This is a genomic window from Leyella lascolaii, from assembly GCF_900079775.1.
In the GTDB taxonomy this organism is placed as follows: domain Bacteria; phylum Bacteroidota; class Bacteroidia; order Bacteroidales; family Bacteroidaceae; genus Prevotella; species Prevotella lascolaii.
Window position 1 is genome coordinate 1349 of sequence record NZ_LT556044.1, and the last position, 57671, is coordinate 59019.

49 protein-coding genes and 1 pseudogene (1 of these 50 cut by a window edge) are annotated in these 57671 nt (G+C 40.7%); 35 read left to right on the top strand and 15 right to left on the bottom strand.

Annotated features, from left to right (window positions below; translation table 11 throughout):
* Nucleotides 1–708, bottom strand: a pseudogene (locus BN4609_RS09710) (site-specific integrase); the annotation flags it as partial.
* Nucleotides 709–2050: 1342 nt separating this feature from the next.
* Between BN4609_RS09710 and BN4609_RS09715 the strand changes: the two are divergent.
* From BN4609_RS09715 to BN4609_RS09785, 15 genes are all read left to right on the top strand, one after another.
* Nucleotides 2051–2401 carry an NADH-quinone oxidoreductase subunit A gene (locus BN4609_RS09715; RefSeq protein WP_021992470.1) on the top strand — a complete coding sequence of 117 codons (351 nt, stop codon included), beginning with the start codon at nucleotides 2051–2053 and terminating at the stop codon, nucleotides 2399–2401.
* On the top strand, nucleotides 2392–3048 hold the full coding sequence (locus tag BN4609_RS09720; protein WP_021992471.1) for an NADH-quinone oxidoreductase subunit B: 657 nt from the start codon (nucleotides 2392–2394) through the stop codon (nucleotides 3046–3048). Before BN4609_RS09715 ends, BN4609_RS09720 begins: the two co-directional genes overlap by 10 nt.
* 12 nt (nucleotides 3049–3060) lie before the next feature.
* The gene (locus BN4609_RS09725) at nucleotides 3061–4629 is read left to right on the top strand and encodes an NADH-quinone oxidoreductase subunit D (protein WP_021992472.1); all 1569 of its coding nucleotides are present in this window, start codon (nucleotides 3061–3063) and stop codon (nucleotides 4627–4629) included.
* 28 nt (nucleotides 4630–4657) lie between these two features.
* Nucleotides 4658–5740 carry an NADH-quinone oxidoreductase subunit NuoH gene (gene nuoH / locus BN4609_RS09730; protein WP_021992473.1) on the top strand — a complete coding sequence of 361 codons (1083 nt, stop codon included), beginning with the start codon at nucleotides 4658–4660 and terminating at the stop codon, nucleotides 5738–5740.
* A gap of 45 nt (nucleotides 5741–5785) precedes the next feature.
* On the top strand, nucleotides 5786–6313 hold the full coding sequence (locus BN4609_RS09735; protein ID WP_068856601.1) for a NuoI/complex I 23 kDa subunit family protein: 528 nt from the start codon (nucleotides 5786–5788) through the stop codon (nucleotides 6311–6313).
* Nucleotides 6314–6327: 14 nt separating this feature from the next.
* A complete protein-coding gene (locus BN4609_RS09740) occupies nucleotides 6328–6843 on the top strand; it encodes an NADH-quinone oxidoreductase subunit J family protein (RefSeq protein WP_068856521.1) in 516 nt (171 codons plus the stop codon).
* A gap of 2 nt (nucleotides 6844–6845) precedes the next feature.
* Nucleotides 6846–7154: an NADH-quinone oxidoreductase subunit NuoK gene (gene nuoK / locus BN4609_RS09745; protein WP_021992476.1), complete on the top strand. Its 309-nt coding sequence runs from the start codon at nucleotides 6846–6848 to the stop codon at nucleotides 7152–7154.
* A gap of 5 nt (nucleotides 7155–7159) precedes the next feature.
* Entirely contained in the window at nucleotides 7160–9139 is a 1980-nt protein-coding gene (locus tag BN4609_RS09750; protein ID WP_021992477.1) for an NADH-quinone oxidoreductase subunit 5 family protein, read from the top strand.
* A gap of 57 nt (nucleotides 9140–9196) precedes the next feature.
* Complete coding sequence (locus BN4609_RS09755; protein ID WP_021992478.1) at nucleotides 9197–10702, top strand: complex I subunit 4 family protein; 1506 nt, start codon at nucleotides 9197–9199, stop codon at nucleotides 10700–10702.
* Nucleotides 10703–10715: 13 nt separating this feature from the next.
* A complete protein-coding gene (locus tag BN4609_RS09760; RefSeq protein WP_068856522.1) occupies nucleotides 10716–12155 on the top strand; it encodes an NADH-quinone oxidoreductase subunit N in 1440 nt (479 codons plus the stop codon).
* 416 nt (nucleotides 12156–12571) lie between these two features.
* A complete protein-coding gene (locus tag BN4609_RS09765) occupies nucleotides 12572–14047 on the top strand; it encodes a Do family serine endopeptidase (RefSeq protein WP_068856523.1) in 1476 nt (491 codons plus the stop codon).
* A gap of 147 nt (nucleotides 14048–14194) precedes the next feature.
* Complete coding sequence (locus BN4609_RS09770; RefSeq protein ID WP_068856524.1) at nucleotides 14195–15058, top strand: sigma-70 family RNA polymerase sigma factor; 864 nt, start codon at nucleotides 14195–14197, stop codon at nucleotides 15056–15058.
* 10 nt (nucleotides 15059–15068) lie between these two features.
* Nucleotides 15069–15503 carry a hypothetical protein gene (locus BN4609_RS09775; protein WP_068856602.1) on the top strand — a complete coding sequence of 145 codons (435 nt, stop codon included), beginning with the start codon at nucleotides 15069–15071 and terminating at the stop codon, nucleotides 15501–15503.
* A 32-nt stretch (nucleotides 15504–15535) separates the two neighbouring features.
* Nucleotides 15536–16432, top strand: coding sequence for a hypothetical protein (locus BN4609_RS09780; RefSeq protein ID WP_068856525.1), 897 nt, complete (start codon nucleotides 15536–15538; stop codon nucleotides 16430–16432).
* Nucleotides 16408–16881 carry a S24/S26 family peptidase gene (locus BN4609_RS09785; protein WP_068856526.1) on the top strand — a complete coding sequence of 158 codons (474 nt, stop codon included), beginning with the start codon at nucleotides 16408–16410 and terminating at the stop codon, nucleotides 16879–16881. Before BN4609_RS09780 ends, BN4609_RS09785 begins: the two co-directional genes overlap by 25 nt.
* Nucleotides 16882–16999: 118 nt before the next feature.
* On the opposite strand, the gene BN4609_RS09790 is transcribed toward BN4609_RS09785, so the two are convergent.
* From BN4609_RS09790 to panC, 4 genes are all read right to left on the bottom strand, one after another.
* Nucleotides 17000–17293, bottom strand: a complete 294-nt coding sequence (locus tag BN4609_RS09790) for a PqqD family protein (RefSeq protein WP_068856527.1) — start codon at nucleotides 17291–17293, stop codon at nucleotides 17000–17002.
* Between the two features lie 29 nt (nucleotides 17294–17322).
* Nucleotides 17323–18852 (bottom strand): replicative DNA helicase, encoded by a 1530-nt coding sequence (gene dnaB / locus BN4609_RS09795; RefSeq protein WP_021994059.1) that lies wholly within the window; start codon nucleotides 18850–18852, stop codon nucleotides 17323–17325.
* Between the two features lie 74 nt (nucleotides 18853–18926).
* Nucleotides 18927–19271, bottom strand: a complete 345-nt coding sequence (panD, locus tag BN4609_RS09800) for an aspartate 1-decarboxylase (protein WP_068856528.1) — start codon at nucleotides 19269–19271, stop codon at nucleotides 18927–18929.
* A gap of 5 nt (nucleotides 19272–19276) precedes the next feature.
* Nucleotides 19277–20128, bottom strand: coding sequence for a pantoate--beta-alanine ligase (gene panC / locus BN4609_RS09805; RefSeq protein WP_068856529.1), 852 nt, complete (start codon nucleotides 20126–20128; stop codon nucleotides 19277–19279).
* 232 nt (nucleotides 20129–20360) lie between these two features.
* Between panC and BN4609_RS09810 the strand changes: the two genes are divergently transcribed.
* From BN4609_RS09810 to BN4609_RS09820, 4 genes are all read left to right on the top strand, one after another.
* A complete protein-coding gene (locus BN4609_RS09810; RefSeq protein WP_068856530.1) occupies nucleotides 20361–21170 on the top strand; it encodes a glycogen/starch synthase in 810 nt (269 codons plus the stop codon).
* A 41-nt stretch (nucleotides 21171–21211) separates the two neighbouring features.
* Nucleotides 21212–22636, top strand: coding sequence for a DUF4270 domain-containing protein (locus BN4609_RS09815; RefSeq protein WP_021994055.1), 1425 nt, complete (start codon nucleotides 21212–21214; stop codon nucleotides 22634–22636).
* A gap of 5 nt (nucleotides 22637–22641) precedes the next feature.
* Nucleotides 22642–22770: a hypothetical protein gene (locus tag BN4609_RS16205; protein ID WP_021994054.1), complete on the top strand. Its 129-nt coding sequence runs from the start codon at nucleotides 22642–22644 to the stop codon at nucleotides 22768–22770.
* Nucleotides 22771–23182: 412 nt separating this feature from the next.
* Nucleotides 23183–24433: a TlpA family protein disulfide reductase gene (locus BN4609_RS09820; protein WP_164071635.1), complete on the top strand. Its 1251-nt coding sequence runs from the start codon at nucleotides 23183–23185 to the stop codon at nucleotides 24431–24433.
* A 783-nt stretch (nucleotides 24434–25216) separates the two neighbouring features.
* On the opposite strand, the gene BN4609_RS09825 is transcribed toward BN4609_RS09820, so the two are convergent.
* The 3 genes from BN4609_RS09825 to BN4609_RS09835 all read right to left on the bottom strand — a co-directional run bounded on the left by BN4609_RS09825 (nucleotide 25217) and on the right by BN4609_RS09835 (nucleotide 27863).
* Nucleotides 25217–26053 (bottom strand): Fic family protein, encoded by an 837-nt coding sequence (locus BN4609_RS09825; protein WP_068856532.1) that lies wholly within the window; start codon nucleotides 26051–26053, stop codon nucleotides 25217–25219.
* Nucleotides 26050–27252 carry a nicotinate phosphoribosyltransferase gene (gene pncB / locus BN4609_RS09830; protein WP_068856533.1) on the bottom strand — a complete coding sequence of 401 codons (1203 nt, stop codon included), beginning with the start codon at nucleotides 27250–27252 and terminating at the stop codon, nucleotides 26050–26052. The genes BN4609_RS09825 and pncB overlap by 4 nt, the downstream gene beginning before the upstream one ends.
* Before the next feature lie 170 nt (nucleotides 27253–27422).
* A complete protein-coding gene (locus BN4609_RS09835) occupies nucleotides 27423–27863 on the bottom strand; it encodes a MarR family winged helix-turn-helix transcriptional regulator (protein ID WP_068856603.1) in 441 nt (146 codons plus the stop codon).
* Between the two features lie 212 nt (nucleotides 27864–28075).
* Between BN4609_RS09835 and BN4609_RS09840 the strand changes: the two genes are divergently transcribed.
* The 3 genes from BN4609_RS09840 (at nucleotide 28076) to BN4609_RS09850 (ending at nucleotide 30497) form a co-directional block, all read left to right on the top strand.
* Nucleotides 28076–28945 carry a pirin family protein gene (locus BN4609_RS09840; RefSeq protein WP_068856534.1) on the top strand — a complete coding sequence of 290 codons (870 nt, stop codon included), beginning with the start codon at nucleotides 28076–28078 and terminating at the stop codon, nucleotides 28943–28945.
* A 26-nt stretch (nucleotides 28946–28971) separates the two neighbouring features.
* Complete coding sequence (locus BN4609_RS09845) at nucleotides 28972–29817, top strand: pirin family protein (protein WP_068856535.1); 846 nt, start codon at nucleotides 28972–28974, stop codon at nucleotides 29815–29817.
* Nucleotides 29818–30074: 257 nt separating this feature from the next.
* Complete coding sequence (locus BN4609_RS09850; RefSeq protein ID WP_021994047.1) at nucleotides 30075–30497, top strand: DoxX family protein; 423 nt, start codon at nucleotides 30075–30077, stop codon at nucleotides 30495–30497.
* Nucleotides 30498–30573: 76 nt separating this feature from the next.
* Here the strand turns inward: BN4609_RS09850 and BN4609_RS09855 are convergent, their stop codons facing one another.
* The 3 genes from BN4609_RS09855 to proS all read right to left on the bottom strand — a co-directional run bounded on the left by BN4609_RS09855 (nucleotide 30574) and on the right by proS (nucleotide 36171).
* Nucleotides 30574–32475: a hypothetical protein gene (locus tag BN4609_RS09855; RefSeq protein ID WP_164071636.1), complete on the bottom strand. Its 1902-nt coding sequence runs from the start codon at nucleotides 32473–32475 to the stop codon at nucleotides 30574–30576.
* Between the two features lie 504 nt (nucleotides 32476–32979).
* Complete coding sequence (locus BN4609_RS09860; protein ID WP_021994045.1) at nucleotides 32980–34668, bottom strand: putative transporter; 1689 nt, start codon at nucleotides 34666–34668, stop codon at nucleotides 32980–32982.
* Between the two features lie 21 nt (nucleotides 34669–34689).
* Nucleotides 34690–36171, bottom strand: coding sequence for a proline--tRNA ligase (proS, locus tag BN4609_RS09865; RefSeq protein ID WP_106390567.1), 1482 nt, complete (start codon nucleotides 36169–36171; stop codon nucleotides 34690–34692).
* A gap of 134 nt (nucleotides 36172–36305) precedes the next feature.
* On the opposite strand from proS, the gene BN4609_RS09870 reads away from it, so the two are divergent.
* The 5 genes from BN4609_RS09870 (at nucleotide 36306) to BN4609_RS09890 (ending at nucleotide 42812) form a co-directional block, all read left to right on the top strand.
* Entirely contained in the window at nucleotides 36306–36983 is a 678-nt protein-coding gene (locus BN4609_RS09870; RefSeq protein ID WP_021994043.1) for a YiaD family glycine zipper/OmpA-like lipoprotein, read from the top strand.
* Between the two features lie 87 nt (nucleotides 36984–37070).
* Nucleotides 37071–37802 carry a monofunctional biosynthetic peptidoglycan transglycosylase gene (gene mtgA / locus BN4609_RS09875; protein WP_068856537.1) on the top strand — a complete coding sequence of 244 codons (732 nt, stop codon included), beginning with the start codon at nucleotides 37071–37073 and terminating at the stop codon, nucleotides 37800–37802.
* A 22-nt stretch (nucleotides 37803–37824) separates the two neighbouring features.
* A complete protein-coding gene (locus BN4609_RS09880; RefSeq protein ID WP_068856538.1) occupies nucleotides 37825–40077 on the top strand; it encodes an ATP-dependent helicase in 2253 nt (750 codons plus the stop codon).
* A gap of 337 nt (nucleotides 40078–40414) precedes the next feature.
* The gene (locus BN4609_RS09885) at nucleotides 40415–41866 is read left to right on the top strand and encodes a glycoside hydrolase family 10-like protein (RefSeq protein ID WP_241033247.1); all 1452 of its coding nucleotides are present in this window, start codon (nucleotides 40415–40417) and stop codon (nucleotides 41864–41866) included.
* Nucleotides 41867–42236: 370 nt separating this feature from the next.
* Nucleotides 42237–42812: a DUF4738 domain-containing protein gene (locus tag BN4609_RS09890; protein WP_068856539.1), complete on the top strand. Its 576-nt coding sequence runs from the start codon at nucleotides 42237–42239 to the stop codon at nucleotides 42810–42812.
* A gap of 460 nt (nucleotides 42813–43272) precedes the next feature.
* On the opposite strand, the gene BN4609_RS09895 is transcribed toward BN4609_RS09890, so the two are convergent.
* The 3 genes from BN4609_RS09895 to BN4609_RS09905 are packed head-to-tail and all read right to left on the bottom strand — an operon-like array spanning nucleotide 43273 to nucleotide 44093.
* The gene (locus BN4609_RS09895) at nucleotides 43273–43566 is read right to left on the bottom strand and encodes a hypothetical protein (protein ID WP_068856540.1); all 294 of its coding nucleotides are present in this window, start codon (nucleotides 43564–43566) and stop codon (nucleotides 43273–43275) included.
* A 1-nt stretch (nucleotide 43567) separates the two neighbouring features.
* The gene (locus BN4609_RS09900; protein ID WP_068856541.1) at nucleotides 43568–43846 is read right to left on the bottom strand and encodes a retropepsin-like aspartic protease; all 279 of its coding nucleotides are present in this window, start codon (nucleotides 43844–43846) and stop codon (nucleotides 43568–43570) included.
* Complete coding sequence (locus BN4609_RS09905) at nucleotides 43830–44093, bottom strand: hypothetical protein (RefSeq protein ID WP_068856542.1); 264 nt, start codon at nucleotides 44091–44093, stop codon at nucleotides 43830–43832. Before BN4609_RS09905 ends, BN4609_RS09900 begins: the two co-directional genes overlap by 17 nt.
* Nucleotides 44094–44687: 594 nt before the next feature.
* Between BN4609_RS09905 and BN4609_RS09910 the strand changes: the two genes are divergently transcribed.
* The 5 genes from BN4609_RS09910 (at nucleotide 44688) to carB (ending at nucleotide 53666) form a co-directional block, all read left to right on the top strand.
* Entirely contained in the window at nucleotides 44688–45476 is a 789-nt protein-coding gene (locus BN4609_RS09910; RefSeq protein WP_068856543.1) for a polysaccharide biosynthesis/export family protein, read from the top strand.
* An 83-nt stretch (nucleotides 45477–45559) separates the two neighbouring features.
* A complete protein-coding gene (gene glmS, locus BN4609_RS09915) occupies nucleotides 45560–47404 on the top strand; it encodes a glutamine--fructose-6-phosphate transaminase (isomerizing) (protein ID WP_068856544.1) in 1845 nt (614 codons plus the stop codon).
* Between the two features lie 37 nt (nucleotides 47405–47441).
* A complete protein-coding gene (locus tag BN4609_RS09920; RefSeq protein WP_068856545.1) occupies nucleotides 47442–49337 on the top strand; it encodes an amidophosphoribosyltransferase in 1896 nt (631 codons plus the stop codon).
* A 9-nt stretch (nucleotides 49338–49346) separates the two neighbouring features.
* Complete coding sequence (gene carA / locus BN4609_RS09925; protein WP_068856546.1) at nucleotides 49347–50423, top strand: glutamine-hydrolyzing carbamoyl-phosphate synthase small subunit; 1077 nt, start codon at nucleotides 49347–49349, stop codon at nucleotides 50421–50423.
* Between the two features lie 12 nt (nucleotides 50424–50435).
* Nucleotides 50436–53666 (top strand): carbamoyl-phosphate synthase (glutamine-hydrolyzing) large subunit, encoded by a 3231-nt coding sequence (carB, locus tag BN4609_RS09930; protein WP_068856547.1) that lies wholly within the window; start codon nucleotides 50436–50438, stop codon nucleotides 53664–53666.
* Nucleotides 53667–53934: 268 nt separating this feature from the next.
* On the opposite strand, the gene BN4609_RS09935 is transcribed toward carB, so the two are convergent.
* The gene (locus BN4609_RS09935) at nucleotides 53935–54216 is read right to left on the bottom strand and encodes an acetylxylan esterase (protein ID WP_068856548.1); all 282 of its coding nucleotides are present in this window, start codon (nucleotides 54214–54216) and stop codon (nucleotides 53935–53937) included.
* Between the two features lie 202 nt (nucleotides 54217–54418).
* On the opposite strand from BN4609_RS09935, the gene serC reads away from it, so the two are divergent.
* From serC to BN4609_RS09950, 3 genes are all read left to right on the top strand, one after another.
* Entirely contained in the window at nucleotides 54419–55486 is a 1068-nt protein-coding gene (serC, locus tag BN4609_RS09940) for a 3-phosphoserine/phosphohydroxythreonine transaminase (protein ID WP_068856549.1), read from the top strand.
* An 83-nt stretch (nucleotides 55487–55569) separates the two neighbouring features.
* The gene (locus BN4609_RS09945; protein WP_068856550.1) at nucleotides 55570–56487 is read left to right on the top strand and encodes an NAD(P)-dependent oxidoreductase; all 918 of its coding nucleotides are present in this window, start codon (nucleotides 55570–55572) and stop codon (nucleotides 56485–56487) included.
* Nucleotides 56487–57671, top strand: partial view of a DUF1015 domain-containing protein gene (locus BN4609_RS09950; RefSeq protein ID WP_068856551.1) — the 5' portion only. Its footprint extends 63 nt past the window's final position; 1185 of the gene's 1248 nt are visible here — the first part of the coding sequence; the start codon lies at nucleotides 56487–56489; its stop codon lies beyond the right edge, outside the window. The genes BN4609_RS09945 and BN4609_RS09950 overlap by 1 nt, the downstream gene beginning before the upstream one ends.

Below are 57671 nucleotides of genomic sequence, written 5' to 3' on the forward strand. Positions count from 1 at the left end.
ACTCCGTTGGAGAGGCAAACCGAGGTTGCGAACGAATGACGGCTCATGTGCCAGGACAGCGGCTTGGTGATACCACATTTTTTGCCCAGTCTTTTGAGCGAATCCATACAACTTTTGTAGTTGGGTACAGGAAACACCCTACCGTCTTCACACAATCCACGGTATTTTTCCATAATCTGCTTGGGATAATCAAGCAACTTGATGTTGGCTTCCGTTCCTGTCTTCTGTCGATGGATAACGATCCATTCACCTTCATCGAAAAATTCCTTGATGTTCTCTTCCTTCAAGTTGTACAGATCAATGAAAGCGAGACCTGTAAAACAGCAGAACAGGAACAAGTCACGCACCATACTCATCTTCTTTCTTGTGATAGGTGTTTCCATCAACAGGTGAATCTCTTCTTTGCTCAGAAACTCTCTTGTGGTCTCTTCTTCCTTGTACTCATATCGTCTGAATGGGTCTTTTACGAGCCACTCATTATCTATGGCGCGGAATACCATTGCACGGAGATTGCGGACAAACACCATCGCAGAGTTTATCTTCAAGTGCTTTTCGGTTCTGAGAAAANAAATCTGGATTGGCAGTTGTCTTGCAACTGAACTGCGCCTGTGTTCCGTCCACTGTGATACGTCCCATAACTGGAACAGTACCATCTTTCTTTACTACCTGTCTTTTGAGGTAGAAGATAATTGAAAATGTACTCTTCATAACGTCATTCTTTTTTGCGTTCAAAATTAATACATGAAGAGTCTTTTCTTGCTACGCATTTCACGGCAGAACACGGCAAATTTGGTTCGTAACCAAAAATCTTACGTTGCTCATCAGTAACTCACTATAAATCAGAGTGTTCAAATTCAATTCGTAACCTTCCTCATTCTTCCGAACCTCAACATTTCCCATTTGGGGTATAGGTTACGGATAGGTAACGTTCCTCTGTCTCAACTTGTCGTATTCCCGTCTTCGTCTGTCCTCGCCACTTTTAACCAAAATGAGGAAAGTAACTGATAACCAGTAAACTTTCCTCATTCTTCTCTCAAACACTTTTTATATGTACTTTCATGATGCGGAACGGTACGTTTGACAAGGCGGAAAAGGCTTTCTGAGAGTATTGAACATGCCATTTGGGAATATGGTATAACAGCCGTGAGGGGATAGTAATCAGGAAACGAGGCATCGGAAGGGCTAATAATCCGATGTAATGACGTGTCGAGTGGTGAAAAATACGAATTATGATGAAATGCTATAATAATAAAACACTTGTAAGATAGCAAATGTTGCCATATGCCGTTTCTATTTTGTAAAAAAATAATGTAAAGATTTTTTACCTTTCGTTCTGCATAAATATGCATTCTGATGAATATGAGTGTTCGTATAAAAATTGGACCGTCGCCATTATATATGTCAAGGCTGGTGGGTAGCAAGGCATAACACCGCTATGCATATGCTTACATGCGCTTTCACGCTTTTTATGTCTATACAGCATTGCAGCCACCATACTGTTTCCCGATTTTCTCTGATGCAGTGCGCTTGTTATTCTATAAAATAAGGAGTGCATGCGCCTTACATCATTGCGAAAGGTGTATGTGGGTAGGCTGGGGAATAGTTGTGAAAGTGTGGTCCACGGACACTTGGCATTTCTGATTAACGTGCAGAAGAAAATGTTGCATTACAGTTGTTTTTAATGGTGTGTTTTTCGGTGGGATGACAATAAATATCCGAGGCTTTAGTCACATCAATCGGTATGTCTGACAGTATGCATTCTGCTGAAATGATGTGTCTTTTTCTTGTGTGCTTCCTATAATTTATACCTTGTAATCTTCTCTATATCAATACATTTTCTTTACAAGTCGGATGTGCTGCACAGTATGATTAAACATAAATAAATATTTTTTTTGTTATTATGAATTATTCGGATATTTATTATTAACTTTGCACGTTGAAATCAGTAGTGTACACTTTCGTGTTATAGAAATTATTCTATTACGCACTAAAAAAATAACATGAATACGATTTGTCTTCGAATACAAAAACGTAATATTTTATATATTTTATGTATTTTATCTTGTTAATTACCGTTTTAATAACGGCTGTTTTCTTGGTAGTAGCGGCCTACGTGATTGCAAAACTCATAGGTCCTCGTACATTTAATAAGGTAAAGGGTGAGCCCTTTGAGTGCGGTATTCCGACCCATGGCTCGTCATGGATACCGGTACATGTAGGCTACTATCTTTTTGCCATTCTGTTCCTGATTTTTGATGTTGAGACAGTGTTTCTTTATCCTTGGGCAGTAGTGGTGAAGGACTTCGGTGCCATGGCACTGGTAAGTATCGGGTTCTTCTTGTTGGTACTTGTATTTGGCTTGGCTTATGCTTGGCGGAAAGGAGCATTGGAATGGAAGTAAAGAAACCGGTCATTAAGAGTATTCCTTATTCGGAATTCAAGGACAATGAGTCTCTGGAGAAAATCGTGCAGGAGCTTCATGAAGGAGGCGTGAATGTAGTTACGGGTTCTCTGGACCAGATGATCAATTGGGGACGTAGCAACTCGTTGTGGTCTTTAACCTTTGCAACAAGCTGTTGCGGTATTGAGTTTATGGCTGTAGGTTGTGCCAGATATGATTTCGCGAGATTCGGTTTTGAAGTCACACGTAACTCACCGCGTCAGGCAGATTTGATTATGTGTGCCGGCACAATAACAAACAAGATGGCGCCGGTGTTCAAACGTCTGTACGACCAGATGGCTGAGCCTAAATATGTGGTTGCTGTAGGCGGTTGTGCCATTTCCGGAGGACCGTTCAAGAGCAGTTATCATGTTGTGAAGGGCATCAATGAAATAGTGCCGGTGGATGTGTATGTTCCGGGTTGCCCTCCGCGTCCTGAGGCTATTCTTTATGGAATGATGCAGCTTCAGAGGAAGGTGAAGGTTGAGAAATTCTTCGGTGGTGTAAACCGAAAGGAACACAAGCCAATAATAGTTGACGGGAAAATAGACAAGTCCATGTTAAACGACTTTGCTCCTGACGATACGGGCAAGGACAGCAATATATAATAAAGGAAGGATATGAAATTAGAACATAAACTTTTTGAACTTAAAGATTTTGCCGTACAAATGGCAAAACTTAGAAACGAGAAGCATTTCGACTTCCTTGTGACGATTGTCGGAGAGGATTTCGGTGAGGAAGGACTCGGATGTGTATATATTCTTGAGAATACAAAGAATTATGAGCGCATTAGTGTGAAGGTTGTAAACCCTGACCGTGAAAACGCATACATTCCTACTGTAAGCCACCTTTGGAAGGCTGCCGATTTCCTTGAACGTGAGGTTTTCGATTTTTATGGCATAAAGTTCCTCGGCCATAAGGATATGCGCCGTCTTTATCTTCGCTCAGACTTTAAAGGCTATCCTTTCCGTAAGGATTATGACATGAGTCCTGAAAACAATACATATACGCTTGAAGACGACCCTGAGACAGATTATACCGTAGAATTCAATATCGATGAAAACGGCAAGATAAAGGAGACATATCATAAGCTGTTTACAGATGACGACTATGTAATCAATATCGGTCCTCAGCATCCGGCAACACATGGTGTGCTTCGTTTGCAGACCATTCTTGACGGAGAGGTTATACGTAAGGTGTATCCACATTGCGGATATATACATCGCGGTATAGAGAAAATGTGCGAAAGCTACACATATCCTCAGACGCTGGCTTTGACAGATAGGCTTGACTATCTTTCGGCTATGATGAACCGGCATGCGCTTGTCTCTGTGATAGAAGAGGCAATGGGCGTGGAACTGAGCGAGCGTATAATGTATATCCGCACTATAATGGATGAGCTCCAACGTCTGGATTCGCATTTGCTGTTCTATGCATGTTGTGCACAGGATTTAGGTGCGCTTACGGCATTTATCTATGGAATGCGCGACCGCGAGCAGGTTCTTAATGTAATGGAAGAGACCACCGGAGGCCGTCTGATTCAGAATTATTATAGAATAGGCGGATGCTACGCGGACATAGACCCCAACTTTGTAAGTAATGTCAAAAAGCTTTGTGCATATATAAAACCGATGTTCAAAGAATATAATGACATTTTTACAGGAAATGTTATTCTTCACAACCGTTTTGTAGGCGTAGGAAAACTGTCGCTTGACAGTGCTGTTTCTTATGGATGTACCGGTGGTACGGGCCGCGCATGCGGATGGCACAATGATGTGAGAAAGCATCATCCGTATGACATGTATGGAAAAGTGGATTTCGATGAGATTGTCCTTAACAATGGCGACTGCTTCGATCGTTATATGGTTCGTATGAAAGAAATGGAGCAGAGCGTGAGAATCATCGAACAGCTTATTGACAACATACCGGCAGGTGATTTTTACATAAAACAGAAACCTATTATACGTGTGCCGGAAGGTCAATGGTATAAGTCTGTTGAAGGAAGCCGTGGTGAGATTGGCGTATATCTTGACAGCCGCGGTGACAAGAGTCCCTACCGTTTGAAATTCCGTCCTATGGGATTGCCGCTGGTGTCAGCTCTTGATGAGATGTTGCAGGGAGAGAAAATTGCGGATCTTATTTCAGTAGGAGCAACACTTGATTATGTGATACCGGATATCGACAGATAACTAATAAATAATAAATCATTTTATAGAAATGTTTGATTTTAGTATAGTTACAACATGGTTTGACAGTCTTCTGCGCGACACGTTAGGATTGGGCAGTTTTCTGTCTGTCCTGATTGAGTGCGTGCTTGTCGGCTTGTTCATACTCATTGCATATGCGCTGCTGGCTATAGTACTGATATTTATGGAGCGTAAGGTGTGTGCATATTTCCAGTGCCGTCTCGGTCCGATGCGTGTGGGACCTTGGGGAGTATTCCAGGTATTTGCCGACGTTGTGAAAATGCTTATAAAGGAAATATTCTTTGTTGATAAGGCAGACAAACTGCTTTATGCCATCGCACCGTTCCTTGTACTCATAGGAAGTGTGGGAGCTTTTGCGTTCATGCCTTGGAATAAAGGCGCTCATATATTGGATTTTAACCTCGGAGTATTTTTACTGACAGCTATATCAAGTATAGGTGTTGTGGGTATATTCCTTGCCGGATGGAGCTCGAACAACAAGTATAGCGTTGTGTCCGCGATGCGTGGTGCAGTGCAGTTGATTTCATATGAAATGTCTCTTTGCCTGTGTCTCATTACCGCAGTAGTACTTACCGGTACCATGCAGCTGTCTGGCATAATTGAGGCACAGGAGAATGGCTGGCTTATATTCCGTGGGCATATACCGGCGATAATCGCGTTTATAGTGTTCCTCATTGCAGGAAACGCGGAGGCAAACCGTGGTCCGTTCGACCTTGCAGAGGCAGAGAGTGAGCTTACCGCAGGTTATCATACAGAATATTCGGGAATGGGATTCGGATTTTTCTATCTCGCAGAATATCTGAATATGTTCATAATCGCAGGTCTTGCTGCAACGATATTCCTCGGAGGATGGATGCCTTTGCATATTGCCGGACTTGACGGGTTCAATGCTGTAATGGATTATATCCCGGGTATAGTGTGGTTCCTTGCCAAAGCATTCCTTATTGTTTGGATTATGCTGTGGATTAAATGGTCTTTCCCGCGTCTGAGAATCGACCAGATTCTGAAACTGGAATGGAAGTATCTTATGCCTTTGGCACTTCTCAATCTGGTTATTATGACATTGGTGGTAGCATTCGGACTTCACTTTTGATATAAATAGTGTATTATTTTATAACATTCGTTGACTATCAAAGAAATGGAAAATAGTAAAACATACATTGGAGAGGTTAAGGATGCAATTAAATCCCTGCTCACCGGTATGGGTGTGACCTGGAAGGAATATTTCACAAAAAAGGTCACCGAACAATATCCGGAAAACAGAAAGACGACATTGCATGTCTCTCAAAGACATCGTGGCAGACTTGTAATGCCACATGACGCTAACGGCAATAATAAATGTGTAGCATGTACGTTGTGCGAGAAGGCTTGTCCGAACGGCACTATAAAGATAACCACGGAGATGGTGACAGATGAAGAGGGCAAAAAGAAACGCCGTCTCGTTGATTACCAGTACGATTTGGGTGATTGTATGTTCTGTGAGTTGTGTGTACAGGCATGTCCTCATGATGCGATTATATTTACCAACGATTTTGAGAATTCTACATTCAGCCGCGATTCATTGGTGCTGCATCTTGACAAGGAAAAAACATATAATCCGTCGTTACCCAATATTATAGATGGCGGTGCTGAGTTTGAGATAGGAAAATTTAATACAAAGAAATAGGAGGAGACGTAAAAATGGCTAATATGGTAATGTTTATAATTCTTGCTGTCTTCATCCTTGGCTCAGCTTTGGTATGTGTTACGACAAAGAGAATAATGAGAGCGGCAACATTCCTGTTGTTTGTGCTTTTTGGTGTCGCAGGTCTTTATTTCCTGCTTGATTATACATTCTTGGGTGCAGCTCAGATATCTGTGTATGCCGGAGGTGTAACCATTATTTATATTTTTGCAATTCAGCTTGTCAGCAAACATACCCTTCAGGGCTTGTCCGAAAAATTGCGTGGAAAACGTGTGATATGCGGAGGATTGCTTTCTATAGCAGGGTTTGCTACGGTTGTTGCCGTTTTATTAAAGAACAAGTTCATATCTATGGCTGCGCAGTTGCCAGACACGGAAATACCTATGGACCAGATAGGTCATACTCTAATGGGAGCAGACAAGTATCAGTATGTACTTCCGTTTGAGTTTATATCTGTATTCTTGCTGGCATGTATTATCGGAGGCATAGTAATTTCAAGAAAGGAGAAGTAATCATGGTACCGGTAGAATATTATTTTGTGCTTTCCGCACTGCTGTTTTTTATTGGCGTATTCGGGTTTGTCACAAGACGTAACCTTATTGCCATGCTGATATCTATTGAGTTGATACTCAATTCTGTTGATATAAACTTTGCAGCATTCAACAGAATGCTTTATCCCGGACAAATGGAAGGAATGTTTTTTACATTGTTTTCTATAGGTGTGTCTGCGGCAGAGTCAGCAGTAGCTATTGCAATCATTATTAATGTTTATCGCAATTTCCATAGTGATCAGGTAAACAGTATTGAAAACATGAAATTTTAAGTGTTATGGATTATAGTTATGTATATCTGATACTTTTATTGCCTGCATTGTCATTCATCTTGCTTGGACTTGCAGGAATGAAGATGTCTCATAAATTAGCTGGAATTATCGGTACGTGTTCTTTGGCAGTAGTTACTGTTCTTTCATATTACACAGCCATTGAATATTTCCTTGTTGTAGGACGTGAGGCTTCAAGCGGACTGTATCCGACAGTTACGGCGTTTGATTTCACATGGTTGAAATTCAGCGAACTGTTGACGTTCAACATCGGTTTCAGACTGACGCCTATTTCTGTTATGATGCTTATCGTAATATCCACTGTCAGCCTGATGGTACACATATATTCATTCGGATATATGCATGGAGAAAAAGGTTTTCAGCGTTATTATGCGTTCTTGAGTCTTTTCTCAATGTCGATGTTGGGACTGGTCGTAGCTACGAATATATTCCAAATGTATCTGTTCTGGGAGCTTGTCGGTGTGTCTTCGTATCTTCTCATCGGATTCTATTATCCTTTGCATGCTGCGGTGGCAGCCTCGAAGAAGGCTTTTATCGTGACACGATTCGCTGACTTGTTCTTCCTTATAGGAATATTATTTTACAGCTTCTATGTCGGTACGTTCAATTATGATCTGACAACAATGACTCCGGAACAAGCCGAAGCACTTCATAATTCGGCATGGATCATTCCTACATCGTTGTTCCTGATGTTCATAGGAGGTGCCGGAAAGAGTGCCATGTTCCCGTTACACATATGGTTGCCTGACGCAATGGAAGGACCTACCCCCGTCTCAGCACTGATACATGCCGCAACGATGGTTGTCGCCGGAGTTTATCTTGTGGCAAGCCTTTTCCCTATTTTTGTGGAGTTCGCACCACAGGCGCTGCATGTGATTGCTTATATTGCGGCGTTCACCGCTTTTTATGCAGCAGCAGTGGCTTGTTGCCAAAGCGACATCAAGAGAGTTCTGGCATTCTCTACAATATCACAAATAGGTTTCATGCTTGTAGCCTTGGGTGTTTGCATGCCTGATCCGGAAATAGGAAAAGTTGCTATGACAGAAGAATATGCGGATGTAAATGGGTTGGGATACATGGCAGGTATGTATCATCTGTTTACTCACGCCATGTTCAAGGCATGTCTGTTCCTCGGAGCCGGATGCATTATACATGCGGTACATTCAAATGAGAAGAAATTCATGGGAGGATTGCGCAAATATATGCCTGTCACACATTTGACATTCCTGATTTCGTGTCTTGCGATAGCCGGAATACCTTTCTTCTCCGGGTTCTGTTCTAAGGATGAGATTCTAGTAGCTTGCTATAATTTCTCTATGCCTATGGGGATTATAATGAGTGGTATTGCTGCGATGACAGCATTCTATATGTTCCGGCTTTATTACGTTATTTTCTGGGGAGAAAGCTATTATGAGACACATAAGTCTGAGGGTGCGCATGCTCCCCACGAGGCTCCTCTGACAATGACTGTTCCGCTTATTGTCCTGTCAGTTATAACTCTGTTGATTGGCATAACAGGAACATTACATATATTTGAATTCGGAGAATATGTCTCTGCTAATGGAATCGGATTCGCAACTCACACTAATTGGACTGTTGCAGGAGTAAGCACCGTACTTGCTCTTTGCGGTATCGGTCTTGCTACATTTATGTATAAAGGTGCTAAAACACCTGTTGCGGATATGCTCGCCAAAAAGTTCCCGCGTCTGCATGAGGCTGCTTACCGCCGTTTCTATATGGATGAAGTCTGGATGTTTGTGACACATAAGATAATATTCCGTTGTGTTTCTACACCTTTGGCATGGTTTGACCGTCATGTTGTTGACGGAACTATGAACTTTATGGCTTGGGCAGCAAATGCCGGTGGAGAAAGCATACGCAGTTGGCAGAGCGGTGATGTAAGACAGTATGCCGTATGGTTCCTGACCGGAACAGTCGCTCTGACTCTGATTTTGTTGTGTTTGTAAGTAACACTCCGGTTTCATTAAATGAAAATATAGTCAATACTTAGATAATAAATAAAGATGAATATATTAAGTTTATTTGTTGTAATACCATTACTGATGTTATTGGGTTTGTGGATATCACGAAACCTGAATCAGGTACGTGGTGTGATGGTGGCTGGCTCATCGTGTCTGTTGCTGCTTTCTGTTTGGCTGACCATTACGTTCATTCAGATGCGTAGTGCGGGTGAAACGGCACCGATGCTGTTTACATATAGCATTCCTTGGTTTAAGCCATTGAATATTGCATATTCCATAGGAGTAGACGGAATCTCGGTCGTCATGCTTCTGTTGTCAAGTATCATTGTCTTTACAGGAACATTCGCTTCATGGCAGCTCAAACCGCTCACAAAGGAGTATTTTCTGTGGTTCACGTTGCTGTCTACAGGAGTGTTCGGCTTCTTCATATGTACAGATATGTTTGCAATGTTTGTATTCTATGAGGTTGCGCTTATCCCGATGTATCTGTTGATAGGAGTATGGGGTAGTGGTCCTAAGGAATATGCTGCAATGAAGCTTACGCTTATGCTCATGGGTGGCTCCGCACTTCTTATAATAGGTATACTCGGCATATATTATTTCAGCGGTGCTACTACGATGAACATCATGGAAATAGCAGCTATGAACAATATTCCGGCTAATGTTCAGAAAGTATTCTTCCCGTTTGTATTTGTAGGATTCGGTGTACTTGGAGCTTTGTTCCCGTTTCATACATGGTCACCGGATGGTCATGCGTCTGCCCCGACAGCTGTTTCAATGCTGCATGCGGGTGTGTTGATGAAACTTGGTGGATATGGTTGTTTCCGTATAGCAATGTTTCTCTTGCCGGATGCTGCCCGTGAACTTGCTTGGATATTTATCATACTTACAACAATATCCGTGGTTTATGGCGCACTCTCCGCATGTGTACAGACAGACTTGAAATACATCAATGCTTATTCGTCAGTGTCTCACTGCGGTCTGGTGCTTTTCGCACTTCTTATGATGACGCAGACAGCTTGCACAGGAGCTATCCTTCAGATGCTTTCTCATGGTTTGATGACAGCGCTTTTCTTTGCTCTTATCGGTATGATATATGGGCGTACGCATACACGCGACATCCGTAAACTGGGTGGTTTGATGAAGATTATGCCATTCCTTAGTGTCGGCTATGTCATTGCCGGTCTTGCAAACCTCGGATTGCCGGGCTTTTCCGGATTCATCGCAGAAATGACAATCTTTGTAGGTTCATTTGCAAATAACGATATGTTCCATCGTACGGCAACGATTATCGCATGTACCAGTATAGTTGTGACTGCCGTTTATATACTCCGTGTTGTTGGTAAGATTCTTTACCAGAAAGTGGCAGATCCTCATTATCTTGAACTTACGGATGCCACATGGGATGAGCGCGTGGCTGTATGCTGCCTGATATTCTGCGTCGCCGGTCTGGGTATTGCTCCTTTGTGGGCAAGTGACGTTATCAGTGGTTCTGTAGGTCCTATTATTGAGCATATCCATTCATTATCAGCAATTGCAACATTATAATAAATAGTCAAAAATGGGTTATAGTCAATTTCTAAATATGGTTCCGGAAGTCACATTGGTGGCTATCCTGATAATCGTTTTTATTGCAGACTTCATATCATCACGCAATAATAACAGGACGTGGTTTAATCCGCTTGTATGTATACTGATGCTCATACAGGTTGTAGCCACAATTCTTTCACCAGATAGTGGAACTGCTTTCGGAGAAATGTATGTAACAACAGCTGCTGCCAATGTGATGAAAGTCATCCTCGCTGCAGGTACTCTGATTGTGCTGATTCAGAGTCGTTTATGGCTCAATCGTGAAGATGTACGCAATAGAGAAGGGGAGTTCTACATGCTCGTGCTGTCCACTTTGCTTGGAATGAACGTAATGATGAGCTCCGGTCATTTCCTGCTGTTCTTCTTAGGACTTGAGATGGCGTCGGTACCTATGGCATGTATGGTTGCCTTTGACAAATATCGTCGCAATTCTGCCGAAGGTGCTGCAAAGTTCATACTTACAGCTACATTCTCAAGTGGAGTGATGCTCTATGGCATATCTTTTATATATGGAAGCACAGGAACTTTATATTTTGCAGATGTTGCAGCAGCTTTGAGTTCTTCAGAGAATGTTGCGATGAACATAATGGGTCTGGTATTCTTCTTTAGTGGTCTTGGTTTCAAGATAAGTCTTGTTCCATTCCATTTCTGGACAGCGGATGCATATCAGGGAGCCCCGACATCAGTTACCGGTTATCTGAGTGTAATATCCAAAGGCGCTGCTGCTTTCACACTTATGGTTATTTTGGTAAAAGCATTCGCACCTATGATTGAATATTGGCAGTATATGCTTTATATAGTAATTGTACTCAGTATAACAGTTGCCAATCTTTTTGCAATACGGCAGAGCGAGCTTAAGCGTTTCATGGCATTCAGTTCAATATCTCAGGCTGGATATATAATGCTGGCGGTTTGTGGTGACAATGCGATGGCAATGTCATCGCTCATGTTCTACGTGCTGGTCTATGTTGTTGCCAATATGAGCGTATTCACGGTAATCGGTGTTGTAGAGCAGAAGAATGGCGGCACAACAGAAATGTCAAGTTACAACGGATTATATCAAACCAATCCGAAGCTTTCTTTCCTGATGACGCTGGCGTTGTTTTCTCTCGCCGGTATTCCTCCTTTTGCAGGAATGTTCAGCAAGTTCTTCGTGTTTATGGCAGCAGCACAGTCAGGTACAGTGTGGGCTTATCTTGTTGTATTCATTGCTCTTATAAATACGGTTATAAGTCTTTATTATTATCTGCTTATAGTAAAAGCAATGTATATCAATAAGACTGACGCTCCATTGCCTGCATTTAAGAGTGATTGCAATACAAAGCTTGCTCTTGCATTGTGTACAATAGGCATTTTAGTCTTTGGAGTATTCAGCTTCTTCTATGATTGGATTGCTCAGACTGTTGGATAAAAGATACTGTTAGCTTAAATAAGAGATTGCATCATAGAGTTAAGTTTCTCAATGGTGCAATCTTTTGTTTTATCATATAGGAAAAGGGGCTAAACCTGATTCTATTATATATTATAATGTGAAGGTCATATCTTTTCTTATATATTTAAGTGATAATGTTATTATGCTTACTCTGCCATTCTGTCATATGATGCATGTGATAGATACATGCTATACAAGCAATGCTGACAGTCAATTTAAACATTTGTAAATTTTACTTTTCCTGAATTTAATAGCCGTTAATATGTTAAATTGTAGTGTTAAAATGGAATAAAGATGTGGTCATAATTTCATTTGTCACAATTTTTGCTCATATATTTGCACACAATTAGAAGAGAAAATTAAAGTTATAAATAAATTAATTAATCAGTGAAAAGATGAAAAAGTATTCCAAGTATTTAATAGTCGCTATGTGCGTCATTGCTGTGGCATTCTCTGCAGGTTCATTTATACGAGTTAATGCTGCCTGTTCATCAACTTCTGCTTCCGCACCCGGTCAGCCGGTAGATCTTACATATGCAGCGGAAAAATCTTTGCCATCAGTCGTGCATATCTTAAATACGCGCAACAGCAAAGTCCAGACTGTGGAAGTGGAAAGTGATCCTTTCAGTGATTTCTTCTCCGATCCGTTCGGTTTCTTTGGAAATCCGCAGGGGGGAGGTACGCAGAAGCGTCAGATACGAACCCCGAAAAGTCAGGGAAGTGGTTCAGGAGTAATCATCTCGTCAGACGGTTATATCGTAACGAATAACCATGTTGTAGAAGGAGCGGATGAACTTACTGTTACCCTTAATGACAACAAGGAATATTCTGCCCGTATCATAGGAACTGATAAAAGTACTGATTTGGCTCTCATAAAAATTGAGGGTAGTGGTTTCCCTGCAATAACAATAGCAAACAGTGATGATATAAAGGTCGGTGAATGGGTTCTTGCTGTAGGTAATCCTTTCAACCTTACAAACACAGTAACTGCTGGTATTGTTAGTGCCAAGAGCCGTTCTCTGTATGTAAATACAAAAGGTGTAGAATCCTTTATACAAACCGATGCCGCAATTAACAGAGGAAATTCTGGAGGTGCGCTTGTAAATACAAGAGGTGAACTTATCGGCATCAATGCAATGTTGTATTCAGAAACAGGCTCATACAGTGGTTATGGGTTTGCAATTCCTACATCAATTATGAATAAAGTCGTTGATGACCTCAAGAAATATGGTACGGTTCAGCGTGCTGTAATAGGAATCAGTGGAACGGATGTCAAGAGATATATTGACGCTCAGAAGGAAGAGGGTAACGAGTTGGAGCTTGGTACGATGGAAGGAATATATGTTGACTCGGTAACTGATGGAAGTGCTGCAGCTGAAATGGGACTCAAACATGGTGATGTCATTACAGCTATTGATGGTAAACAAGTCAAGAAAATGGCAGAGCTTCAGGAAGTGTTGGCAACAAAACGTCCGGGAGACAAGGTCACCATCAGCTATCTGCGTGACAAGAAAAAATATTCTAAGAACGCAACATTAAAGAATGAACAGGGAAATACCGGAGTTGTTAAGAAAATAGATCTTGACATACTTGGAGGTAATTTCAGGGAAATATCAACTTCTCAGAAACGGCAGTATAATATAGGTAACGGTCTGGAAGTAATCAAGGTGAATAATGGAAAACTTAAGGAAGCGGGAATAAACAAAGGCTTTATCATACAGAAAGTCAATGATTTTGCTGTAAAATCAATCGAGGATTTACAGCAGATAGTAAAGGAGGCTTCGACAAGTAAAGACCCGGTATTGTACATTCAGGGAATTTATCCTACAGGTAAGAAAGCTTATTTCGCCGTTCCTTTGCAGGAAGATTGATTTGACATGATATTTAACAACAGAGTATGTGGTGATTCATAATTTCACCGCATACTCTTTTCTTTCTTAATTGGAACAAGAAATATTTGCCATTCTAAAATTTATTTGTTAAATTTGCAGCGTTACACACTTAAAAAGTCATCCTTGATGAGACAACTAAAAATCACAAAATCAATTACCAACCGGGAAAGTGCTTCACTGGATAAATATTTGCAGGAAATAGGACATGAAGAACTTATCTCGGTAGAAGAAGAGGCAGAACTGTCGCGCCGGATAAAAAATGGGGACAAGAAGGCTTTGGAAAAACTAACAAAAGCCAACTTGCGATTTGTTGTATCTGTAGCGAAACAATATCAGAATCAAGGACTCAGTTTGCCGGATTTGATAAACGAAGGTAATCTGGGATTGATTAAGGCTGCAGAAAAATTCGATGAAACAAGAGGATTTAAATTCATATCATATGCCGTGTGGTGGATACGGCAGAGTATATTGCAGGCAATTGCAGAACAAAGTCGTATAGTCCGACTTCCACTGAATCAGATTGGCTCTGTGAACAAAATAAACCGTGTGCTGAATAAGTTTGAACAGGAAAACGAACGGCATCCAAGTATTGATGAAATAGCGGAAAAGGTGGATATTCCAGAAGACAAGATTATAGATGCAATGCAGATGAATAAGCGTCAGATCTCTGTTGATGCGCCTCTCGCTGACAGCGATAATACGAGCTACATTGATATTCTGCCAAACAATTTGTCCACGAATACAGATAATAACCTTGTTCTACAGTCATTACGTGATGAGATTGCATGTGCGCTTAATGCATTGAATGAGCGCGAAAAGAATGTAATTGAGGCATACTTCGGAATTAACCAGCCTGAATGTACATTAGAGGAAATCGGTCAAAAATATGGGCTGACCCGAGAACGTGTAAGGCAAATCCGAGAAAAGGCCATAAGGAAGTTGCGCCAAAACACAAAGAATAAAATTTTAAAAACATATCTTGGACAATAAAGAAAACAATATGAGAAACAAATTTATATATTTGGGGATTTTGTTTATTTTATTTTTCGTATTAACCATTAATGCAGCAAATAAGCGCACAAAACTCTATATGTACGGAGTTGTTACATCATTTAATGATTCAACAATATACTTTACGGATATTATGGAGATAGACTCTGTCTGGGTAGACAGTAAAACAGGATTCCTATACAGCAGAAATAACTATTCGTATCAGTTGCGTAATTACATGAGAAATAAGGGAGTGGCATATCCGACATGCGTAACTTCCTATGCAAAAAAGAGAAAAGACATTGAGAAGAAGTATTCCAAGCTAAAGAAGAAATATATAAACAGCAAAGCTCTTAATATAAAATATATTCCGGCAAATGAGTTCAGGTATATACCTATAGTACCGGACGATGTGGCTGCTGAGGAAAAAGAAGAAAGTAAATAATAAATATTATAATCTTTTTTTATTGAATAAATATGGAAGAGAACATTCATTATTATAGAATAGCAGAATATTATATAAAAATAAGTTTCAAAAAGTCTGATATTAATAATGAATATCTTCTTCCTTCTTTCTCTCCGTTCAAAACAGAGACAGCATGTGAAGAACCTTTTTTTGAGCTTACTGTAGATGATTCTATTATCCCAATAGATAAAGATAATCTTGAAAAAATAGGAGATTTTGATACCGGTAATGGAATTATCTCTGTATGTAAAAGCAAAGATGCATCTGGCACATACCAATATATCATAAATAACATAAATGGACACAACTGCTGTCTTCTTCAAGCCTACAATGATTTCTCATATTGTAGATGCGCCCTAAATGGCAATACTAACATGAGAATGTTTGGCTTGAATAATGCACTTATGATTGTATTCGCTTTCAAAGGAAGCTTTAACAATACTCTTCTAATACATGCTTCGACTGTATGCCATAAAAATTACGCCTACGCATTTATCGCAAAGAGCGGAACCGGGAAAAGCACCCATTCCTCATTATGGCTCAGGTATATTCCCGAATGTGAGCTCATTAATGATGATAATCCTATTATAAGGATTATAGACGGAATACCATATTTATATGGAAGTCCGTGGAGTGGAAAAACTCCATGTTATCGTAACATAAAAGTTAAACTTGGTGGAATAACACGGATTGATAGAGCTGAGCGTAATAGTATAAATAAATTGTCGCCAACAGAAGCGTTTGCTTCGTTATTGCCATCATGTTCAACAATGAAATGGGATAAAGTTATATTTGGAAATATATGTTCTACCATTTCATTACTTATAGAAAGAACAAATATATACACACTTCATTGTTTACCAGATAAAGAGGCTGCAGTAATATGCCACAGGACAATTTCGAAATAAAGGAAAAATATTATTCAAATAATGTTTTCATTCCTGATGTTGTTAAAATAATGGAAGAAGGACATACTGTAACATTGAAGTTACGGGGATTTAGCATGAGACCATTCTTGGAGGATAACAGAGACAAAGCACTTCTGACTAAAGCCCGTAATCTGAAACGTGGCGATGTCGTCCTTGCAGAAATAGCTCCAAGAGTGTATGTCCTCCATAGAATTATTAAGATTGAGTCAGACAATGTTGTTTTACGTGGTGACGGAAATTTGAATTGCGAGTACTGTAAGATTGATGATGTGAAAGGATTCGCCATCGGTTTTTACAGAAAAGGAAGCTCCAGGCTTGATAAAACCAATGGATGGAAATGGATTGTCTATTCTTTTTTCTGGACAAGACTTATTCCTGTAAGACGTTATTTGCTTGCAATTTACAGAAGATGCAGAAAACTACAATGATTGTGATTTCATGTGACAGACTTTATTTTAATAATGTACAGTGAAGCAGTATTTTAAGAATATAAGAAATTACAGTGCCTGCCATCATTGTCTGTATTTGATGGCAGGCATTTTATTTTCACAGCATGTTCACCATTATTATACAGCCTCTACGATGCCTGGCGTCAATCCATTGCTTCACAAGATTATTCGCGTCTTTTAGTGCAGTTTCTTTATCTACATCATACTGATTCGTAAGTAATTCAGCCAGATATTCAGCATCAAAATCCTTATCTTGTATTTCTTTCCACAGATAAGCAGAGCTTTCATTCATACTTATAATATTGCAGAAATCTATATTCTCTTTACCTTCTGCAACGATTATGTATTCACCGCAAACCTCTCTCAAATTAAAATCTTTCTTTATTCTCATCTTCTAATGATTAATTTTATTGTTTAAAACTAAAATGGAACAGCGTCAAGACTGTCTGAAGGTAATGGATCAAAAGAATCAACACCACCATTTACTTTACTTCCAATAATCTCTGCGTCAAACGGTGCGTCCGCCTTATTGTATGACTTATCCGGATCCTGAAATCTGGTAAATTCTCCACGGAATTTTAAAAGCACATCCCCTGTCGCGCCTTTTCTGTGCTTGGCAATTATTATTTGCGCCATTCCTCGTAAATCGTTACCTTTATCGTCTTCGACAATATGATAATACTCTGGTCTGTGAACGAATAGAACCATATCTGCGTCCTGCTCTATAGCTCCTGATTCTCGCAAATCGCTCAATTGCGGTCTTTTTCCGTCAAGACCCTCTCGATTCTCTACGGTACGGTTCAATTGTGAAAGAGCCAGAATAGGAATGTCAAGTTCCTTTGCCAATCCTTTCAATGATTGGGATATTTTAGAGACTTCTTCCTGTCGGCTTCCAAATCTCATGCCACTTGCATTCATCAATTGCAGATAGTCAATCATTATAATTTTAACTCCTTTTTCTCTTACGAGTCGTCTTGCCTTTGTCCGCAATTCGAATATGGATAATCCTGCAGTGTCATCGATATATAAAGGAGCGCCTTGTAGCCTTCGTATGTTTTTGTCAAGCCTTTCCCATTCATCAGGAGACAGCTGTCCGTTTAACATTTTGTTTCCAGGTATTTCGCATACGTTTGAAATAAGCCTGTTCACCAATTGCACATTATTCATTTCCAAAGAAAAGAAGGCAATGGGAGTCTGATAGTCAACAGCAATATTTTTCGCCAATGAAAGTGCAAATGAGGTCTTACCCATCGCAGGACGTCCTGCGATAATAATCAAATCGGAATTTTGCCATCCACTTGTTTTCTCATCCAACTTTGCAAATCCTGTCGGTACACCGGTAAGACCTCCACTGTTTGCCGATGCTTTTTGGAGTATTTCAACGGCTTTTGTAATGACCGGATCTATTTGAACATAGTCTTTTTTCATGTTTCTTTGAGACAACTCAAACAGACTACCTTCAGCCTCCTGCATCAGTTCATTTATGTCTACAGTCTCATCAAAAGCTTTCGTCTCAATGTTGCTCGCAAATGAAATCAACTGCCTTGCCAGAAATTTCTGTGCCAATATGCGGGCATGATATTCTATATGAGCAGACGATGCGACGTGAGAACTTAGCTCTATTATATAAGCCGGACCTCCGACATCCTCCAAGGTTCCCTCTCTTTTAAGTTCCTCCGTAACACTCATTATATCAACGGGATATTCATTCATATTTAAAGAACGGATTGCCGTAAATATTTTCTTGTTACGAGGCTCGTAAAATGTATCCGGATTCAGAATTTCCGATATGACAGAAAACGCGTCTTTGTCAATCATCAGTGCTCCTAAAACAACCTTCTCTACATCCAATGCCTGTGGTTGTAAGTGTCCGTATGTGCTGTCAAATGATGACTTGGACTTGGATTTGTTCTTATTTATCTTTTCGTTATTTGAGCTCTTTTCGGGCATACTGTATAAATTAGAATATGAGCACTATATGATTTTTATAAATCCTTGATATCCAGATATGATAGTTCCTTACTTTATAATATTCTGTTATTCTCCGGAAATACTATTGTCGGTGAGAATGTTTTGGCTTCATTAAAGTCCATCAACGCGTACGAAATGATAATTATTGTGTCTCCTACAATCACCTTTCTTGCTGCGGCGCCATTTAGACATATACATCCGCTTCCTCGTTCACCTTTAATGATATATGTTTCAAAACGCTCTCCATTATTGTTATCCACAATTTGAACTTTCTCACCTTCAATCATGTTTGCAGCATCCATAAGATCCTCATCTATGGTTATACTGCCCATATAATTTAAGTTAGCCTCTGTTACTTTTACACAATGTAATTTCGACTTCAAAACTTCTATCATCATGTCTTTTATCCCTTATATGCTATGTGATCAATAAGTCTTATCGGCGTTCTGCCGCAAAATACAGTTATACAACCGGAAATGCCCTGACAGTCATCCCATTTGGCTACATCCTCAAGCGTATCATTGTTTACTATTGAGAAATATTCAACTTTTAATTCCGGATAAGTGTTTATGCTATTTACAACGAAATCATGTGTTTCCTGAACACTATGACTGGTCGCATATGAAACGCTTTCCTTTAATACACGATATATGTTTGATGCCACATCGCGCTCCTCCGCTGTAAGAAGAGCGTTTCTTGAACTCATTGCAAGTCCGCTTTCCTCCCTTATAAGCTCGCATTCAACAATCTTGATTTTCAATCCAAGACTCTTCACAAGTTGCTTTATCACTGCAATTTGCTGCCAGTCTTTCTCTCCAAAATATGCCGCATCGGGCTTTGTTATGTAGAATAATCTGGAAACCACCTGACACACGCCATTGAAATGTCCGGGGCGATGCGCACCTTCCATAACTGATGTAACCGGAGGAAAGTCAAACCTGCGCTTATCCGGAACAGGATACATTTCTTTCACTGTAGGAGCGAAGACATAGTCGGCTCCACACTTTTCCAACAGCTCACAATCGGCATCCAGATTTTGCGGATAACGCTCAAGGTCTTTCTTATCGTTAAATTGTGTCGGATTTAAGAAAACAGATACAATTGTGACGTCGTTTTCTGCAATACTGCGCTTTACAAGCGAAACATGTCCGTCGTGAAGTGCTCCCATTGTAGGGACCAAACCAACCGATTGTCCCTTTTTGCGAACTTCAAACAATTCATTCTGGAGTTCAACAATCTTTTTACATAACTTCATGCTAATTTATGCTTTACACAATAATGATGTATGTTGCCTTTGCAAAATAACAACATTTTTCTTAAACAAGAAAGAATAAATCTGAAAATATACCAATTAATCAATTAATAATGGCGTATTTTCTTAATATATCATGATATATGAAGTTTTTTTAGTATCTTTGCGAAAATATGCATGAGAGTGAGCGCATGTCGTTTCTTAAACTCATGTTTTTACATATAAAATTCAAAGCATGGCAAATAAAATCTTATTTATCAACCAGGAAATCTATCCTTATGTTCCTAAGTCCGAGATGTCCTGCATGGGGCGTGACCTTTCAAACAAAATGCAGGAGAACGGTTATGAGATTCGTACGTTTATGCCCAAGTGGGGGAATATAAATGAACGCAGAGGACAGTTGCACGAGGTGATACGTCTTTCTGGTATGAACCTGATTATTGACGATACGGATCATCCTCTTATAATAAAGGTCGCATCAATACCGCAGACAAGATTGCAGGTATATTTTATTGATAACGATGATTTCTTCATGAAGCGCCAAATGGCATGTGATGAATCCGGCAAAGAATATGAAGATAATGGTGAAAGGGCTGTTTTTTTTGCAAGAGGTGTGCTGGAAACGGTGAAGAAGCTTAGGTGGACTCCGGATATCATCCATTGTCAGGGATGGATGTCCGCAATTGTACCGATATACGTGAAACTCGCATATAGCAATGAGCCTACTTTTGCAAACACAAAAATAGTAACATCGATTTTTAAAGACAAGCTGGAAAACAGTATCGGACAGAATTTCAAGAAAAGCTTGGAATTACGTAATGTTTCTGCCGAGACGCTGGGGGCGTACAGAGATGACTTTGATTTCACCGAGCTCGGTAAGCTTGCAATAGATTATAGTGATGCTGTTATAGAAGCGGAAGAAAATGCCAACGCATCGTTGATACAGTATGCAATAGATAATAAAAAGGATGTTTTAAGACATTCCGCAGATAATTATATAGACAGTTATAAATCATTGTACGACAAAATACTATCTGCCAAATAGAGCGTGGCAGTATTAATAAATAAGATTAACATACCCGACATATGAAACTTTATTATATATCCGCAATCATCATTTCTGCATTTATATTCGGATCATGTGATGACAATACAGATGAAATAGGCTCTTCCCTTATCGGAAATATGGATGACTTGGAGATAATTCCGGCAAAGTATAATATATCCACGTCTTCGATTATCGCAGACTCCGTATATTCAAGAAATACTATAGGGTATCTTGGGAAGATAAGAGATCCGGAGACTGGGGCATATATAACAAGCGATTTCACCACTCAATTCCATACATTGGAAAACTATGAGTTTCCCGATAAAGACAGTATACGCAGTCTTGTAACCTTGTCGGATGACAGTAAGGAAATTATAGCTGATTCCTGTGAACTGAGATTGTATTTCGATAATTATTATGGCGACTCTCTCTCAACGATGAAAGTTACGGCATACGAATTGCAGACTCCGATGTCTGAGGGTGAGAAATATTATTCAAATTATGATCCCATAAAAGACGGTCTGATACGGACGGACGGAATTAAGATCAATAAATTGTATACATTGTCAGACCAGAATGTGGACGAAAGTGTCCGGGGCAGTTCAAACTACACAGCCAACATCCGTATTAAGCTTGATAAAGAATACACGGATAAAGACGGGAAGAAATACAATAATTTCGGTACTTATCTTATGCGCAAGTATTATGAGAACCCGTCATATTTCAAGGATTCATACACTTTTATACATAATCTTGTTCCGGGATATTATTTCAAAATCCAAAGTGGGCTCGGCTCTATGGCATATATCCGTACGAGCCAGCTGAATGTTTATTTCAGATTCCTAAAAAATGACTCTGTTGTGGTGGGCGCGTCATCTTTTGTTGGTACAGAGGAAGTCATACAATCTACCCGTATAGCCAATGACGTCAATACCTTAAAACGGCTTGTGGAAGACAAGAGTTGTACATATATAAAGTCTCCAGCCGGTATTTTCACGGAGTTGACAATCCCCGTTGATGACATTATGAACGGACACAGGAATGATACAATCAATACAGCAAAGATTGTATTGCCGCGTATTAATAACACCTCACAAAGCGAATACACGCTTGACATACCACAGACATTGCTGATGATACCTGCTGAGGAAATACATTCATTTTTTGAGGAGGGCAGGGTCGTTGATTATAAAACGTCATTCATAGCGTTATACGACAGCAAGAAGAACAGTTACACATTCAATAACATCAGCACATTAGTCAAGGCGATGGACCAGAAAGACCGCTCTGACTCAAAATGGAATAAAGCGGTCATCATACCTGTTACCGTTACATATAACACTGATGGCGAAATCATCAAAGTCGCACACGACATGTCTATGACAAGTACAAGACTTGTCGGTGGAAGTGAGAATCCATACGAACCACTTACAATAGATGTCATATACAGTAAATTCAAATAAAATTAATGGCTGATAATTTTCTTGAAAGACAAAGGGCGGATTACGAGAAACGTAAGGAGGAATGGATGAAGAAAAAGATACGTCTCTCCGTTGCGCGAAAGAATCTGATGGTCTCTCATGAGATAACTGATTGACACAACGCTTTATAGTTTTGCAATAATATGTTTAGATGAATTGTGTGTGGAGCTTCCGACAATCCGGTACATGCGGGTATATGTTCCGGATAGATGAAGCCGGTTATGACATAAAAGATTACAAGGACATAGCTGCCATGAGCCGTCACAATGGGCTCATGGCAGTTTGTGTTTGTTGTAAACATCGTGCGGCTCGCCTATTTCAGTTCTAATGAATACGAAAGTTTTTTATGATAAACATACAAGTCTACATCAGTACTGACTGATTGCTATGAGCGGACTTCTTCGGTGTGCATACGTGATAAGGCTATATATAATGTGAAAAGTATATCGGAAAACATGTCTGACAGTAACTTTATGGAACAAAATCGTATATCCGATGAATGAAAATATAGTAATAAAGATTTTTACAATGAAGAAGACAATCACGACATTATCATTAATCTTCGTAGTAACAATATGTACATATGCCGGAAATGTTAGTGCAGACACGCTGACGATGTATCTGCAACCACACATCAGTCCGGATTTGCGACTTTATGGTCAGTTTAAAGATGTTCCAAAAGAAGCGGCGGGCCATTATGCTTCTTCAATGACCGATAACTCCAGACTTCTCAGATATAGCTATACCGAAAAGGAAAAGCCTCTGATGGTATTGCTTTCCGAAGAGGATGACGGTCGTTTCTCGCTTGTTGCTGACATGAATTTCAACAACAGCTTTGCGGACGACTATAAGTATTACTTCTTTTACGGACAGCTTTCACAGGCTTCAAATCCGCTTTTTCTCCAGCCACAGCCTCTGTCAGTAAGATACGGTTCAGATAAGAGATTCTTCCATTGGTTCTCTCCAGGAGTCTATGCCGATGGGAACTCTGACAATCCTCTGCAAGCGGTCAAGGTTATTCCGGCATTCGAACGTGTTTATTACGGCAGTTTTGAATATGGAGACAAATCTTATTCCATAATTTTATTATCAAATTCTATCAATTATTCAAGAGCCGAAACAACTTATGTGATTATTGATAATAAAGACAAAAAACAGTCTGGAACAGCCTTTCCGGATGTTCCTCCGACAGTGGAATACATATCTCTAAACATTCCGACTGCTATCAATGGGAATATGGCTCTGAGCGTCGGCAACATAGACTTCTCAGACATGACATGCGGACTTACCATATCCGGCATATCCGGTGAGAGCAGTGAGTCCATACCGTTTACCGGTTTCAATGCTCCACTGTTCAAGAAAAAGAGTGTTGAAGGACGGTCAATATCGTTAGAGAAGATGCGCGGACACTATATCCTCATCGACTTCTGGGGCACTTGGTGCAAGCCGTGCATATCCGTAATACCGGAACTGCGCGACATTCATAAAAAATATCCTCAGCTTGAACTTATCAGCGTCGCGGTTGATCCAGCCCCTAACACTAATTACGGTTTTACGCCGGCACCTCTGAAAACAGCCATAAAAGAACTTCAGATGGACTGGATAAACATTCAGGACAGGTCAGCGGAAGGTTCAGAGCAGATAAGTGAAAAATACAAAATAAAGTCATACCCGACAACTGTACTGATTGATACCGATGGCAAGATAATATATAGAAAGAGCAGCATTCTGGCTATGGATTCGCTGAGACAAATCCTTGAGGATGTTTTCGGATATTGAAAAAGTCATCCCTACAGACTGTGATAGCGTCATGTCTTGGTTTTCAATTGCCAGGCAGTCTCACTACAGAGATTTAATCACGAATCGGTCATTAGACTCCGGTTTGACTATGCGTTAATGTAGAGCGGATTGCTTGCCGTTTCGACGAAGATGTAGCGGGCTACGCCGAGACAGAACGGTAAGCAAGACTCTGATAGAAACGCGTAAGCAGACCGGAGAGTATGTGAAATAAAGATTTATTCAAAAACATACGTTCTAATGACTGATTTGGGCTAATGCATGAATATGCAAAAGTAGGCTATGTGTGGTGGATTATGATGTGTCATAACTCAAAATTAAGACTGTATTTGCGCGCCATTGTGTCTTTGTCCGCAAATACGCGATATTTCAGCTTTATATATATGCCGTTGTTATACAGCGTGTTAGGTTGTTTGGCATTTCGAAAGCTCCAGTAATGAAATATGAAACAGCATGTTCGGCACACCGGAAAAGCCTGTTTCAGACGTCTGAATGGTTAATACTGATTGCCAGAAAAGCCTCTCCGGTGGATTGAAACGTGCCGTTCGGCTTTGTTACGTTGCATCGCACAGCTCATAGGGAGAGTTATATACTGACGAAACATGCTGTTCCGTCAGTATTTGACAGGCTGTAACCATGTCCTGTTTTTCTGTTTCGAGAATTTCCGTTGTCAAATTTCTTTACTGCATAAATGAATGAATATACAGTTGGGCTCAGTCATTCCGGCTTCGTTTACGTGATGGAATCAGTCAACAGCAGGTGTTGTCATATTCTGACAGAGGCTGCTGATTTGAGCGCATTCAGATAAAAACGTACCCAGTCATCGTACTCTCTCGTGTCATTCACATTCTGTATTCTCATGTAGTATCCAAGCATCTTTTTGTTCAAGACAGCGGAAAGTTGCAGTATGGGATATTCGAGTGCGTCCTGATTCATCAGGTATAAGGTGTTAAGCAAGCGGCCTATCCTTCCGTTACCGTCAATAAACGGATGTATCATCTCAAACTGATAATGTATCAGTGCGGCACGTACAAATACGTTTTCTGAACATTCATAATTGATGTAACGTTCGAGATCGGTGAAGGAGTCGGTCATGTCTTCATAAACGGGCGGAACGAATGTCGCTTCTTTCAGGCTGTTCCCTTTCTGCCCGATCCACACAGGAGACGTACGGAACTCACCGGGATACATCTTCTCATATCTGTCGCTGTCGCACATCAGGTAATGCGCGTTTTTCAGCAGGCGGGCACTCAATGGCAGACCATCCATTGCCTCAACGGCATACGACGTGGCTTTAAGAAGGTTGGCAGTGTCCTCTTTCAGTGCGTTGCCTTCCTCTGTCGTTGTGTCAGCGTTTGACGTCTGTCCGCCAAACGCCAGCATGCAGGAGTTTTCCGCCTCATACAGCATCAGTTGCCTGATATGGTCGTAGGGCAGTTGAGAGGCATAGGCATTCAGCTGACGTACAGAGTTTTCCACTTCTTCTATCAGTCCGTCCAGTTCTGCTGTATGTACAACATGTATTTCCGTGAGCGGTGTAGGGACATACGACATGAACTCAGCCTCGCCCGTCAGATGTTTACGAAATCCAGTCAGTTTCATTCCATGTGCAGTGTATTCATAAATCGTCTCACAACATTCGGATTTCCTGTGTGCTTGCCTTCGTCTTCACTTATTTTGCAGGTGTCATTATAGAATGGCCATGACTCGGTAATCTTTGCGGCGATGAGTTTTATGACAATGTTCAAAGGTTTGACGTTATCAAAATCATTGGTGAAATGTGTGCCAATTCCGAACGAGGGCTGGCAATAGTCTTTGGCATATCGCATTATCTTAATGGCATTATCCGTATTAAGAGCATTGCTGAACACTATCTGTTTTGTCTTCGGATTAATGCCCAGCGAACGGTATTTGTCCACTATCTTCATCAGTTGTTCATAATTGTCTCCACTGTCTATACGTAGTCCCTTGAACAGGTTGGCGAAGTCTTCGGAGAAGTTCAGACTGAATATATCCCAACCGAAACTGTCATAAAGGAAAGTGCCAAGCGCGCCGCGGAAAGTGTTTCTCCATGTGTTCATGGCAATGTGGTTCGCCATTTGCGGACCGTACATTCCACCGATGGCGCATACAAACTCATGAGCCATGGTGCCAACCGGCAGCAAATCATGTTTCATGGCGAGATATACGTTGCTTGTTCCTACGAACTGTCCGGACCAGTCACGGCTTCGGCAACAGTCTTTAAGTGCCTGTACGGCGGTGTCTTCTGCTTTAAATGATGCCCTGCGCCGTGTACCGAAATCGCTGAACACGCATCCGGCTTCCAGAAGTCTCATTCCTTTCTTGAAGGACTTGTCATAATAGGCGTCATAGTCGAATTCTTTGTTTTCCCCCGTCATGACATAGTAGAGCTCGGAGATGATGGCGAGAATCTTAACCTCAAGCAAGATGGTTTCTGACCAGTTGCCTTCAATGTCTACATACAGGTGACCATAATCATCCTGATGTACCGACACCCACTCGTGATGGAAACGGAATCCTTTGAGATAAGTGTAAAACCATGACGGTATGTATTTGCACCGACGTTTCATGAAATCTATTTCTTCGTCGGTTATTGTGACTGTTTCCAACATTCTCACCTGTTCTGTCACAGCCTGTGCGAAACCGGCAGGATAGGTGGTGTTGTCCCTGTCTGTAAAGGTGTATTTTACCTGTGCCCGTGGGAAATTGTCAATCACCGCACAGCACATTGTGAACTTGTACAGGTCATCGTCTGTGAAATAGTTGATTATTTGCTTCATCTTAATAGCTTTTTTGCGTCCTTTATGCCCGAAACTTCCATCTGTTCGAGTGCTTTCTGTCCTCATTGTCCGTGTCTGGATTGAGGCTTTCACCAATTTGGTTACGGGTAAAAGACTTACATGATTACTTAGACATATCTGTATGCTTCCGATTCATGTCTTGCCTGATGTTATCTCATTTTTGTGATGAATTCTGTGAGTAGTCGCCCAAGATTCTCGGCGGTTGGACAGCTCATATTCATCTCCGATAGCGATGTGGCTACACGCGCTGACACGTCTCTTACATTAATGCGCATCTTTTTACCCTTTTCCGCCAGTGATATGATACGCTGGCGTTGGTCTGAGCAGCGCAGCCCTCTGCTGATAAGCCCCAGCCTCTCCATTCTTTGCAGCAGGGGTGTCACCGTGTTGCTTTCAAGCATCAGCCTTGCAGAGATGACATTTACAGGAATGCCGTCTTCCTCAAAAAGTATTTTCATCACGAGGTATTGCGGATAGGTTATTCCCAGAGGCACAAGATAATCCTGATATGCCTGCTGTATGAGCCTGTTTAGAGAATATAGCTTGAAGCTTATCTCGTCGTCAAGCAGTTGCGGCTGTATGTTATTCATATTATCGGTATGCATTGTTGTTTGGGTGGCAAAGTTAAGGTTTTTCCAGTTCAATCAGTCATTTTTGCTTGCTAAAGTTATCTTTTATGACAAAAATATGCAGTAGGTCGCGCGCGACTGAAATTATCCTGCCGTGCGACATGTTGGCAGCGATGTTGCAGTATGTCAGGTGTAGTGACAATAACCATAATATCAGAGAAAGGACAGCATATATGGAAAGAAAACAGATAGACTTTGTGACTCACCCTCAGGAGACGCATATGGTAGGTGACGGATTCAGGGTTCACAACTTCATACCGCAGATGCCGGGAATGAGCCGGTATGATATGGATCCGTTCCTGCTGCTCGACTATAATGCTGCAATGCCTGTGGCACCCGGTGTCCCGCGTGGAGTGGGGGCACACCCGCACCGGGGATTCTCTACGGTCACGTTTGCTTATCGAGGCAGTGTGGAGCATCGTGACAGCCGCGGCAATCATGGAATAATAAGTGAAGGCGATGTTCAGTGGATGACGGCTGCCAAAGGTGTGCTTCATGAGGAACTTTATGAGCGCGAGTTCGCTGCCCGTGGCGGTTGTTTCCAGATGGTCCAGCTATGGGTCAATCTGCACGCAAACCACAAAATGGACGAACCTTCATACCAGTCGATTCGCCGTGAGGACATGGGACGTGTGGAACTGCCGTCAGGCGGAGGCGTCGTTGAGGTGGTGAGCGGTCAGTACAAAGGTGTAAGCGGACCTGCCAGAAGCCATGTTGATGTGACAATGCTCAATCTCAGGATGAACAAAGGCGGAAAAGCTGAGTTCAGTTTCAATGAGAAACACACAACCTTTCTCGTCGTGCTCAGTGGGGCGGTAGAGGTGAACGGTGTGGGTGTTCCGCAAGACAATGTTCTGAAATTCAAACGCAAGGGCGAGTCCTTTGACATTGTTGCCACAGCAGACAACACCGTTGTGCTGCTCGTGTCTGGTGCTCCTTTGCATGAACCTATTGTCGGCATAGGTCCGTTTGTGATGAACTCACATGAGGAACTTGTTCAGGCATTTGAGGATTTCAGTGACGGAAAGTTTGGATATATGTGATATATGATAATAAAAAAACAAGACAAATGAAAGAGAGAAAAGTAATACAGAAAGTAAGAGGCGTGCGCGCAACCGATGGTGCCGGAGTAAGACTTGTGAGAGTATTGGGTAATGAAACGATGTATGACTTTGACCCGTTTCTGATGCTCGATTCGTTTGACAGCGATAATCCTGATGACTACAGACGCGGTTTCCCGGAGCATCCGCACCGTGGCATAGAGACTGTCAGTTTTATTGCAAAGGGCAGTATGACTCATGAGGATCACCTCGGTAGCAGGCAGACAATCACAGATGGGGAGGCGCAGTGGCTCACCGCGGGCTCAGGGGCATTCCATTCTGAACAACCGGGAGGCAGACGTATGTTGGGGTTGCAGTTGTGGCTCAATATGCCTGGAAACAGGAAGATGTCTGCTGAGCCTGAATATCATGGCATAACTCGTGATGAGATACCGGAGTTCAGGTCTGACGGGGTGTTGCTGAGGGTATTGACCGGAGAGTATCACGGACTGAAAGGATGGCAGGGCAGATATGTTCCGCTCGATTATTACGACCTGCATATGCAGCCCGGAGCAAAAACGGAGATTGACGTGAAGCCGGGCAATACAGTCATGGTGTTTACTCTTGTGAGTGACGTGATAACCGGAGGTACTACCGTCGTTGAAAAAACAGCAGCCCGCTTCTCTGACGGAGATACTGTTGTCATCGAAGCTGGCGGTGACGGGGCAGAGGTGATGCTTATGTCGGCTCCACCACTCAATGAGCCTATAGCCTGGTATGGACCTATAGTCATGAACAGCGAGCATGAATTACGCACAGCCTTGCGTGAACTTGACGAGGGGACATTTTTGAAGGGAAATACAAAATATACTTAAATTATACAGTATTATTACCGTTTCTGACTTTTAATGTTAATTTTGCATTTGTGAACATGGATGGTCCTAACATGTCTGACAGACCGTAGTGTCTTCAATTGGAGTTTTAACTCACACTATGTTACAACTTCCGCACATGGTATTGACTATGTCTTGCCATATTGCATAGAGGCACTATAGAAGAAGGTATCAGGCATAATATAAACTCGGACTGAGTGACCGTCCTCTTTATTTTAACTATAAAAAAGAATGAACTTATGAAATTAGAACAGAATTTTCTGCGTAGCAACGACCTTGGTCTGCTGTTGCTTCGTATTACAGTTGGAGGCATGATGCTTTTCCATGGTATACACAAGGCGGTTTATGGCGTCGGTCCCATCGGGGATATGCTCTCTGCAATAGGATTGCCGTCGTTTATTGCATACGGGTCGCTGCTTGCCGAACTTGTTGCTTCACTCATGATTGTCTGTGGTGTATGGACCCGTATGGCATCCGTGGTGTTTGCCGGTAACATGATTGTGGCTATACTGATGGCACATTCGGCTGACATATTCTCGATAAATGCCATGACCGGCGGATGGGCTATAGAGCTTCCTGCATTCTATCTGCTTGCCTCTGCTGTGCTATGCCTTACCGGTGCCGGCAAGTATGCTGTTACAAAGGGCAGCTTCTTGGATTAGGAATATTGCAAGAACGGAATCAGGTGTTCCGTTCTTGCTTTATCTTTGTAATTTCAGAAAATGCATGGAATGTCATTCAATCCTCATAAATGGCTCTATGTATATCCCTGTCGCTAACACGTATATATATATTATTATCAACGGAAGGCACGATGTAGGTGATATGTGAAGCAGTACGCTCATTAAAGATTTTACACACTGAACATTTCTCAAACTGAGTCCCTTTTCTTCGTATGCGCAATTCTGATTCTGCAACGGCAAGCGAGCATTTAAAAAGAACGTCACGTAATTCATAGTGGAATGCAAATGATATCGGATTTCCGTCATAATCATGCCCTATATTGATATAATTTTTGAAATTCCTTATCTCAAACACGATGTCATATGCGAATGTATAGAACAGAATTCTGTCTGTTGTGTCATTTACGTCAACCGACATTATAGTGCGTATTCTATGTTCTTCTGGAATCAAGATGAATGTCGGACCTTCTATATGTAGGGTTACATCCATCAAATCGCTATCAGTTATTGACTTATTGTAATGAGACTTGAATGATGTGCCGATAACTTTATATAGCTTGACGTCTTCATAATTGAGGTCAGGCATTTGAACTTCTTTTATATTTGACGGTTTGGGACGATGTTCAAAACATTTTGCAAATACAGGATCTGACTCAGGTAATACGTGTATGTGTTTTTGTGTGAGATCTATGATACAATCTACCCATGGGGTTGAAAGACGATGGTTCGACGTGTCCTGAATATACCAATTATCTATTCTTGTCAGTTTTTTCATCAATTCCCAATGAGCTTGAATGTTCTTGTCATATTTATATTTTCCACCATCGGTGTCAACAAAAGGAATAGCGAACATATATGCTATATCATATATCCATATAATGGCAGTACAATATGGAGCGTCAAGTTTGTTTTGTCGGTTATTTATGAAAATATCCAGAATCGGCTGTTCTTTAAATTCTGCCCCTGGCAGTAATGCAAGAAGAATGGACGGCAATGCATCAGGTGTCCAGTCCATGTATTTAATCCATTTGATTGTATTAACAAAATGAGGTAGCTCTGTTTTTGGCAGAATGTCTATTACCATCTTGCATAAAGCCTTGTACATGCGCTCATTGTTTATGGGCGTTTTCAGTTCCAAACGCATGTTGAAAGGTTGGTTTTTCATTACTTCTGATTGCGGTAAGGCTTCCTTCATGAGAAACAATTCCGGCTCTCCATGACTGCCAGCTTTGACAATGAAGCTCTTTCCTACGACAGTAGGAACCTTGGTTGTCTTTTTACGGGAAATATGGTACATTGCCCTGCGGAAATCCATAATATAGCGGAAATTGTCTTCTGTCATTGACAGATCGTTGTTGCACGAGTCGCATTCTTCATTGCAAATCAACAACTTGTTTCCAAGACCTTCCTGTATGGCATGTGCAACGTTGTTAAAAGTAACATCAGGCATTCTCCTGCCACAGAAACGGCACACACGTTTAGATTTTTCCTCTTCTCCAACACACACTTTTATTCCATCATATCCGAAGGACATGTATGTGAAGTATATGTCCATCATTAAGTAATAGTGGAATGCCATGTTGTGTAAGTTGGCATTCCAAGACATGCCTTGTCTAATTGCCTTAATGCATAGTATCGCAGTCTTACGCGCTACTACAGATGTCTTTTCTTCATTAAAATAATAAAAGCAATTGCCATCTGGAAGTTTTGATATGAAGCCGCTCAGTTTACGGATGTGCGAGCCTGTAGCTTTGTCATATTTCTTTACTAATGTATTCAGAGCATCGCGTGTCTTCTGACATACTTCTATTCTACATCCACCGGGCATAAAGTTTCTTACATGACACCTGTGGAAATATGCATCTTCTATGTCTGTCGTCATTACTCCGTTTGTATCCTTATAGATAAGGCGCTGATTGTTTATAGGTGAATACAATATAACTTTAAGTATAGACATAATAATAAAGTGTCAATTATATTTATGGTCTGAAATATGTAAAACGAGTCATGTGTTTTCTTGCTACAGACTGCGTTTAAAACTAATGTTTAGATAAGGACTGATTGTCGATAAACCGCCAAAACAGCGTTTTTCCAGGGCCGTAGGCTATTCATTGCTCTTCCGCTTAGCGGTAATCCTCTTGTTTACTGCTTTTGTATTATATAATTTGGTGTTTCTTCTACAGAATCAAGAACCAATCTATATGAGAGCGGCACTAAATACTGATAAACTATGATGACTTTATTTGTGCTAATCGTAGTACTTCAAGTAAGGATACATAATACGTGGAGCATAAATGAATGTGTGATTATACGCTACTTGGATTTTGCTTAAAAGTAATATGTATTTTCATATTGCTTTATTATAGTATATGCCTGTTCGGTATCCGGTGCTACTCTGCATAAAACACAAAAGGGATTGCTGTTTTGCAACCCCTTTGTTGTATTTGTATTTTTACTATTTTTATCCGCAGCAGAACAGTACAATCATTTGTGCTGTAAATATTCTTAAGAACATAGCCAGCGGGTAAACTGTTGAGTAACCTACAGCAGGTGCCTCCCTTGAACAACTGGAGTTAGCGTAAGCGAGAGCTGGCGGGTCTGTATATGTTCCGGCTATCATTCCCATTATTGTGAAATAGTTCAACTTGAAGCGCACGCGTGCGATGACGCCTACCAACAATATCGGGATGACAGTAATCATGAAACCTGTGTATACATATTTCAGACCGTCTCCCTGAATGACTGTTTCCCAGAAACCTGCGCCGGCTTTTATGCCCACACTGGCGAGGAATAGCACCAGACCAATCTCTCTTAACATCATATTTGCTGATGTTGTCGTGTATGTAACCAGTTTGAATTTATATCCGAAGCGTCCGATAAGAATAGCTATGATAAGAGGACCTCCAGCCAAACCCAACTTCAACGGTACAGGCATGCCGGGAATTGCCAAAGGAATACTTCCAAACAGGATACCTACCAATATACCGATAAAGATTGTTGCAATGTTCGGGGAGTCGAGTCTTTTAACCGAATTTCCCATTATGTCAGCTACTCGGTTGACATTATCCATAGGGCCGACAACAAGAATCTTATCACCTACCTGAAAATGATAGTTTCTGCTTGCAAAGACATCCATGCCCTGCCTTGATACTCGTGTCACGGTTACACCATAAACACTTGAGAAGTGCATCTTTCCAAGCGTTTTGCCGTTCATTGAAGGACGGGTGATGATTATTCTACGAGATACCAATGGCTGGTTCTGATCTTCTTCTGACCATGGTGTATCTATTTCCGGACCTATAAATGCCTTTATCGCCTCGGCATCGGCTTCTGCGCATACAATCAGCACTTCGTCTCCCAATTCGAATACTGTCTTACTGTTGGGAATTAAAGTGGTGCCATTGTGCTGTAAGCGTGAACACACCAAATCTCTGTTTAAGAACTCTGAAATTTCCCTGAGCGTTCTTCCTGCCAGATAAGAGTTGTTCACTTTCAGATGCATCTGGTGTGGTTTTGCGTGAGGATTTTCGGCTTCTTCTTCCTCCAGCATCTTTTCTTCGTCTGCAAGCTTTGTCTTGGTCAGATAGCGGATGGCAATTGTGGCACCGATGATGCCTAATACTCCAAGAGGATAAGCGCATGCATATCCGGATGCTATCTGTGGGACATTATTTCCAAACAAAGATGCCAAAGCCTCGTTTGCGGCTCCAAGTCCTGGAGTGTTTGTTACAGCACCGTATAAGGTACCTACCATCATCGGTAGGTTGTTGACGTTTTCGGTGTCAAAAAATATAAAATAACAAGCAAACATGACAAGTACGTTTAGCAGTACTATTGTCACCGACAGCATGTTTAATGTTATACCTCCTTTTTTGAAGCTTTCAAAGAATCCAGGACCCACTTGTAGTCCTATGCAGAACACAAACAAAATCAATCCGAAATCCTGAATGAAGTTCAGAATATTGGTCGGGGCTGTAAATCCAATATGTCCGGCTACAATTCCTGCAAACAGTACGAATGTCACACCGAGGGAGATTCCGCCAAACTTGATTTTTCCGAGCAAGACTCCAACTGCTATAACGAATGCGTAAAGCAATGTTATGTGAGCTACAGAGTCTGTTGTAGTAAACAGATCAATAAGCCAATTCATATTATAACCATATATATTATTTTAATAACTTCTTGCAATTATAACCCGTTTGGATGCAGGTTTGCCCGATACCATATCTATACCGTTTGTGGGTTCGTATCCAAAGGGCTCACACCGTATAGTTGCCTGTGTCTCTTCTTTTATTTTGGCTTCTGTCTCAGCCGTACCGTCCCAATGACAAAGGAAGAAGCCGCCGTCCTTTATCTTTTCTTTAAATTCTGCATAGTCATCGCATTCATAAATATGAGCGTCGCGGAATGATTTTGCCTTGTCAAACATGTTTTTTTGTATTTCATCCAACAAAGATTTGACATAGTCTGCGATACCTTCAATTGGTCTGGTCTCTTTTTCCAGTGTGTCACGGCGCATTACCTCAATTGTACCATTTTCAATATCTCTTGCACCGAGAACAAGGCGGACAGGTACTCCTTTTACTTCGTAATCGGCAAACTTGTAACCGGGACGTTTGTTCTCTGCATCATCATATTTTACAGAAATTCCGGACTCACGTAATTGTCTGATTATTGGCGATGCTTTTTCTGATATCTTAGCCAGCCCGTCCGAGCCTTTTGAAATTGGAATTATTACTACCTGAATGGGTGCGAGCTTTGGAGGCAGAACCAGTCCGTTATCGTCAGAATGAGTCATTATGAGTGCTCCTATCAGTCTCGTCGACACTCCCCATGACGTAGCCCATACATATTCGGGTTTATTTTCTTTATTCAAATATGTTACATCAAATGCTTTTGCAAAATTCTGACCCAAGAAATGGCTTGTGCCGCTTTGCAATGCTTTGCCGTCTTGCATCATTGCTTCAATGGTGTAAGTATTCAATGCTCCGGCAAAACGTTCAGTTTCGCTTTTCACGCCTTGGACAACAGGCATTGACATCCAGTTTTCTGCAAAGTCTGCATAGACATGAAGCATCATCTGTGCTTCCTTTTCAGCTTCTTCTTTTGTGGCATGTGCCGTATGGCCCTCTTGCCATAAGAACTCTGACGTACGTAAGAAAGGTCTTGTACGCATTTCCCATCTCATTACGTTACACCACTGGTTGCACATCAATGGTAAATCACGCCACGAATGTATCCAGTTCTTATATGTATTCCATATGATGGTTTCAGATGTGGGACGTATAATCAACTCTTCGTCCAACTTTGCTGTGGGATCAACTTCTATTCCGCTTTTGTCTTCTTTGGAACGCAATCTGTAATGTGTAACCACCGCGCATTCTTTGGCAAAGCCTTCCACGTGTTCTGCCTCACGGCTTAAAAAAGATTTTGGTATTAACAACGGAAAATAAGCATTCTGAACCCCTGTCTCTTTAAACATTGAGTCCAGCTGATGCTGCATCTTTTCCCAAATGGCGTATCCGTAAGGCTTGATAACCATACATCCACGTACCGCGGCCTGTTCTGCCAAATCCGCCTTTACGATTAAATCATTATACCATTGGCTGTAGTTATCAGCTCTTTTGGTAAGTTCTTTTAATTCTACCATTATATATGATTATAATTTATATGATTATTTTGGGTGCAAAAGTACAAAAAATTGTTGTAACATAGCATCATAATAATAAAAAACGCTACCTTTGCAAATGTATATAATAATTTACAGACAAATAAAAAAACAGGATTATGAAAAAAATTAGGGTTATGACACTTACAATGTGTTTGCTTGCCATTATAGGATGTCAGACAAAACAGGGTACAGGTGCATTGATTGGAACAGGTGGCGGAGCTGCATTAGGTGCAATAATTGGTAAGATAGCCGGAAATACAGCCGTTGGTGCAGCTATAGGCGGAGCGGTCGGTGCAGGAGCCGGTGCGTTGATTGGGCGTCATATGGACAAAGTCGCAGAAGAAGCTGCGGCACAGGTTGAAAATGCAAAAGTAGAGGAAGTTACCGATGCAAATGGTCTGAAAGCAGTAAAGGTTACTTTTGATTCCGGAATATTGTTCGCTACAAATAAGGCAGACCTTAATGCAACATCAAAGAACGAACTTGCAAAGTTCTCAACAGTACTGAAGAATAATGCAGATTGCCATATTGACATATACGGACATACTGATTCTACCGGAAATGATGGAATAAATATTCCTTTAAGTAACAGTAGGGCAAAAAGTGTCGCTGATTATCTGAAGAGTTGTGGCGTGTCAAATTCGCAGTTTCAGCAGATTACAGGAAAAGGTAGCTCTGAACCAGTAGCTGACAATGGCACGGCTTCAGGACGTCAGCAAAACAGACGTGTTGAAATATATATGTATGCAAGTCAGGCTATGATAGATGCTGCAAATGCCGGGACTTTAAAGTAAATATTTTGTTTGACTTTAATCATATTAAGTCATCACAAGTACTTTGTGATGACTTAATATGTTTATATACGAGAAATAAATTTGACAATGAAATTAATAGGTAGGATTTTACGCTGGGGAATCGCCTTGTTTTTCAGCAGTACCATACTTATGGTGATTGCCTATAGATTTATTCCTGTTTATATTACACCGCTTATGGTAATAAGATGTTTTCAGCAGGCTTTGAACAATGAGCATATAACATTGCATCATAAGTGGATACCAATAGAAGATATATCATGTTATTTGCCTGTGGCAGTAATGGCAAGTGAGGATCAGAAATTTCTTATACATCACGGTTTTGATTTTAATGCAATAGAGAATGCTGCCAGATATAACAGGCATGGCAGGAAACGCATGGGAGCAAGTACCATCTCACAACAAACAGCTAAGAATGTGTTTTTATGGCCCGGACGTACATGGGTCAGAAAAGGTTTCGAGGCTTATTTTACCGTTCTTATTGAATTGCTGTGGAGCAAACAGAGAATCATGGAGGTATATCTCAATTCAATTGAGATGGGAAATGGCATATATGGGGCAAGTGCTGTGGCAAAATATCATTTCGACAAAGAAGCTCGTGACCTAACAAGAGCTGAATGTGCATTGATTGCGGCAACACTTCCAAATCCAATAAAATACAGCAGTAAGACACCGGATTCGTATTTGTTGAATAGGCGAAAAAGAATAGAAAGGCAAATGAAATTCATACCAATATTGCCAAAGGAGGGAGAAGATATAAACCATAATACAGTTTCCGGAGGAATTTATAGAAGGAAATAGTTCATTATATACATTAATTTATATGTTTGATTTTTTGAAAGATTTAGACGAAAATCAATTGTCCGCAGTAAAATATAATGATGGACCGCAACTTGTTATAGCAGGTGCAGGTGCCGGGAAAACAAGGGTGTTGACATACAAAATTGCCTATCTTCTAAAAAATGGAATTAAACCATGGAATATATTGGCATTGACGTTCACAAATAAGGCTGCTGATGAAATGAAAGAGCGCATAGGAATTCTTGTCGGGGATAAATTGGCACGGCAGATTCATATGGGGACATTCCATTCTGTATTCTATAGGATTCTGAGAAATGAAATAAATAAAATAGACTACAAACCCAATTTTACGATATATGATGAGAGTGATTCAAAATCACTTGTTAATAGCATCATAAAAGAATATAATATTGATGATAAAAAATATAGTCCGGGATTTGTCCTTAACCAGATAAGTTATGCCAAGAATAATTTAATTAATGTAGATGACTTTTCAGTAAATGGTAAAACAAATGTAATAGGAACTATTTACAGAGAATATATTCAGAGATGTCATATTGCAAATGTAATGGATTTTGATGACTTACTGGTTCTGACATATAGGCTCTTTATGGATAATCCGGAAATATTGGCTGATTATGCTGACATATTCAGGTATGTTCTTGTTGATGAATATCAGGATACAAATTATGTACAGCAAAAAATAATAGAGTTATTCTATAGAAAAAATGCTTTTATTTGTTTGGTTGGTGATGATGCTCAAAGTATCTACAGTTTTAGAGGTGCAAATATCGATTATATACTTGAATTCCCAAAAAAGAACGGATTTGAGATCTTCAAATTGGAGCAAAACTATCGTAGTACAAAAAATATAGTTGCCGCAGCTAACAGTCTAATCAAACATAACGAACACCAAATATATAAAGATGTATACAGTAAGAAGGATGAAGGTGGAAAGCTCGATTTAAAAGTTGCATATTCTGATCGAGAGGAAGCGTGCATCGTATGTAATGAAATAAGGCGCATAAAACGACAGTCCGGATGCGACTATAAGGATTTTTGCGTGTTGTATAGAACAAATTCACAGAGTCGTGTTATTGAGGAAGAGCTTATAAATAAATCTATTCCATATAAAATATTCGGTGGGTTGAATTTTTATCAGCGTAAAGAAATTAAAGATATCATTGCGTACTTTCGACTGACTGTAAATACTGATGATGAGGAGGCAATAAGGAGGGTTATCAATTATCCGGTAAGAGGAATCGGAACAACCACACTTAAGAAACTTACAGAATCTGCAAAGGCTAATAGTGTAAGTATTTGGGAAGTTATATCGTTCCCAGACAAATATAGCCTTAATGTGAAAAGCAATACAAAAAATAAACTTATTGATTTTCATGATTTTATAGAAGAATGTAAACGTAAGAGCAATGAACTTGATGCATATGAATTAGGTGTAGAAATAATAGATAAAAGCGGTATAAAAGGAGTGCTTTATTCTAATGGTTCTCCTGAAGATGTTGCGCGACAACAAAATGTAGAAGAATTATTGAGTGCTTTGAAAGATTTCGTAGACAATAAAAAAGAGGAGGGGCAAGAGGACTTTTATATATCAGATTTTCTACAGACTATATCTTTAATATCAACTATAGATGATAATAACAATGATGACAATACTGTATCATTGATGACAATTCATTCGGCAAAAGGACTTGAATTTTCCACAGTGTTTATAGTTGGAGTTGAAGAAAATATAATCCCGAATATACGTATGTCTTCCTCACTACGTGAAATTGAGGAAGAAAGAAGGTTGATGTATGTTGCGATAACAAGAGCGCAAATGCATTGTATTATTACATATGCAAAAAGTAGATATAGATATGGAAAGATGGAATTCTGTCGTCCGAGTAGATTTATTTCTGAAATAGATTCTAATTATATACATAATAATGAAGCCGACATCCGTACGGGAACAGATTCGGCAAAGTGGGGAAGAGCAAGTAACATGTTTACAAACCGCCATGTTAAAGTAAGTCATTTTACTAATGAAAATTTGGTAAGTAAAAACCGTCCAATGGAATCTGATATATCAGCAAGTGTGGATTATAATAGTGATGTGAAAATAGGAGATATAATAGAACATCAGCGTTTTGGAATCGGTACGATAGAAATGCTGGACGGTGAGGGGGAAAATACAAAAGCCACAGTGCGTTTCAACAATGCAGGAACTAAACAGTTATTGCTGAAATTCGCAAAATATAAGATAATTTCATGAGTTTTGAATAGGACTATGTTGTAAAATATAATTAATTATATCCTTGCGTAAGGATATATATGTGTCTTATGTTGAAATAAGCAGAATATTATAATGATTGATCATAGATTTGTTTTCTCTTTTTTAATGTACACAATATTGTTCTATTACGGAGTCGAGTTTGATATTTAGAGAGGCTAACGAACATTCATGAGGGTTAAAAAACGTAAAAGATGCTATGCGCGCGTGTTTTTGCACGTTAATTTAATTAACTTTGTTGGATAAAATTTATAATATGAGAATGTATCAGACAATGAGATTTAGCTGTGTGTTCGTGGCTTTATCATTATGCTTATTTATGCAGGCGGCAAAGAAATATGTGCCTAAGAGGGAATTCCGCGGTGCGTGGATACAATGTGTTAATGGTCAGTTTCAGGGACTTTCCACAGCCGCCATGCAGCAGAATCTGTCAAATCAGTTGGATGAATTACAAAAGTGCAATGTTAATGCGGTTATCTTTCAGGTTCGTCCTGAATGTGATGCTCTTTATCAAAGTAGCATTGAGCCATGGAGCCGCTTTCTTACAGGTGTGCAAGGACAGGCTCCATCACCATTTTGGGATCCGTTGCAGTGGATGATTGACGAATGCCATAAGCGTGGAATGGAACTTCATGCTTGGATTAATCCATATAGAGCTAAAACCAAAAGTACTCTTACGTTAGCCTCTTCACATATTGCAATAAAAAATCCTGCACGTGTATTCTCGTACGACGGACAGTTCATACTAAATCCCGGAATGCCAGAAAATAGAGAATACATTTGTAGGGTCGTGGATGACATTGTGTCACGCTATGACGTGGATGGCGTGCATATTGATGATTATTTTTATCCATATCCTGTCGCAAGACAGTCTATTCCAGACAGTAACGAGTTTGCCAGATATAATAATGGCATACGGGACATTGGTGACTGGAGACGTTATAATGTCAATCTTTGTATAAAGGAACTCGGAGAAACAATACACAGACGCAAGCCATGGGTGAAATTCGGTGTTTCGCCATTCGGAATATATAGAAACAAAAGAACAGCTCCCAATATAGGTAGTGATACTGGAGGACTCCAGAATTATGATGATTTGTATGCGGACGTGTTACTTTGGGTTAACAATGGATGGGTGGATTATTGTGCTCCGCAGCTTTATTGGCAGATAGGTCACAAGACGGCAGACTACAAGACTCTGATAAACTGGTGGAACAGGTATTCATCCAACAGACCTATTTTCATTGGAGAGGATGTTGAGCGTACGGTAAAGTTTGCAGATGTGGATAATCCTTCGATAAATCAAATGCCGGCAAAGTATTCATTACGCAGCCAGATGCGCAATGTGAGTGGGGTTGTTTTATGGTATTCTAAAGCCGTGGTTGATAATGTTGGAAATTATGCAACAGTTTTGAAAAACAGCTATTGGAAATATCCGGCTTTGCAGCCTCTTATGCCTTTTATTGATGATGACAGACCAAGAAAGCCAAGAAAGGTGAAGCCTATTTGGACAAGCGATGGCTACATACTGTTCTGGACACAGCCCAAAGGTAAGGATTGGGATGATAAGGCTGTGAAGTATGTTATTTATAGATTTGCCCGTGGAGAAAAAGTGGACATTGATGACGCAACGCATATAATTGATATCACAACAGATACTTTCTATAAGTTACCTTATGTCGATGGTGAGACAAAATACACTTATGTCGTAACATCACTCGATCGTATGGGTAATGAGAGCAAAGGCGTTAAGAAAAAGGTAAAACTTTAAAGTAGAAAGACGTCATGTTATAGAGATGATGTGAAAGTACGTTTTCGAAATTTATTATTTAGTTTCTATTAAGGATGATAAGTAATAGAAGAAGTTGGTTATTTTGTGTTTGTATTTATTATATTGCAGATATTCTTTATGTAATTGCAAAGTTTCATAAGATTCTAACTTCTTCTATTACATCCTTTATATAACTGCTCAATTATTTATTTTATTTGAGTTTATCATACACAGTCGAATATGTTGTCTTTTCCCCATTCAATGGAATTTTGGCTCACATTATAATAAAATCAAACATTTGTTTTGTGCTGCGATAAATTTAAATTAACTTTGCCTCTGTTATTACTATTATTTTATTGTTAGTATATATATGATAAGGATTGCATCTATTATAACGATGTTTTTTTTCATTGGAGTTTTGACATCATGTAATGAAAATAAAAAAACAAATGATATCATAACCCGTAAACCGGAGAAGACCCATGTTAAAAAAAGTATTCAGAAGATTGGTGATTATGAGCAAACACGTACAGTTGATTGGCATGGCTCTGTATATAATGTTAGCATAGAGAGAAAGGCTGACGTTAATTTACCTTTAGTAGATGACGGTACTGGAAACAAGTATTATGATAACCGTATAAGATTGTGTTTGACTGGTAAGGATGGGAAGGATCTGCTGAGACGTGATTTTACAAAAGACGATTTTAGAAAATATGTAGGAGATGAATATGCTAAGAATAATGTGTTGCTTGGCGTGGTCTTTGATAGGGTTGATGATGATTTTATTTATTTTGCAGCAAGTGTCGGCTCTCCTGACAAAATGAGTGATGAATATATTCCTTTAGTTGTAAGATTCTCTTATAGAAATTTTAAATTGGATATATATAGAGACACGACGCTCGATACGTCAGACTCTGAGCCAGAGTTATCGGATGACGATATTTGAAAACAATGTTTTTATTGTACAGACTATTGAGGAACGACAACCGTGAATACTTTTGCTATCATATATATACAATATAGTTTAATATAAAATTCAAGAAATAATATGGCGAGGATGTGTCAAAATGGACACATCCTCGTCATGATACCGACTATTGCAAGATTCGTATATCTGTAGTCAGTAACCGGTTTTCTCAAAAGGTTGAGCTATGGAGAAAGTAAGACTCAGTAGAAATTTAGTGGGTAAGCAAACTGTTTTGCAATTCTTAAAAGGAAAAATTTCTTATCTACTGAGCCGGAATAGGTATATTGCAATAAGTTACTTAATCCATGGTTATTGACATATTGTTGAAATCGAGTGTTACTCGGTTAAACCTATTGATAAAATCCATTCCAAGAACTCCGTCCATACCGACCTGGTTCTCATTCTTTTCTATGCGGGCATTAGATAATGTCACATCATGTCAAACATAACAGAGTTTGATATCAGGAACACGCAATACATCATCAATATTCTGTACATTAGAGCCTTTATTTTGTAATATCATGTTCTCATTTGCAAATTTGTTGAAATGTTTCTCGTAGTAGGGCTGCAAGAAATAAGCTTCCATTTCTCCTGTAGACAGCAATAATTTTAAGTTACCCGATTGGTCATTAGAATCTATAAAAAGCTTACGTCCGTTTTCAAGTCTTATGTTGTGAATATTCTGTTTTGTCTTTATGTTATTTATAGGGAATATCAACTCTTTTGCTCTCACATCAAATGCATATTTCTCCCATTCTTCTAATGAAATAAGCACCTATGACGCCATCCATTTGTTCAAGCGTTTTTTTCTGTGTTAGCTGGTCAAAGACAAATGCAATGGGGTCTTTATAAATGATGTCTCCTATCGCGATACTATCAATATGAGCCATGTGGAAGCCGTTATATGCATCTAACGTCTTTAGGCCAAGTTTCTCTGCTGCATGTTTTGATATATCGGTGTTTTCAGTGCCAGTGTCAAAGACAAACTTATAGTCCTTACCTTTTATTTTCACATTGATATATATATGCTACTCCCAAGCATGCAAGGCTGTATGCATTGTTAGAGCCAATCTGTTGTTGCCTCTCATTAACAAGGGTTACAATATAGTCCAGAGTCTTTTCCGGCTTATTGAATTGTGATGCAAGCACAAATTCTGCCATGAGTGCAAGATTATTATCTTCCAGTGAATATTTCAATTTCGGATATTCATCAGCCAACGCAAACCACTCTGACTCGTTAATATGTTCACTTATACGCATGTCAGCCTCTTGAGAGTTGGCATATAGACACAGACCTGTCAATACTGTTATAATAATATGACGAATGCCATATAATTCAGGGATATATCAAAATATCATTGTAAAGAAGTGTCAGTACTGTTCTGAAACTGTATATAATCAAAAGAGTTATTCAATACACGACTTCCTACGTTCGTTGTAGTGTTTGTGTGTGTTACCATAGCTCCGTAAAAAGCCGGTGGAATATGGTTTTCACGGAAAAGCGACCAATGGCAGCCTTTCTTTATCTTGTGCAAGATGACTTCTGCATCCGTATATTACAACTAAGAGTAATGTAATTACGTTTTCTTTTGGATTGCTGTGCCATATTTCATTCGCTACATCTTTGTCGTACGCAGTGTACATGCAACTGTCACTATATACGAGTTAGGTTGTCCATTATAAGTAGTAATGCTATTTGTACGCTGTACTTTTATGTTTTGACGTGGTTATAACAAAACCACATAAGTTTAAATCACTTCGATATGTATAAATAAATCAGATAAACCTTTGTTAATATTAAAAATAATCGTATTTTTGCAAAATAAAAAAATTAATTGTTCAGTTCTTTTTATTATGAAAAGATTATTATTCAATCTGATTGTTTTAATTACTGTTGTGGTACTGTTGGATAGCTGTTCTAGTGCCAAGCGAGTTGCTTATTTTCAGAATATAGATAGTGTGGATCTTTCTGCGTCACAAGGATTGTATGATGCCAAGATAATGCCTAAGGACATGCTGACAATAATTGTCAATACTACAAATCCTGATGCGGCACGTCCGTTTAATCTTTATTCAGCTACAGTAAGCGGACAGTCTGGAAATAATAATATGCAGGGCTATCTCGTGGATAATAGTGGTAATATTAATTTCCCTGTAATAGGAAAGGTGCATGTCTCAGGACTGACAAAGGGGCAATGTGAGGATTTGATACGTGAAAAAATAATGCCTTACATGTCTGGAACTGAAAATCCGGTTGTAACTGTTAGAATGTCCAGTTTCCGTGTGACGGTAGCTGGGGAGGTGAATAGTCCCGGCGTTGTTCCTGTGAATTCTGAAAAGATGAGTGTTATAGAGGCTTTGGCACAGGCAGGAGACCTTACTATTTACGGACGACGTGACAATGTGCTGTTGATTCGTGAGAATGAATTGGGGCAAAAGAGTCAGGTTAGAATAAATCTTAATGACGCGAATTTTATTAATTCTCCATATTATTATGTTCAGCAGAATGACATTATTTATGTCCAGCCAAATAAGGTTAAGGCGAAGTCTTCTTCCATCGGAACTTCTACCACATTATGGATTTCAGGTGTAAGCATATTGACTTCTCTTGCGTCGTTGGTTGTTAATATATTAAGGAATTAAAGAATAAACAAATAAGAACGTTAGACATTTTATATCAAAATATGTCTAACGTTTATTTTATGTGATATACCAAATTTAGAATTATGTGTGGAATTGTCGGATATTTAGGTAATAAAGAAGCCTATCCCATTTTAATAAAGGGATTGAGAAGATTAGAATATCGTGGGTATGACAGTGCCGGAGTAGCTATTATAAATGATGACAATCAGCTTAATGTTTATAAGACAATAGGAAAGGTTTCTGATCTTGAGGATTTTTGCAAAGATAAGAATATAAGCGGACATGTAGGTATCGCACATACACGGTGGGCAACACACGGAGTCCCTTCTTCAAAAAACGCACATCCTCATTTCTCTGAATCTAAGGATTTGGCAATAATCCATAACGGAATAATCGAAAATTATAGCGTTATTAAGCGTAATCTTATTTCAAACGGTGTGAGTTTTCGCTCTGATACAGATACAGAAGTTTTAATCCAACTCATAGAATATGTCAAGAAAAAGAAAAATCTTGATTTATTGACTGCCGTACAATTGTCGCTTCATCAGGTGATTGGTGCGTATGCCATAGCTATATTGGATAAGAATAACCCTAATCAGATAATTGCGGCACGCAAGCAAAGCCCGCTTGTTGTCGGAGTAGGCGAAAATGAGTTCTTCTTAGGTTCTGACGCATCTCCAATTATTGAGTATACAGACAAGGTCGTTTATTTAGACGACGGCAATATTGCCGTTATACGCAGTGATGAAGGTTTGAAGGTTGTCAACATTTTTAATAGAGAGTTGAATCCTGAAATACAGACCGTAGATTTAAATCTTGGTCAGATAGAGAAGGGAGGTTTCCCTCACTTTATGCTGAAGGAGATATTTGAACAACCTGAGTGTATTAAGAATTGCATGCGTGGGCGGGTAAACGATGATAATAGCAATATAACGTTAAGTGCTATCTTAGATAATAAGGAAAAACTGTTGAACGCAAAGCGTATTATAATTGTTGCCTGTGGAACTTCATGGCATGCAGGGCTTATAGGTAAATATCTTATTGAGAATTTTTGTCGCATTCCTGTAACAGTAGAATATGCCAGTGAGTTCAGGTATTCAAATCCTGTCGTAACAGAGAACGATGTCGTCATAGCAATATCACAAAGCGGTGAGACTGCGGACACACTTGCCGCAATAGAAGTTGCAAAAAGGAATGGAGCGTTCGTATATGGTATCTGTAATGTAGTCGGTTCCAGCATACCGCGTGCGACGGATGCCGGCAGCTACATTCATGTGGGTCCGGAAATTGGTGTCGCTTCTACGAAGGCTTTTACCGGTCAGGTTACAGTCCTTGCCATGTTCGCACTGGCGTTGGCGAAAGAAAAAGACATTATAGATAAGAGACAATACTCTGAGATAATAAAAGAGTTATGGACTCTACCTGAAAAGATGAAGACTGTTTTGGAGCTTAACAACAGAATTGCCGAACTAAGCCGAATATTCACTTACGCTCACAATTTCCTTTATCTTGGCAGAGGCTACAGCTATCCTGTCGCGCTTGAAGGCGCATTGAAATTAAAGGAAATAAGCTATATACATGCAGAAGGATATCCTGCGGCAGAGATGAAACACGGACCTATTGCTCTCATAGATTCGGACATGCCTGTTGTTGTTATTGCGACACATAACAAGATGTATGAGAAGGTGTTGAGCAATATTCAGGAAATAAAAGCACGACAGGGTAAGGTCATTGCACTTGTCAGCAAAGGGGACGATACTATAAGCCGTATAGCTGACGAGGTCATCGAACTGCCTTCTACAATGGAATGTTTTGAGTCTCTTATAGATGTCATACCTTTGCAGTTGCTGGCTTACCATGTGGCTGTATGTAAAGGTAAGAATGTAGACCAACCGAGAAATCTGGCAAAATCTGTAACCGTAGAGTAAATATATTGTAAATATATAATATAAAACAAAATAGAGCGTGGAACCATTAAAGCATGAATGCGGGATTGCAATGATAAGATTGCTCAAACCGTTGACGTATTATCAGGAAAAGTACGGCACCTGGATGTTCGGATTGAACAAACTTTATCTTATGATGGAGAAACAGCACAATCGCGGACAGGAAGGTGCCGGTATGGCATGTGTTAAACTTGACAGTGCTCCGGGTCGGGAATATATGTTCCGTGAGAGAGCAGAAGGTAAGGATGCGATAACCGAGATTTTCGGTCAGGCTCATCGTGATCTTAAAAATCTAAGTCAGGAAAAGTTGTCAGATGTCGCATTTGCGAAAGACTGCCTGCCATTTGCTGGCGAACTGTACATGGGGCATTTAAGATATTCCACTACAGGTAAAAGCGGACTGTCGTATGTCCATCCTTTCTTGCGCCGTAATAACTGGCAGGCAAAGAACCTGTGCCTGTGCGGAAATTTCAATATGACAAATGTTGATGAAATTTTCGACAAGCTTACCATGCAGGGGCAATATCCCCGTATATATAGCGATGCTTATATCATGCTGGAATTTATGGGGCATCGGTTAGACCGCGAGGTGGAACGCAATTTTGCTAAAGCTAAAGAGTTCGACTTGAATAATAAGGAGATAACTGAATACATAAACGACCATGTCGAAATGAAGAATGTGCTGAAAAGCACAATGACAGATTTTGACGGTGGATATGTCGTCTGCGGAATAACCGGCAGTGGGGAAATGTTTTCCATGCGCGATCCATGGGGCATAAGACCAGCGTTTTATTATAAAAACGACGAATTTATTGCAGTTGCAAGCGAGCGTCCTGTGTTGCAGACAACATTCGATCTCGAATGTGAGGACGTCTGTGAGCTGATGCCCGGAACCGCATTGCTGGTAAAGCGTAACGGTGATTTCTCAATAGAAGAGATAATTCCGGCAAAAGGAAACAACGCCTGTTCTTTCGAGCGTATTTATTTCAGCCGTGGCAGTGACAGAGACATATACAAAGAACGCAAACTGTTGGGGGAAAGTCTGCATGAGCCCGTTTTGAAAGCCATCGGCTATGATGTGAAACATACGGTTTTCTCTTTCATTCCCAATACGGCGGAGGTCGCATACTATGGATTGCTTACAGGCTTCAAGAGATATGTGAATGAGAGCAAGGTGCGTAGGATACAGGAACTTGGTCATATCCCATCAGAAGAGGAATTAAGGGAAATACTTGGCGATTACGTACGTTCGGAGAAAGTGGCATGGAAGGATATAAAACTCAGAACCTTTATCACAGAGGGAAACTCGAGAAATGACCTTGCCTCACATGTGTACGATATAACATACGAGAGCATTGAGCCGCATGTCGACAACCTTGTTGTCATTGATGACAGTATCGTGCGCGGAACAACTCTTAAGGAAAGCATTTTGAGAATTCTTGACAGGTTGCATCCCAAGAAAATCATCATAGTAAGCAGTGCTCCTCAAATACGTTATCCTGATTATTATGGAATTGACATGGCGCGTCTTGAGGAATTCTGCGCGTTCAGGGCAACAATAGAACTGCTTAAGGAAAGAGGCATGTACAGTCTGATAATGGATACATACAACGCATGCAAGACAGAATTATGCAAGTGCCCGGACGAGATGCGTAACTGCGTGCGCGATATTTATGAGCCGTTTACGGTTGATGAGATAAATAAAAAGATCGTTGAGATATTACGCCCCGCAGAGGTGACGACACCGATAGAATTGGTATTCCAGTCTATTGACGGATTACATAAGGCAATACCCAACCATAAAGGTGATTGGTATTTCACCGGAAAATATCCTACACCGGGCGGTACCAAATTATGTAATCGCGCCTTTGTGAATTACATAGAGAATGTTTATCAGAATGAAAAGAAATTCTAAAATCATAAGATGAGAAACGTAACTTTAGCTTTGGAGAACGGAATTAAGTTCCATGGAAAATCATTTGGCTATGAAGCACCCATGGCCGGTGAGGTTGTTTTTAACACAGCTATGGTAGGATATCCGGAGTCATTGACCGATCCTTCATATGCCGGACAGATGATAGTACTTACTTATCCGCTTATAGGTAATTATGGGGTGCCGTCATTTGCATATGATGACAATAAACTGCCGTTGTTTATGGAGAGCGACAGAATTTATGCATCGGCAATCATTGTGACAGACTACAGTGAGAGCTACTCACACTGGAACGCGAAAGAGAGTCTTGCGGAATGGCTGAAGCGTGAGCATATTCCCGGAATCACAGGGATAGATACAAGAGAACTTACAAAGGTTCTTCGCGAGCATGGGGTTATGATGGGTAAAATACTTTTTGATGATGAACCGGATAATATTCCGACGGCTACTTATGAAGGAGTGAATTTTGTTGATAAGGTGAGTTGCCGCGATATTATACGTTATAATGAAGGAGCCGGCAAGAAAGTTGTTCTTGTGGATTGCGGTGTCAAGGCAAATATCATAAGATGTCTTATAAACAGAGGTGTTGAGGTTATCCGTGTACCCTGGAATTATGATTATACCGATATGGATTTTGACGGATTGTTCCTTGCTAATGGTCCTGGAGACCCGGAGATGTGTGAGGATGCTGTGGCGGTATTGCGGAAATATATGCAGATGTCACGCAAGCCTATATGCGGAATATGTATGGGTAACCAGCTTCTGGCAAAAGCAGGCGGAGCAAAGACTTACAAATTGAAATATGGACATCGGTCCCACAACCAGCCTGTACGCATGGTCGGTACTGATAACTGCTACATCACGACACAAAACCATGGATACGCGGTTGACGGCAGTACAATAGGGGCTGATTGGGAAGAACTTTTTATTAACATGAATGATGGTTCCAACGAAGGCATCAGGCACAAGAGCAACCCTTGGTTTTCGAGTCAGTTCCATCCGGAAGCCCGTTCCGGCTCATTGGATACAGAGTTCCTGTTTGATAGATTTGTAGACACACTAAAGTAAAAAATAAACGGTATGAAGTACGACAATATAAAGAAAGTTTTGCTATTGGGTTCCGGTGCGCTCAAGATAGGTGAGGCAGGTGAATTCGACTATTCCGGTTCGCAGGCACTTAAGGCATTGCGTGAAGAAGGCGTGGAGACTGTCCTTATAAATCCGAACATTGCGACAGTCCAGACATCGGAAGGCGTTGCCGATCAGATATATTTCCTTCCAGTGCAGCCTTATTTTGTAGAAAGAGTCATCGAGAAAGAGAGACCGGACGGCATATTGCTCGCATTTGGCGGGCAGACTGCATTAAACTGTGGCGTGGCATTATACCGCGAGGGTATTCTTGACAAGTATGGAGTTCAGGTGCTTGGAACATCTGTTCAGGCAATAATGGACACGGAGGACCGTGAGCTTTTTGTTGAGAAACTTAACGAGATAGGCGTCAAGACTATAAAGAGCGAGGCATGCGAGTCAATTGAGGCTGCACGCAAGGCTGCCGCTGAACTTGGCTATCCTGTCATACTTCGTGCTGCTTATGCATTAGGTGGTTTGGGCAGTGGCTTCTGTGACAATGAGGATGAGTTGAATCGTCTTGCAGAGAAAGCGTTCTCGTTCTCTCCCCAGGTTCTTGTTGAGAAAAGCCTGAAGGGATGGAAGGAAATAGAGTATGAGGTTGTAAGAGACCGTTATGACAACTGTATCACTGTATGTAATATGGAGAATTTCGACCCTCTGGGAATACATACCGGAGAAAGCATAGTTGTCGCTCCTACTCAGACGCTGACAGACCGCGAAAGCCAGAAACTACGCTCACTGGCAATAAAGATTATCCGTCATATAGGTATTGTAGGAGAATGCAATGTGCAGTATGCTCTTGATCCGAACAGTGAGGATTACCGTGTTATAGAAGTTAATGCACGTCTTAGTCGTTCTTCGGCTCTTGCATCAAAGGCAACCGGATATCCTCTTGCGTTTGTGGCTGCAAAACTCGGTATGGGATACGGACTTTTCGAACTGAAAAACTCAATAACCAAAACCACAAGTGTTTTCTTCGAGCCTGCGCTTGATTATGTTGTTTGTAAGATTCCGCGTTGGGATTTGAGCAAATTCCGCGGAGTTGACAAGGAACTTGGTTCCTCAATGAAGTCTGTCGGTGAGGTTATGGCGATAGGACGCACTTTTGAGGAAGCTATTCAGAAAGGCTTGCGCATGATAGGACAAAGCATGCACGGTTTTGTGGAGAACAAGGAGCTGGAGATTGATGATATCGATGTCGCCCTGCGCGAACCCACCGACAAGCGTGTCTTCATAATCTCGAAGGCAATGCATAAGGGATACACCATCGACCAGATACACGAACTCACAAAGATTGACAAATGGTTCCTTGAGAAGCTCAAGCACATCATTGACATAGACGAGCGGATGAAGGCTCTTAAGAATGTGAACAATCTCGACAAGGAGTTGTTGAGAACAGCAAAAATATATGGCTTCACAGACTTCCAGATAGCACGTGCCGTCGGTCTTGAGGAGGAAGTGGGAAATATGCACAAGGCAATGCTCACTATACGCCAGTTGCGTAAGAACTATGGCATACTTCCGGTTGTCAAGCAGATAGACACTCTGGCGGCGGAATATCCGGCACATACCAACTATCTGTATGTAACTTATTCTGGTGTGGCAAGCGACATTTCGTTCGACCGTGACAATCGCTCCATCATTGTACTTGGTTCAGGAGCTTACAGGATTGGCAGCTCCGTAGAGTTTGACTGGTGTGGTGTGCAGGCGTTGAATACAATACGCCGAGAGGGATTCCGTTCGGTGATGATCAACTACAATCCTGAAACTGTGTCGACAGACTATGACATGTGCGATCGTCTTTATTTCGATGAACTCACATTCGAACGTGTGATGGATATCATCGAGTTTGAAAGTCCGTACGGAGTCATAGTCTCAACCGGAGGTCAGATTCCTAATAATCTTGCGATGAGACTTGATGCACAGAACGTTCCTATTCTGGGAACATCGGCGAAGGACATTGACAATGCGGAAGACCGTGCCAAGTTCTCCTCGATGCTGACACGCAACAACATCAGTCAGCCGGAGTGGAGTGCGCTTACATCAATGGATGACATAAACAAGTTCATAGACAAAGTAGGTTTCCCCGTACTCGTAAGACCGTCATATGTGTTGTCAGGTGCCGCGATGAATGTCTGCTCAAACCGTGACGAGCTGGAACGTTTTCTGAAACTTGCCGCTAATGTCTCGGAAGACCATCCTGTGGTTGTCAGCCGTTTCATTGAGCATGCCAAGGAAATAGAGATGGATGCTGTCGCCAATAAGGGAGAGATTATAGCTTATGCCATCTCAGAGCACATTGAGTTTGCCGGAGTACATTCCGGTGACGCCACAATACAGTTCCCTCCGCAGAAACTATATGTGGAGACCGTACGTAGAATAAAACGCGTAAGCCGCCAGATAGCAAAAGAACTGCACATATCGGGTCCGTTCAACATACAGTTCATGGCACGCGATAATGACATACTTGTTATCGAGTGTAACCTCAGAGCCTCACGTTCATTCCCGTTTGTCAGCAAGGTTCTTAAGCTTAATCTCATAGATCTGGCAACAAAGGTCATGCTTGGTAAGCCGGTAGAGAAGCCCAACAAGAATCTGTTCGATCTCGACTATGTCGGAATCAAGGCGTCACAGTTCTCGTTCAACAGATTGCAGAAGGCAGACCCTGTTCTGGGTGTCGACATGTCTTCTACCGGAGAGGTCGGATGTCTTGGCGATGATACAAATGACGCGTTGCTCAAGAGCATGCTTGCAGTGGGACAGGGTATACCAAAGAAAACAATACTGTTGTCCACAGGAGGTGCAAAGCAAAAGGCGGAGATGCTCGACGCTGCGAAGAAGCTGGTGGAGAATGGATACGAACTGTATGCCACAGGAGGCACTTCAAAATATCTGGACGATAACGGTGTGCGTAATGTCCGTGTCTATTGGCCTTCGGAAGAGGGCAAAGAGCCGCAGGCACTTACACTGCTCCATGAGAAGAAGATAGACATGGTTGTAAATATTCCCAAAGACCTCACACCGCGTGAGCTCACTGACGGCTATAAGATCCGCCGTGCATCCATCGATCTCAATGTGCCGCTGGTAACCAACAGCAGGCTGGCAAGCGCATTTATCAATGCATTCTGCACGCTGAAACTCAGCGATATTGACATCAAGAGTTGGGCGGAATACAAATAAAAACATAAAGGATAAAGTGTGTGGTCGGGATGTTTCAATGCATCCTGACCACACTTTTTTTATTCCGAACGGGTCATGATATGCCATCCGTATCTTGTGCTTCACCATAACTTGCCGTTTCCAGATTTTGTGGAAAATGTTGCAGGAAACACTTGTAGGAAGCGGATGGCAGAATGAAGACAGCGGTGCGGAGTAGGGAAGAAGAACATTCCATAAGGGAAAAAAGCTGTTTTTGCACTATAGTGACCGGTTCAGACTCGCTGAAATTTTAGTGTTCAACAGTCTTCAAATGCTGCTTGAAGAAGTCCATATAAGTGTTATACCAATCGGCAGGTGTCTCGTGTTTGCACTCTGGATTTACTACGTAATGCTTCTCCTCAGACTTGAAGTTGTTGTAAGGTGCGAAGTTTGTGTGCGGCGGACATACCGGGTCTTGTAGTCCTATTGCCGATATTACAGGGCATGTTACGAGTGTGGCGAGGTTCTTCGTGTCGAAGTAAGAGAGAAACTTGTACATCGTAGCGTTGTCCAGGTCAAGCTTTTCCTGCATAGCACGTGCCGTTGAGGCTGGCCAAGAGCCAACTTTGAAGTCGTAATATGATAAAAAAATAATGTGAGATATTTTAGTTTTATAAAATACAGATAAGGCAAAATTATTTCAATTTATTTGTTTATATCGAAATATTAATGTATATTCGCAAACCAAAGTTTATTTTGGGCTATTAAATTTACTAACTAAAATACGCATACAGATGAAGAAGTACAATTTTAATGCCGGACCGTCAATGCTTCCAAGAGAAGTTATTGAGAATACGGCAAAACAGATTTTAGACTTCAATGGTTCAGGCCTTTCTCTGGCAGAAATAAGTCACAGAGCCAAAGATTTCCAACCGGTCGTTGACGAAGCTGTTGCTTTAATAAAGGAGTTGTTAGAGATTCCTGAGGGATATTCGGTTCTTTTCTTAGGTGGAGGCGCCTCTCTTGAATTCTGTATGGTTCCATATAATTTCCTGAAGAAAAAGGCGGCATATCTCAATACTGGTGTATGGGCAAAGAAAGCCATGAAAGAGGCGAAGTTGTTCGGTGAAGTTGTGGAAGTGGCTTCCTCTGCAGAAGCAAACTATACTTACATACCGAAAGACTGGGAATGTCCTGCAGACGCAGACTATCTTCACATTACGACAAACAACACTATTTACGGTACAGAAATAAGACATGAGCTTCAGGTTCCTGTAAGGATGATTGCAGACATGTCGTCAGACATATTCAGCCGTCCCGTTGATGTATCAAAGTATGATTGTATTTATGCCGGAGCACAGAAGAATCTTGCAATGGCAGGTGTTACTCTTGTTATTGTGAAGGATGACGCTTTAGGTAAGGTTGACCGCAGCATACCGACAATGCTTGACTACAGAACTCATGTGGAAAAGGGTTCAATGTTCAACACACCGCCTGTGGTTCCGATATATTCAGCCTTGGAGACTCTGAGATGGATAAAGGCACAGGGAGGTTTGAAGATGATGGATAAGTTAGCGCACGAGCGAGCAGAAATGCTATATGCAGAGATTGACAGAAACAAGCTTTTCCGTGGAACGGCAAAAGAAGAAGACCGCTCGCTGATGAATATATGCTTTGTTATGAACGATGAATATAAAGAACTGGAAAAGCCATTCCTCGATTACGCTCTTTCTTGCGGTATGGTCGGAGTGAAAGGTCATCGTTCTGTCGGAGGTTTCAGAGCAAGTTGCTATAATGCCCAGACCATAGAAGGTGTTGAGGCTCTTGTGAAGTGCATGCAGGATTTTGAGGCACAACACTGAATCCTTTTATAAAACAAATAAAAAGGGCGGATATGTCACTATCCGCTCTTATAAATTTATAATAACCCATAAATTTAATCGTTATGAAAGTTTTAGTTGCAACAGAAAAACCATTTGCCGCAGCTGCTGTAGATGGTATAAAGAAAGAAATAGAAGGAGCTGGCAATGAGCTGGTGCTACTTGAGAAATATACGGATGTTCAGGAATTATTGGATGCTGTAAAAGATGCTGATGCACTTATTGTACGTTCTGATAAGGTTAATGCCGCTGTGTTGGATGCGGCGGAAAACTTGCGTATCGTAGTACGTGCCGGAGCCGGATATGACAATATTGACATAGAGTATGCTAAAAAGAAGAATGTTGTTGTGGAGAATACTCCCGGACAGAACTCCAATGCCGTAGCCGAACTTGTTTTCGGCTTGTTGGTATTTGCTTGCAGAAGCTTCTATAGCGGCAAAACAGGAAATGAGCTGAAAGGGAAAAAGATAGGAATACTCGCATATGGTAATGTAGGACGTAATGTCGCACGGATAGCCAAGGGCTTTGGTATGGAAATATATGCATATGACGCTTTCTGTCCTAAAGAATCCATTGAGAAAGACGGAGTTGTTGCGGTAGACTCTCAGGATAAGCTGTTTACCGATTGTGACATTGTTTCTTTACATATTCCGGCAACACCTCAGACAGTGAAATCAATAAACAAGGAACTGGTAGGCAAGATGAAAAAGAATGCCATCATAATAAATACTGCGAGAAAAGAAGTGATAGACGAAGCCGGTCTGTTGGAAATAATGAAGGTGCGTACTGACTTGAAGTACATAACAGATATAAAGCCAGATGCTGACGCTGAATTCCAGACTTTTGAAGGACGTTACTTCAGTACACCGAAAAAGATGGGCGCACAGACTGCGGAAGCAAACATAAATGCCGGTATTGCAGCGGCTGTACAGATAAATGCGTATTTCAAAGACGGATGTACCAAATTCCAAGTAAATAAATAATGGCAACAATAAAACCATTCAAAGGGATACGTCCTCCAAAAGAACTGGTGGAAAGTATCGAGTCTCGTCCATACGACGTGTTGAGCAGTAAAGAGGCGCGTGAAGAGGCAGGCGATAATGAAATGAGTCTGTATCATATAATCAAACCTGAAATAGATTTCGAGGAAGATATTGACGAATATGATCCGAGAGTATATCAGAAAGCGGCAGATAACTTCAAGAAGTTTATGGACAAGGGATGGCTGGTTCAGGATGACAAAGAAAACTATTATCTATATGCCCAGACCATGAACGGTAAGACACAGTACGGACTTGTAGTAGGAGCTGCTGTCGCTGATTATATGTCAGGACTGATAAAGAAACACGAGCTTACAAGATGCGACAAGGAAGAAGACCGTATGAAGCACGTGCGAGTGTGCAATGCCAATATGGAACCGGTGTTCTTCGCTTATCCTGATAATGCAAGGCTTGATGAGATAATAAAGCGTATCGCACAGAACGAGCCTGAATATGATTTCATAGCACCAATTGACGGATTCAGGCATCAGTTCTGGATTATCAGCAATGAAGATGACATTAGAGCTATAACTGAAGAGTTTGCAAAAATACCGGCTCTGTATATAGCAGACGGTCATCATCGTAGTGCCGCTGCGGCATTGGTAGGAGCGGAATTGGCAAGAAAAGACGAAAATCATACAGGAAATGAGGAATATAATTATTTCATGGCTGTATGTTTTCAGGCTTCTCAGCTCACCATATTGGACTATAACAGAGTTGTGAAGGATCTTAATGGTCTTACGCCAGAACAATTCATCAATGCCCTGTCAAAGAATTTCATCATTGAAAAGAAAGGTTCGGAAACATACAAACCATTGTGTATACATAACTTCTCACTTTATCTTGACGGATGTTGGTATTCTCTCACAGCTAAAGAAGGTACGTATAATGACTCCGATCCCATTGGCGTTCTTGACGTGGATATTTCCACACGTCTTATTTTGAATGAGATTCTTAATATTCAGGATTTGAGATCGGACAAGCGTATAGATTTTGTTGGAGGTCTGCGTGGTCTGGAAGAACTGAAGAAGAGAGTGGATAGTGGAGAAATGAAAGCCGCTCTCGCATTGTATCCGGTATCAATGAAACAGATTATGGAAATTGCAGACAGTGGTGCCATAATGCCT

Coding starts and splice junctions, on each gene's coding strand:
- BN4609_RS09935 (WP_068856548.1), bottom strand. CDS start 54,216: ATGCAGGAAAAGCTTGACCTGGACAACGCTACGATGTACAAGTTTCTC.
- BN4609_RS09810 (WP_068856530.1), top strand. CDS start 20,361: ATGGCAAATAAAATCTTATTTATCAACCAGGAAATCTATCCTTATGTT.
- dnaB (WP_021994059.1), bottom strand. CDS start 18,852: ATGCCCGAAAAGAGCTCAAATAACGAAAAGATAAATAAGAACAAATCC.
- BN4609_RS09735 (WP_068856601.1), top strand. CDS start 5,786: ATGGAAAATAGTAAAACATACATTGGAGAGGTTAAGGATGCAATTAAA.
- carA (WP_068856546.1), top strand. CDS start 49,347: ATGAGAAACGTAACTTTAGCTTTGGAGAACGGAATTAAGTTCCATGGA.
- BN4609_RS09870 (WP_021994043.1), top strand. CDS start 36,306: ATGAAAAAAATTAGGGTTATGACACTTACAATGTGTTTGCTTGCCATT.
- BN4609_RS09840 (WP_068856534.1), top strand. CDS start 28,076: ATGGAAAGAAAACAGATAGACTTTGTGACTCACCCTCAGGAGACGCAT.
- nuoK (WP_021992476.1), top strand. CDS start 6,846: ATGGTACCGGTAGAATATTATTTTGTGCTTTCCGCACTGCTGTTTTTT.
- BN4609_RS09905 (WP_068856542.1), bottom strand. CDS start 44,093: ATGCGTATAAGTGAACATATTAACGAGTCAGAGTGGTTTGCGTTGGCT.
- panD (WP_068856528.1), bottom strand. CDS start 19,271: ATGATGATAGAAGTTTTGAAGTCGAAATTACATTGTGTAAAAGTAACA.
- BN4609_RS09770 (WP_068856524.1), top strand. CDS start 14,195: ATGAGACAACTAAAAATCACAAAATCAATTACCAACCGGGAAAGTGCT.
- BN4609_RS09855 (WP_164071636.1), bottom strand. CDS start 32,475: ATGTCTATACTTAAAGTTATATTGTATTCACCTATAAACAATCAGCGC.
- BN4609_RS09910 (WP_068856543.1), top strand. CDS start 44,688: ATGAAAAGATTATTATTCAATCTGATTGTTTTAATTACTGTTGTGGTA.
- BN4609_RS09815 (WP_021994055.1), top strand. CDS start 21,212: ATGAAACTTTATTATATATCCGCAATCATCATTTCTGCATTTATATTC.
- BN4609_RS16205 (WP_021994054.1), top strand. CDS start 22,642: ATGGCTGATAATTTTCTTGAAAGACAAAGGGCGGATTACGAGAAACGT.
- BN4609_RS09775 (WP_068856602.1), top strand. CDS start 15,069: ATGAGAAACAAATTTATATATTTGGGGATTTTGTTTATTTTATTTTTC.
- BN4609_RS09780 (WP_068856525.1), top strand. CDS start 15,536: ATGGAAGAGAACATTCATTATTATAGAATAGCAGAATATTATATAAAA.
- BN4609_RS09790 (WP_068856527.1), bottom strand. CDS start 17,293: ATGAGAATAAAGAAAGATTTTAATTTGAGAGAGGTTTGCGGTGAATAC.
- BN4609_RS09890 (WP_068856539.1), top strand. CDS start 42,237: ATGATAAGGATTGCATCTATTATAACGATGTTTTTTTTCATTGGAGTT.
- BN4609_RS09850 (WP_021994047.1), top strand. CDS start 30,075: ATGAAATTAGAACAGAATTTTCTGCGTAGCAACGACCTTGGTCTGCTG.
- pncB (WP_068856533.1), bottom strand. CDS start 27,252: ATGAAGCAAATAATCAACTATTTCACAGACGATGACCTGTACAAGTTC.
- BN4609_RS09760 (WP_068856522.1), top strand. CDS start 10,716: ATGGGTTATAGTCAATTTCTAAATATGGTTCCGGAAGTCACATTGGTG.
- BN4609_RS09880 (WP_068856538.1), top strand. CDS start 37,825: ATGTTTGATTTTTTGAAAGATTTAGACGAAAATCAATTGTCCGCAGTA.
- BN4609_RS09860 (WP_021994045.1), bottom strand. CDS start 34,668: ATGAATTGGCTTATTGATCTGTTTACTACAACAGACTCTGTAGCTCAC.
- BN4609_RS09740 (WP_068856521.1), top strand. CDS start 6,328: ATGGCTAATATGGTAATGTTTATAATTCTTGCTGTCTTCATCCTTGGC.
- BN4609_RS09750 (WP_021992477.1), top strand. CDS start 7,160: ATGGATTATAGTTATGTATATCTGATACTTTTATTGCCTGCATTGTCA.
- BN4609_RS09820 (WP_164071635.1), top strand. CDS start 23,183: ATGAAGAAGACAATCACGACATTATCATTAATCTTCGTAGTAACAATA.
- BN4609_RS09835 (WP_068856603.1), bottom strand. CDS start 27,863: ATGAATAACATACAGCCGCAACTGCTTGACGACGAGATAAGCTTCAAG.
- BN4609_RS09785 (WP_068856526.1), top strand. CDS start 16,408: ATGCCACAGGACAATTTCGAAATAAAGGAAAAATATTATTCAAATAAT.
- BN4609_RS09715 (WP_021992470.1), top strand. CDS start 2,051: ATGTATTTTATCTTGTTAATTACCGTTTTAATAACGGCTGTTTTCTTG.
- BN4609_RS09885 (WP_241033247.1), top strand. CDS start 40,415: ATGCAGGCGGCAAAGAAATATGTGCCTAAGAGGGAATTCCGCGGTGCG.
- carB (WP_068856547.1), top strand. CDS start 50,436: ATGAAGTACGACAATATAAAGAAAGTTTTGCTATTGGGTTCCGGTGCG.
- BN4609_RS09945 (WP_068856550.1), top strand. CDS start 55,570: ATGAAAGTTTTAGTTGCAACAGAAAAACCATTTGCCGCAGCTGCTGTA.
- BN4609_RS09845 (WP_068856535.1), top strand. CDS start 28,972: ATGAAAGAGAGAAAAGTAATACAGAAAGTAAGAGGCGTGCGCGCAACC.
- BN4609_RS09725 (WP_021992472.1), top strand. CDS start 3,061: ATGAAATTAGAACATAAACTTTTTGAACTTAAAGATTTTGCCGTACAA.
- glmS (WP_068856544.1), top strand. CDS start 45,560: ATGTGTGGAATTGTCGGATATTTAGGTAATAAAGAAGCCTATCCCATT.
- panC (WP_068856529.1), bottom strand. CDS start 20,128: ATGAAGTTATGTAAAAAGATTGTTGAACTCCAGAATGAATTGTTTGAA.
- serC (WP_068856549.1), top strand. CDS start 54,419: ATGAAGAAGTACAATTTTAATGCCGGACCGTCAATGCTTCCAAGAGAA.
- mtgA (WP_068856537.1), top strand. CDS start 37,071: ATGAAATTAATAGGTAGGATTTTACGCTGGGGAATCGCCTTGTTTTTC.
- BN4609_RS09765 (WP_068856523.1), top strand. CDS start 12,572: ATGAAAAAGTATTCCAAGTATTTAATAGTCGCTATGTGCGTCATTGCT.
- BN4609_RS09755 (WP_021992478.1), top strand. CDS start 9,197: ATGAATATATTAAGTTTATTTGTTGTAATACCATTACTGATGTTATTG.
- BN4609_RS09825 (WP_068856532.1), bottom strand. CDS start 26,053: ATGAAACTGACTGGATTTCGTAAACATCTGACGGGCGAGGCTGAGTTC.
- BN4609_RS09720 (WP_021992471.1), top strand. CDS start 2,392: ATGGAAGTAAAGAAACCGGTCATTAAGAGTATTCCTTATTCGGAATTC.
- nuoH (WP_021992473.1), top strand. CDS start 4,658: ATGTTTGATTTTAGTATAGTTACAACATGGTTTGACAGTCTTCTGCGC.